Genomic DNA, 56,522 nt, shown 5'->3' with positions numbered 1-56,522 from the left:
CACCCGGCCGCGTCCCACCCTCGACTACGACACCCCCGCCGATCGGCTCCGCGCCCTCATCGCAGGAGATGTTGCCCTGACTGCTTGACTTCACCTCGGCCGATGCCCCGAGAACTGCACACTCGACGTCAGGGCAGGGCGCGATACTTCGGATATCGATCACTCAGTGCAGGGACGGCCGGTCGCACGCTCACCTGCTACGCGATCTCGACCTGCTCGTAGTGCTCGACCATCGGAAAGGGATCGTAGAAGTCGTGCAGCGACGAACGCCACTGCTCGTATTGCGGTGACTTCCTGAAGCCCTCGACGTGGTCCTTCAGGCTGTCCCACTCCACCAGCAGCAGATAGGTATCGGGACGCTCGAGGCAGCGCGAAAGCGACAGCCGCCGGAATCCGACCATGTCGGAGATGATCGATTTGGCTCGACGGAACGCCGACTCGAACTCCGCGCTGCGACCTGGCTTCACTTGTAGGACGGCATGTTCGAGGGTCATCGCAGCATCTTCGCATGGGATTGACGACACCTATAAGGACCCCACGCACAGGGCTATTCGTCGTACAGGCTTCCGAACTCGTGTGCCTCGACGAGACGTTTGGGTGCGGTCAGGCACCAGGCCTCGGTGACCAGTTCCAGCAGTTCGTCGGGCTCGATCCTCGCCAGCTGCACGACCACCCACCCGAACTGACTGGTGGTGAACTGGACCTCGAACACCTCGGGCCGCTCGGCCACCAGCGCGATCTGCTCGTCGAGGGTGGTCTTGAGCCCCACCGTCTCCGTCTTCTCCCATATGTAGCCGAATCCCTTGCCGCAGACCTTGAGTCCGATCCAGTTCCCGCCGCTGCTCTGCTCGGTCTCGGGCAACGTGTCCAGCATCGTCAGGAACTCATCGACAGTCACACCCATGCCTCACATCTACCATTGCCCACCGACATTCCAACGGACACGGTCCGAATTGAGGCGTCAGCGACGCGGCGTCGCCAATCGGGTGGCCGCGCTGCGTCCGCGGAGGACCACAGCATCGCCGAGTTCCCAGAGCTGCGACTCGGTGGACCCCGCGCCCTGGACGGCGCGATCGGAGGCGACGAGTGCGCCGTCGATCGTCTTGGCGAGCTCGGACAGCCGGGCCGCCTCGTTCACCGGGTCGCCGATGACCGTGTACTCGAATCGTTTGCGGGCCCCGATGTTTCCCGCGACGGCCGTGCCCGCGGCGACCCCGATCGCGGCGCTGCAGTCAGGCACCTCGACGACGAGTCGGGCTCGGATTGCCCGCGCGGCGGCGAGCGCGTTGCCCGCATGGTCCGGGATCTCCACCGGTGCGCCGAAGACGGCGAGGGCCGCGTCGCCCTCGAACTTGTTGATCAGGCCGCCGTGCCGGTCCACCTCGTCGACGACGACGTCGAAGAAACGGTTGAGCAGGTCGACGACCTCCTTGGGCGGGCGCGATGCCGCCAGCTCGGTGGACCCGACCAGGTCGATGAAGAAGACCGCGATCTCGCGCTCTTCGCCGCCGAGTTCCGGATTTCGCTTGATGGCGGCGTCGGCCACCTCGTGGCCCACGTGCCTGCCGAAGAGCTCCTGGATGCGTTCGCGCTCGCGCAGACCCTCGGCCATCCGGTTGAAGCCGCTCTGCAGCTCGCCGAGCTCGGTGCCGTCGTAGACGACGACCGCCGTGTCGAGCTCCCCGTGCTCGACGCGCACCATCGCTTCCCGGACCGCGCGAATGGGCGCGACGGTGGCGCCAACGCCCAGCAGGGTCAGCGCCAGCCCGAAGACCAGGGTGATCCCTCCGAGCGCGAGGATCGAGACCGCGAGCTTGGTGACGGTGACGTGCTCGGGACGAATGAAGCTGGCGATGGCGATCAGCATCAGACCCGCTACCGGCACCCCGGTGCCGAGGGTCCAGGCCAGCAGGTTGCGACCGGTTACGCCGGCGATACGTACTCGGCGCGGGTCGCCAGCCTCGAGGGCCCGAGCGGCCGCGGGCCGCAACGAGAACTCGCTGAGCAGGTAGCTGAACGCGGAGACCGTCACCCCGCCCATCGCGATCGTGAACGAGACCTTCGCGATGGATTCGGGGTCGATGACCCCGTAGCTGATCGTGAAGATGCCGAATCCGATGGTCCACAGCAGAATCTGCATGCGCGTCAGGCGCCAGGGCATCGCGAGCGCCGCCGCGGCCTCCTCCCGGGTCGGTTCCCGGTTCTCGATGGCCCACCGCAGGTCTTTCGTCGCACGGAGGGTGCCCCAGAGGATCCCGAACGCGAGGGCCAACGCGATGTAGACCGGCGCGATCACGGCATTGACGATCACATAGTCAAGGTCGAAGAGGTTCGGGCCGGGCACGACGACGGTGATGAGGGCGCCCACCACGAGCGCACCGATCAGGTTGGACAGCACCAGACTTGCGGTCAGGAGGACCTGGACCCGGATCCGGCGGCTGCGGGGGCTCTCATCCTGGGCGCCGAGCAGCCGCGAGCCCAGCGGCGCGATCGAGCGGAAGGGGAGCGGCATGGTCGCTCCAGCGTAGTGGTGTGGCTGTCGGCGACCTGGCGTGGCGGGTCTGCGGCGAGCGTCGATCGGTGCTCTAGGGTGGTCGGGTGCGCCTCGTGATTGCCAGCTGCCATGTCGACTACGTCGGCCGTCTCACCGCACACCTGCCGAAGGCGCGCAGGCTCCTGCTGGTCAAGTCCGACGGGTCGGTGAGCATTCATGCGGACGACCGTGCGTACAAGCCGCTGAACTGGATGAGCCCGCCGTGCTGGCTCGTCGAGAACGACGGCGAGGAGGGCACCCAGCTCTGGGTCGTGACCAACAAGGCCGGCGAGGAGCTGCGGATCACGATCCACGACGTCGAGCACGATTCCTCGCACGAGCTCGGCATCGACCCGGGCCTGATCAAGGACGGGGTCGAGGCGCACCTGCAGGAACTGCTGGCCGAACACGTGGAGACCCTCGGCCCCGGCTACACCCTGGTGCGACGTGAGTACATGACGGCGATCGGCCCGGTGGATTTGCTGGTCCGGGACGCGGACGGCGCGTCGGTCGCCGTGGAGATCAAGCGCCGCGGCGAGATCGACGGCGTAGAGCAGCTGACCCGGTATCTGGAACTGATGAACCGGGATCCGCTGCTCGCGCCCGTGACAGGCGTGTTCGCCGCCCAGCAGATCAAGCCGCAGGCGCGGACCCTCGCCGAGGATCGCGGGATCCGCTGCCTGACACTCGATTACGACGCAATGCGGGGGACCGAGAGCACCGAGTTCCGGCTCTTCTGATCGGAACCTAGGCTGTAGTCATGCCCCGACGCAATCAGCGAAACCGGACCGACAGGCCGACGCCTGCCGGCGGGCATGAGTCCCGGATCGACTCGGGGCCTGCTGGATACGACGACGAGCGCTACCTGGTGCGTCCGGTGCCGGGGGCGCGTGCCACCAAGACCTACCGCTGCCCCGGTTGCGACCACGAGATCCGGCCCGGAGTTCCGCACCTGGTGGCCTGGCCTGCGGATGAGCTCGGCGGGGCCGAGGACCGCAGGCACTGGCACACCGGGTGCTGGAACGGGCGCGGGTCGAGAGGAATCACCCGGCGTTGGTCTTGACCGACTCCTCGGATGCCTCGTCCTCGTCTTCGGTTGCGGTTCGTCCGGTGGCTTCGCCGCCGCCGTCGAGCAGTTCGCCCTCGCGGTTGACAGAGGCGAGCATGGCCGGGACCGAGTCGAGCTGACCACGAATTCCCAAGAGCTGAGCCAAGACCCGGCCGCGCAGGACGCGCAGTTCCTCGGCGAGCTCCTTCGCGTGGGCGATCCGCTTCTCGGCCTGTTCGGTGGCGGTCTGCAGCCGCCGGCGCGCCTCGTTGGTGGCGTCGGTGAGCCTGCGCTCGGCCTCGGCCTTGCTGGTGGACTCGAGCTCGTTCACCGCGCTGACCACCTTGGTGCGACGTTCGCTCATGGTGATCTCGAAGTCCTGCTGGACCTCGTTGCGCCGCGCCTCGGACTCGGTCTGGAGCTGGGCGACCTCGGACTGCGCCTTCTCGACGAGACGGGCGGCCTCGGTGCGCGCGGTCGCCATGGTCTGCGTGTGCTCGACATCCATCGCGTTCCGGCGATCCTCGAGCTCGGCCAGCAGGCCCTCGTACTTGCCGCGCAGCGCGGCGCCGTCCTGCTCGGCGATGGACACCATCTCGGCGGCTTCGGACTGGGCCGTGGCCCGTACCTCCGAGGCCTCATCGGAGGCGAGGCGGAGCATCCGGGAGATGCGCTCGCTCATGCCCTCCGCGGTGGTCGGCGGAACCGAGAGACGGTCGACGTCCTTGCGCAGGTCGTCGATCTCGTCGCGGGCGTCCTCCAACTGCTGGGCGAGGTCCCTGGCCTGCGCCGCCGCCGCATCACGATCGGTCGCGGTGACCCGGAGTTCCGCGTCGAAGCGCTCGAAGTAGTTGCGTACCTCGTCGCGGTCGTAGCCCTTCCGCGCGATGGTGAAGGGCAGGTGGATCTCGTTGGGCATGGTCATAACTTACCGTCGCTCCGGTGTGATGTGGTCGACGCGCTGAGGCGGACCATGGTGGTGAAGGGGTTGGCGCAGAATTCAGTGTGCCGGGTCTGCGGCCGGCTCCACCAGCTCGACCAGTACGCCGCCCGCGTCCTTGGGGTGCAGGAAGTTGATCCGCGAGTCCGCGGTGCCGCGGCGCGGGGCGTCGTAGAGCAGCCGGACGCCGCCGGCGCGCAGGCGCTCGGAGATCGCGTCGAGGTCGGTGACCCGGTAGGCGAGCTGCTGCAGGCCGGGGCCGCTGCGGTCGATGAACTTGGCGATGGTCGAGTCCGCGTTGAGCGGGGCGAGCAACTGGATCGCGGTGGCGCCTGCCGGGCTGCCTGGCACCGACAGCATGGCCTCGCGCACGCCCTGCTCCTCGTTGACCTCCTCGTGGGTGGAAACCAGGCCGAGGTGCTCGCCGTACCACGCGATGGCCGCGTCGAGGTCGGGCACCGCGATGCCGACGTGGTCGATGGCCGTCACGAAGTCGGAAGCGAGGGCGAGGGCGTTGGGGGCGGAGTGTGTCATGGCCAAGACGGTAGCGCTACCGTTTATGTAGTTCTCTTTGGGATGTGACTTCGGTCGCTGACCACCCGTGTTGATCGTTGGAGGAAGTCGTGAGCAGTTCAGTCATTGTCGCCGGAGCCCGGACCCCGGTGGGTCGTTTGCTCGGCTCGCTCAAGGATCTTTCGGGGTCGGATCTGGGCGGTGTCGCGATCAGGGGTGCCCTGGAGAAGGCGGGTGTGGCGCCCGAGCAGGTGCAGTACGTGATCATGGGTCAGGTGCTGACGGCGGGTGCGGGGCAGATGCCGGCCCGGCAGGCGGCGGTGGCTGCCGGCATCCCGATGGATGTGCCCGCGTTGTCGATCAACAAGGTGTGTCTGTCGGGTGTGGACGCGATCGCGTTGGCGGACCAGCTGATCCGGGCCGGCGAGTTCGATGTGGTGGTCGCCGGTGGTCAGGAGTCGATGTCGCGGGCGCCGCACATGCTCGAGAAGTCGCGTGAGGGATTCAAGTACGGCGACGTGAGCATGCGCGATCACATGGCGTACGACGGGTTGTACGACATTTTCACCGAGCAGCCGATGGGCAACCTGACCGAGGCCAGGAACCAGGACGCGGATCAGCGGATCAGTCGTGAGGATCAGGACGCGTTCGCCGCGGCCTCGCATCAGAATGCGGCGCGGGCCTGGAAGGACGGGTTGTTCGACGCCGAGGTGGTGCCCGTGTCGATCCCGCAGCGCAAGGGCGACCCGATCGTCGTCAACACCGACGAGGGCATCCGCGCGGACACCACGGCCGAGTCGCTGGGCAAGCTGCGGCCGGCGTTCTCCAAGGACGGCACGGTGACGGCGGGGTCGGCGTCGCAGATTTCCGACGGCGCGGCGGCCGTCGTGGTGATGAGCAAGGCCAAGGCGGAAGAGCTCGGGCTGTCGTGGATCGCGGAGATCGGTGCGCACGGCGTCGTCGCGGGACCGGATTCGACCCTGCAGTCGCAGCCGGCGCGGGCGATCGCGAAGGCCTGTGAGCGCGAGGGCATCGATCCGAAGGATCTGGACCTCGTCGAGATCAACGAGGCGTTCGCGGCCGTCGGCATCGCCTCGACGAAGGAGCTCGGCCTCGACGCGTCGAAGGTGAACGTGAACGGCGGCGCGATTGCGATCGGGCATCCGCTGGGCATGTCGGGTGCGCGGATCGCGCTGCATCTGGCGCTCGAGTTGGGCCGTCGCGGCGGCGGCGTGGGTGCGGCCGCGCTGTGCGGCGGCGGCGGTCAGGGTGACGCCCTGATCATCAAGGTGCGGCCGCAGGGCTGATCAGCGCTCGGCCGAGAAGTCCACTACAGGGCGTCGGAGATCACAGTCTCCGACGCCCTGTGGTGGATTCGGCTCGGGCACAATGGTGCGCATGGCCAATTTCTTCGACCTGTCCACCACCGCGAAGCGCTTCCGGTTCATTGCCGTCATCGAGGCGATCACGTGGGGACTGCTCCTCATCGGGATGTTCTTCAAGTACGTCTTCGATATCGAGGCGGCAACGATGGTGCCGGGCATGCTGCACGGCGTCGCGTTCATCGGTTTCCTGATCCTCGGCCTGCTGGCCGCCATCGCGTTCAAGTGGTCGCCGAAGGTCATGATCGCGGCAATCGTTGCCTCGATCATCCCGTTCGCCACCATCGCGTTCGAGCGCTGGGTGGCGAAGGCGGGCCAACTCGGGGAACTGTCGGCACCGGGCTCCGTGCCCACCGACGCGGTTCTGTCGCCCAGCAAGGCCTGAGCCCACACACGTCAGCTTCCAGCGCCCCCGCAACCCACCCACGGTTGCGGGGGCGTCGTGCATCCGGTCGGGGTGCGCCGTCCACGGGTCCGCGTGACAAACTGGTCACTGTGACTCGACCCGGCTCCCGCCCACCCGCACGCCCGTCTGCCGCGTCTGCCGCCGCCATGTCCGGCGCGGTGGATCTGTCCGTGCTCAAGGAACGAGCACAGGCCGCACCCGCAGGCCCACCGACCGCGAACGGCGCGAGTGCCACGTTGGCGCCGGTCGTCGAGGTGACCGAGGCCAGCTTCGAGGCCGAGGTGCTCACCCGCTCGACCCAGGTTCCTGTCGTCGTCGAACTGTTCGCGGCCTCGATGCCGTCCACGGCGGTGTTCTCCGCGACGCTGGACTCGCTCGCCGCGGCCGGCAACGGCTCCTGGGTGCTCGCCAGGGTGAACGTGGACGCCGATCCCCGGATCGCGCAGGCCTTCGGCGTGCAGGCCCTTCCCGCCGTCGTCGCGGTCGCGGGTGGACGCCCGCTGGCGGACTTCGACGGCGACGAGCCGCAGCTCGGGCAGTGGATCGACGCCGTGCTGCAGGCGACCGACGGCAAGCTCTCCGGCCCGCCTGCGGCCGCGGACGAGGCCGAGCAGGAGGAGGTCGAGGACCCGCGGTTCGTGGCGGCCGAGAACGCGCTGAGCGAGGGCGACCTGGCAGGCGCCGAGGCCGCGTATCAGGCGATCCTCGACGCGGAGCCCGCGAACGCGCAGGCGCTCGGCGCGGTGCGTCAGGTCCGGTTCATCGCTCGAGTCCAGGACATCGCCCCCGATGCCGTCGCGCGGGCCGATGCCGACCCCACCGACGTGTCCGCCCAGCTCGATGCCGCCGATTCGGAGCTCTACGGCCAGCAGCCCGAGGCGGCCTTCGCCCGTCTGGTCGAGACGATTCGCCGCACCGCGGGGGACGAGCGGACCGTCGCCAGGACCCGCCTGCTCGAGCTGTTCGAGCTGTTCGACCCGGCCGATCCGATCGTCATCGCCGCCCGCCGCAAGCTCGCTTCCGCGCTCTACTAGCCGCAATCAGCTGTAGCGGCTCTCGCAGGCCTGCCGGCCGCCCAGGACACCGGAGCGGAAGGCGTCGACCCGGGCGAAGCCGCTCGGCACGGTGTTCCCGTTCACGTCGCTGGCCATCAGGCCGTCGGTCAGCAGCCCGGACACCGCCTCGTCCAGGTCGCCGGGGGACAGCGTCAGCCCGCCCGCCTCGCCGACCGCGGTCGCCGCGGTCCATGCGCCGGACAGGCAGGCCGCCCGGACCGCGGTTTTGGCCTCGGTCAGCGACTTGTCGGCGTTCGCCTGTGCGGCCAGGGTGAAGCGCGAGGCGACCAGTACGTAGGCGCCGAAGTCGCCGCGTACGTCGGCGGAGAACTCGTCGCCGGACTCCGGGTGGGGGGTGCCGCGCTCGGTCAGTTCGGGCAGCGAGACGCCGATCGTGTTCGTTGCGGGGCAGTAGGAGACCGGTTCTGTCGCCTCCGCGTCCGAGCACCCGGTATCGGCCCCAGAGAAGTCGACTTCCGGCTTCTCCGGCAGGGCGAACAGGGCCTGTAGCGAGTCCATCGTCAGCCGCACCGACTCCTCGGTGACCGGCATCTCGCCGGTGTCGCCCTCGGTGGTGAACTGCTGGGGCAGCTCCGCCTGCCTCGACACCACGTCGGCCTCGTCGATCTTCGTGCAGGACTTGGCGCCGTCGGTGAAGCCGATCTGGAACGCGGTGATCCGCTCGAACGCCGAGCCGTGCACCGACTCCGGGTCGTTCGGGTCGCTGTCGCGCACCGCGACCATCGCTGCCATCACCGAGTTGAGTCCGTCGGAGGTGTTGAGGGTGAAATGCTCGGAATCGCCCTGCGCGACGTGCCGCATGTAGGCCCCGGCGAAGCAGTCCGCCTGCTGCTCGAGCACCAGGGTCAGGTCGTCGTCGCCCGCGAGCCCCGACGCGTACTGGACCGCGTGTCCGTACTCGTGCGCCATCACCATCACCACGGACATCGGGCCGAAGGTCTCGATCAGCATCGGCAGCAGCACGGCGCGGTCCCAGCCGATGGATCCGTCGCGGGTGCAGTAGCCGGCGTTGGCGAACCCGTGGGTGCTGTCCCCGCAGAACGTCGGGGCCTGCGCCCGATCCGCGTCCGGATCCCACGAGAGCAGGTCGGTGACGGGGGTGAAGTCTCCGCTGAACACCCGTGGGTACTCGGCCTGCCAGAACGCCCCGATGTCTGCCACGGAATTGGTGGCCAGCACGTCGGCCGCCGAGCCGTCCGCACCGCGGACCGGAATCTGGGACGCGGGCACGCCGTCGCGCGGACCACTGGGACCGGAGGTCGCGGGCAGGCCGGCCACGGTAAAGGGGTTGTCGTAGATCGACACGGCGCGCCCGTCGATGGCGGAGGAGCAGCCCGCGACGAGCGAGGCGAGCGCGACGACGGCGAGAACTGCCCGGCGGCGGCGCATCAGCCGCGCTCCAGGCTCAACCAGATGGCGCCGTTCTGGGGTAGCGCGACTGCCGCCGACGCGGGTCGTCCGTGCCAGGGCTGCAGGGTCGCGGTCACAGCTCCGAAGTTACCCACTCCGGCGCCGCGATAGGCATCGGCATCGGTGTTGAGGATCTCGACCCACCGGCCGGGCTCGGGCAGACCGACCCGGTACTCCGAATGCGCCGAGCCGGAGAAGTTGAACAGGCACGCCACGATGGACCCGTCGGACCCGTACCGCAGGTAGCTGAGCACGTTGTTCTCGGTGTCGTTCGCGTCAATCCAGGAGTAGCCGCCGGGGGAGTTGTCGAGCGTCCACAGGGCCGGGTGGCGTCGGTAGGTGGCGTTGAGATCGCGTACCAGCGCGAGGATTCCGCGGTGCAGCTCGCCGACGTGCTCCTCGTCGAGCTGATACCAATCGAGCCCGCGCTCCTCGGACCACTCGGTGCGCTGGCCGTATTCCTGGCCCATGAACAGCAGTTGCTTGCCGGGATGCGACCACATGTAGGCGAGCAGGCTGCGCAGACCGGCGGCCTTGGCGAAGTCATCGCCCGGCATCCGGGTCCACAGCGTGCCCTTTCCGTGCACCACCTCGTCGTGGCTGATCGGGAGCAGGTAACACTCGCTCCACGCATACATCAGCGAGAACGTGATCTCGTGGTGGTGGAAGCTGCGGTGCACCGGGTCGCGGCCGAGGTAACCCAGGGTGTCGTGCATCCAGCCCATGTTCCACTTCATGCTGAAGCCGAGGCCGCCGACGTTGGTGGCGCGGGTGACGCCCGGCCATGCGGTGGACTCCTCCGCGATGGTGACGACGCCGTGGTGCTGCCGGTGCACGGTGGCGTTCATCTCCTGCAGGAACGCGACCGCCTCGAGGTTCTCCCGTCCGCCGTGGATGTTCGGCGTCCAGCCGCCGGCGGGGCGCGAGTAGTCGAGGTAGAGCATCGACGCGACCGCGTCCACGCGCAGACCGTCGATGTGGAACTCCTCGATCCAGAACAGCGCGTTGGCGACCAGGAAGTTGCGCACCTCCCGCCGTCCGAAGTCGAAAACGTAGGTGCCCCAGTCCAACTGCTCGCCGCGATGGGGGTCGGCGTGCTCGTACAGCGGGCCGCCGTCGAACCGGGCCAGTGCCCAGTCGTCCTTCGGGAAGTGCGCGGGCACCCAGTCGACGATGACGCCGACGCCTGCCAGGTGCATCCGGTCGACGAAGGAACGGAAGTCGTCGGGGGAGCCGAAGCGCGCGGTCGGCGCGTAGTAGGAGGTGACCTGGTAGCCCCATGATCCGCCGTAGGGGTGCTCGGCCACGGGGAGCAGCTCGACGTGCGTGAACCCGTGCTCGACGACGTAGGCGGACAGCTGGTCGGCGAGCTCGAGGTAGCTCAGCCCGGGACGCCAGGACCCCGGGTGGACCTCGTACACGCTCATCGGTGCCTGGTTCGGGTCGGTGCGCGCGCGGACGGCCATCCATTCGGCGTCGGCCCAACGGTGCGTGGCGACGCCGACCACGGACGCGGTCCGCGGCGGCACCTCGGTGGCGAACGCCATCGGGTCGGCCTTGTCCCGAACGCCGCCGTCGCTGCCGTGTACCCGGAACTTGTACAGCTCGCCAGGCCCGACGCCGGGGACGAACAGTTCCCAGACACCGCTCGAGCCGAGCCTGCGCATCGGGGCGGTGCGCCCGCCCCAGCCGTCGAAGTCGCCGATCACCGCGACGCCCCGCGCCGAGGGCGCCCACACCGCGAACGAGGTGCCCGTCACCTCGCCGTCCGGGGTCGAATAGCTGCGTGGGTGCGCACCGAGGATCTCCCACAGCCGCTCGTGCCTGCCCTCGCCGAACAGATGCAGGTCCAGTTCCCCGAGGGTCGGCAGGAACCGGTAGCCGTCCGCGGTGACGAGCGCGTGGCCGCCGGGGTACTCCACCACCAGTCGGTAGTCGATGAGGTCCTCGACGGGGACGACGGCGCTGAACAGGCCGTCGGACACGTGGTGTAGGCGGTGGTCGACGCCCCCGACCCGGGCGGACACGGCATCCGCGTGGGGGCGCAGCGTCCGGATCACCGTACCGCCGGGATGCGTGTGCGCCCCGAGTATCGAGTGCGGATCGTGGTGGGTGCCCTCGGCGAGCCGGGCGAGGTCGGTGAGCGCGGGCGCCGCGACCTGCGCGACCCGATCGGCGCTCACGAGGTCGGTGCGCGGTGGGCGAGGGGTATCCGCGCAGCGTAGGGAACGGCGGGCAGCGCGAGGATGTGGGCGACCGCGCGCCAGGGTTCGAGTCGGACGAAATTGGCCTGTCCCCAATGGAACTGCTCGCCGGTGACCTCGTCGAGAACGGTGAGGTGATCCTGCCAGTCGCGCCCGAGCGCGGGCATGTCGAGCCAGATGATGCCCTGCTCCGCCCCGTACGGGTTGAGGTTCACGATCGTCAGCACGGCGTCACCGGTGGTCGGGTCGAACTTGGAGTAGGCGATCAGGGAGTCGTTGTCGGTGTGGTGAAAGGTGATGTTGCGCAGTTGTTGCAGCGCCGGGTGGGCGCGCCGGATCCGGTTCAGGGTGGCCAGCCAGGGTTCCAGCGACTCGCCGCGGGCGCGGGCTCCGTCGAAGTCGCGGGGGCGCAGCTCGTACTTCTCGGAGTCGAGGTACTCCTCGCTGCCCGGTCGCACCGGAAGGTGTTCGTACAGTTCGTAACCGGAGTAGACGCCCCAGGTCGGGGACAGGGTCGCGGCCAGCGCGGCGCGCAGTGCGAACATCCCCGGGCCGCCCTGCTGCAGGCTCTCGTGCAGGATGTCCGGCGTGTTGACGAACAGGTTCGGCCGGGCCTCGTCTGCCTTCGCGGCGATCTCCAGCCCGAATTCGGTGAGCTCGTGCTTGTTCACCCGCCAGGTGAAGTAGGTGTAGGACTGGGTGAACCCGCGCTTGGCGAGGCCGTACATGCGGGCGGGTCGGGTGAAGGCCTCGGCGAGGAACAGCACGTCCGGGTCGGACCGCTTGACCTCCGCGATCAGCCACTCCCAGAAGTCCGGCGGCTTGGTGTGCGGGTTGTCGACCCGAAAGATCTTGACGCCGTTCTTGATCCAGAACCGCACCACGCGCAGCACCTCGGTGTAGATGCCGTCGGAGTCGTCGTCGAAGTTGACCGGATAGATGTCCTGGTACTTCTTCGGCGGGTTCTCGGCGTAGGCGATGGTGCCGTCGGGCAATACCGTGAACCATTCCGGATGCTGCTGTGCCCACGGGTGATCGGGTGCGCACTGCAGCGCCAGGTCGAGCGCGACCTCGAGCCGCAGGCGGCGCGCCCGGGCGACGAAGTCCCTGAAGTCCTTCAGCGTGCCGAGTCGCGGGTGCACGACGTCGTGGCCGCCTTCCTCCGCGCCGATCGCCCACGGCGAGCCGACATCGTCGGGACCCGGCGTCAGGGAGTTGTTCGGGCCCTTGCGGTTCACCCGGCCGATCGGGTGGATCGGCGGCAGGTAGACCACGTCGAATCCCATCGCGGCGATTCGGGGGAGGTCGTCGGCCGCGGTCGCGAAGGTGCCGTGCAGTGGGATGCCGTCGGCGTCGCGGCCACCGGTCGAGCGGGGGAAGAACTCGTACCAGGCACCGACGAGGGCGCGCTTGCGGTCGACCCACACCGGGATCCGGCGACCCTTGGTGACCAGGTCGCGCAGCGGGTACACCCGCAGCAGTTCGGCCATGTCGGCGGCGAAGGCTGGGGCGACCCGGGCCGACAGCTGCTGCTGACTGCGCAGGGCGGCCGCGACCGCGGCGCACCGCGGGCGGTCCCCGCTCGGCACGGACTTGGCTGCCCGCTCGAACAGACGGGCGCCGATCTCGAGGTCGTTGGCGAGCTCGGTGGGGCCTTGACCGACGGACAGCTTGGCCTCCACGTTGTGGCGCCAGGTGGAGATCGGGTCGCTCCAGCCCTCGATCCGGTAGCTCCACGCCCCGACGCCGGTCGGCGTGAACACCGCCGCAAACGTGTCCGGGAACGGGCCGGGGGACATCGGGATCCGAATGGTGGCGCTCGATCCCGGGCCGCGCACCGCGAGGGTCGCCGCCACCGCGTCGTGTCCCTCGCGCCACACCGTCGCGGAGACCGGGAAGGTCTCGCCGACGACCGCCTTCGCGGGGTGGCGTCCCCCCGAGATCTCGGGGGCGACGTCATCGATGCCTATCCGCCCGGTCATGGACTAGACCTTACGGGTAGTGGCTGGGGAACCGCTGGCCGAATCTCGGGTCCGGCGCAACCCTGCCCCCGGCCTCCGGAATGGGTAGTCTTCGCAGGGTGAAAGCCTTGCGTCGGTTCACCGTCCGTGCCCACCTTCCCGCCAGGCTGGCCGCCCTCGGGCCGCTGTCGACGAACCTGCGCTGGTCCTGGCACCCCGAGACCCAGGATCTGTTCGGCCGGATCGACGCCGAGTTGTGGACACGCGTCCGCCACGACCCGATCCGAATGCTCGGCGAGGTGTCGCCAGCCCGGCTGGACGAACTGGCCGTCGACGGTGGCTTCGTCGCCGAGCTCGACCGGCTCGAGCAGGATCTGGACTCGTACCTCGGGCAACCGCGCTGGTACCAGAACCAGCAGGCGAAGGGCGCCGACCTGGCAGGCGGGATCGCCTACTTCTCAATGGAGTTCGGCGTCAGCGAGGTGCTGCCGAACTATTCGGGCGGGCTCGGCATCCTGGCGGGCGACCACCTCAAGGCCGCGTCCGACCTCGGTGTGCCGCTGATCGGTGTCGGCCTGCTCTACCGGTCGGGCTATTTCCGTCAGTCGCTGACGGCGGACGGCTGGCAGGCCGAGCACTACCCCTCGCTGGACCCGCAGGGCCTGCCGCTGCGACTGCTCACCGAGCCCGAATCGGGGGCGCCGGTGCTGCTGCGGGTGGCGATGCCGGGCAACCGGGTGCTGCGGGCACGGGTGTGGATCGCCCAGGTGGGCCGGGTGCCGCTGCTGCTGCTGGACTCCGACATCGCCGAGAACGACTCGGAGCTGCGCGGGGTCACCGACCGGCTGTACGGCGGCGACCAGGACCACCGGATCAAGCAGGAGATCCTGGCGGGCATCGGCGGTGTGCGGGCGGTCCGCGCGTACACGCACGCGCTCGGGCTGGCCGATCCCGAGGTCTTCCACATGAATGAGGGCCACGCGGGTTTCCTCGGGGTGGAACGGATTCGGGAACTGATCACCGGGTCCGGTCTGGACTTCGATTCCGCGCTCGCCGCGGTGCGGGCTGCCACCGTGTTCACGACGCACACCCCGGTGCCCGCGGGCATCGACCGGTTCCCGGCCGACCTCGTCCGGCACTACTTCGGCGGGGCGGGCGGCGAGAATGAATCGGGCCTGCTGCCCGGGCTGTCGGTGGACCGGATCATCGACCTGGGCCGGGAGAACGACCCGTCGGTGTTCAACATGGCGCACATGGGCCTGCGACTGGGACAGCGGGCCAACGGCGTCTCAAAGCTGCACGGCATCGTCAGCCGGGAGATGTTCAACGGCCTGTGGCCGGGATTCGACGCCGCGGAGGTGCCGATCGGTTCGGTGACCAACGGCGTGCACGCGCCGACCTGGGCGGCAAGGGAATGGATGGATCTGGCCCGGCGCGCGGTCGGTCCCGAGCTGGTCGAGGAGGCGCGCGGCTGGGAGCGGCTGCAGGAGATCGCGCCAGGCGACCTGTGGTCGACCCGCAACACCCTGCGCGGGCAGCTGGTGCAGGAGGTGCGCAGGCGAGTGCGCGCATCGTGGCTCGAACGCGGTGCCACCGATGCCGAACTCGGTTGGGTCTCGGACGTTTTCGATCCGGAGGTGCTGACCGTCGGGTTCGCCCGCCGGGTCCCGACGTACAAGCGGCTCACCCTGATGCTGCGCGATCCGGACCGGCTGCGGGCGATGCTGCTCGACCCCGACCGGCCGGTACAGCTCGTGGTGGCGGGCAAGAGCCACCCCGCCGACGAGGGCGGCAAGGCGCTGATCCAGCAGGTGGTGCGCTTCGCGGACGAGCACGACGTCCGGCACCGGATCGTGTTCCTGCCGGACTACGACATGTCGATGGCGCGCTACCTGTACTGGGGCTGCGACGTGTGGCTGAACAATCCGCTGCGTCCGCTGGAGGCCTGTGGCACCTCGGGGATGAAGTCGGCGCTCAACGGCGGGCTGAACCTGTCCATCCGCGACGGCTGGTGGGACGAGATGTTCGACGGCGAGAACGGCTGGGCGATCCCCACCGCGGACGGCGTGACCGACGAGGTGCGCCGCGACGACCTCGAGGCCAGCGCCATGTACGAGCTGCTCGAGCGGTCGGTGCTGCCGAAGTTCTACGACCGTGACGCGGACGGCGTCCCGGCTCGGTGGGTGCAGATGGTCCGGCACACGCTGCAGCACCTGGGCCCGAAGGTGTTGGCGTCGAGGATGGTTCGCGACTACGCCGTGGACTACTACGCGCCCGCCGCCCGATCGGCCCGTGCCGTGATCGCGGACGGATTCGCCGCGGCGCGGCAGGTCGCGGAGTACCGCGGCCGGGTCGAGGGGGCCTGGCCCGACGTGCAGGTGGTGCAGGTCGACAGCTCCGGGCTGCCGGACACCCCGGTGATCGGCGCCGAGCTGTCGCTGCGCGCGTACCTGCGCCTCGGCGGGCTCGCCGTCTCCGAGGTGACCGTGCAGGCGGTGCTGGGCCGCGTCGGCGCGGACGAGGAGCTCTCGGACGTGGTCACCGTGCCGATGCGGCACGCGGGCGCGGACGAGTTGGGCGAGCTGTTCGTCGCCGACACCACAGTCCCGTTGTCGGGCGCGGTCGGATACACGGTCCGGGTGCTGCCGCACCACCCGCTGCTCGCGAGCGACGCCGAGCTGGCGCTGGTCGCGGAGCCCGCCGGGTAGTCGGCGCGGTCGAACGGGTGGTTACCGGGACAGCAGCCGAGAGGGCTGCCCGGTAACCACCCGTTCGACGCTGCTAGTCCGCGGTCAGCCGCGCGAGTGCCTGGCGCACGACCCCGGGGTCGGAGGTCTCCCAGAACGGCGGCAGCGACGCGCGCAGGTAGCCGCCGTAGCGCGCGGTCGCCAGCCGGGAGTCGAGCACCGCGATGACGCCGCGGTCGTCGACGCTGCGCAGCAGCCGGCCGACGCCCTGCGCCAGCAGCAGCGCCGCGTGGTTGCCTGCAACCGAGAGGAAGCCGTTGCCGCCGCGGGACTCGACCGCGCGCTGGCGCGCCACCAGCAGCGGGTCGTCGGGCCGGGGGAACGGGATCCGGTCCAGGATCACCAGGCTCAGCGACCGGCCCGGCACGTCCACGCCCTGCCACAGCGACAGGGTGCCGAACAGCGAGGTGGCCTCGTCCTCGGCGAACTTGCGGACCAGCTGGCCGGTGGCGTCGTCGCCCTGGCACAGCACCGGGGTGTCGAGGCGCTCGCGCATGACCTCGGCGGCCGCCTTGGCGGCCCGCATCGAGGAGAACAGGCCGAGGGTGCGGCCGCCTGCCGCGGTCACCAGCTCGGCGATCTCGTCGAGGTAGCTCGGGGCCAGGCCGTCGCGTCCGGGGGCGGGCAGGTGTTTCGCCACGTACAGGATCCCGGCCTTGGCGTGGTCGAACGGCGAGCCGACGTCGAGCGAGTTCCACCGGATGGTGGACTCGTCTGCGGGGGCCTCGGTGCCCGTCGCCATGGCCGGGTCGATGCGGGCGCCGGACTCGGCGGGCAGGCCCCAGTTCACCGCAAGCCCGTCGAACGATCCGCCGACCGTCAGGGTCGCCGAGGTGAGCACCACCGTCGACTCTGCGAACAGCCGGGAGCGCAGCAGCCCGCCGACCGACAGGGGCGCCATCCGGACGAGCTTGCCGCGCCGTTCCTCGTCCGCGAGCCAGACCACGTCGCGACGCTTGGCCGGGTCCGGTTCGTCGAACGCGGTGAGCACCCGGACCGCGCTGTCGTGGACCTCGTCGATGGCCGCCAGCGCGGCGTTGCGGGCGGCGGCGGCCTCGGGGTCGGTGGCGTTCATCCCCGGCCGCGGCGGGCCGATCGCGGTGCGCACCGACCACGCCGCGTCGCGGACGGCGGCCAGCGCGTGGCCTGCGCCGTCGGGCAGCTCCTCCCAGCGGCCGGCGCGCAGCTCGTCGAGCACCGCGTCCCAGCCCTCCGCGGAGGCCTCGAGCCGGTCCGCATCCTGCTCCTCGACGAGCTTGCCGCACCGGCGGGCGGCGGCGCTGATGGTCGAGGGCGCCAGCTCGGCGGTGGCCACCCCGGTGACCCGGTCGACCAGTTCGTGCGCCTCGTCGATGACCACCACGTCGTGCTCGGGCAGGACGGCGATGCCGGTGATCGCGTCGATCGCGAGCAGCGCGTGGTTGGTGACCACGACGTCGACCTTCGACGCCTCGGCCCGCGCCCGCTCGGCGAAGCAGTCCTCGCCCACCGGGCAGCCGGACTTCCCGAGGCACTCGCGGGAGGTGACGCTGACCTGCCGCCAGGACTGGTCGCTCACACCAGGCACCAGCTCGTCGCGGTCGCCGGTCTCGGTGTCGGAGGACCACTTGGTCAGCCGCTGCACCTCGCGGCCGAGCCGGGAGATCGCGAACGCGTCGAACAGCTCGGCGTTCTCCGGTTCTTCGGCGGCCCCGGTGTGGATCTTGTTCAGGCACAGGTAGTTGTTGCGGCCCTTGAGGATCGCGAACTCCGGACGCCTGCCGAGGGTGTCCTCGAGGGCGTCGGACAGTCGGGGCAGGTCGCGGTCGACGAGCTGACGCTGCAGCGCGATGGTTGCGGTGGAGATGACAACGGTCCGGCCGCTCTCCACCGCGTGCCGGACGCTGGGCACCAGGTACGCGAGCGACTTGCCGGTGCCGGTGCCCGCCTGCACGGCGAGGTGCTCGCCGGTGTCGATGGCGTGCGCGACCGCCGACGCCATGGTCAGCTGGTTGGTGCGTTCGGCGCCGCCCAACGCCTGCACCGCCACGGAGAGCAGTTCGGGCACGTTGGGGAGTTCAGGCACCGACCAAGGTTACGTCGCGCCACCGTCAGCCCGTCGCAGCGACCTGCCCGACCGTCGTGACGCCCGCCCCGCGGAGCCGCTCGAGCACCGACGGCACGGTGTCGGGGGACACCGCGGCCGTGTACCGCAGCAGCACCCTGGTCTCGAAGCCCTCACCCGCCGCGTCGAGCGCGGTCGCGCGGACGCAGTGGTCGGTGGCGATGCCGACCACATCGACGGCGCCGATCCGGCGTCCGCGCAGCCAGTCCGCCAGGGCCTGCCCGGACGCGGAGGAGCCCTCGAAGCCCGAATAGGCGGCCGAGTGGGCGCCCTTCGAGAAGACCTCCTCGACCGGTCCCAGGTCGAGGGCGGGGTGGAACCCGGCGCCCGGCGTCCCGGCCCGGCAGTGCGGTGGCCAGCTGTCCACGTAGTCGGGTTCGTCGGAGAAGTGCGCGCCGGGGTCCACGTGGAAGTCCCGGGTGGCGACGATCGCGTCGTACTCGCCCGCCGCCGCGGACCCGAGCAGGTCGGAGATGTCGGCCGCCACCGACGCGCCGCCCGCGACAGCCAGTGACCCGCCCTCGCAGAAGTCGTTCTGCACGTCGACGATGATCAGGGCCCGCCTCGGGGCGGCGGGGGAGTCGGCGGAGCTCATCGGGGTGCTCCCTAGTCCAGGAACCGGGTCGGGATCGCGGGGTCGCCCTGGGAGAGCTTGAGCCCCTCCCACGGCAGGCTGACCAGCCTCCGGGTGAGCAGGTCCCGGCCCTCGTCCAGCGTCGGCAGGCCCGTCATCACCTCGCCGCCGCGCACCATCGGGACCAGCAGGTCGTGCGGGATCAGCCCGCCGCTCTCGGGGACCGGTGCGCCGATCGGGAACGCGATCTCCTCGACCGCGGTCCCGGTGGGCCGGGCGAAGCGGACCGCGCGCTTGGTCCCGCCACGCGACTCCTTGTGGCTGCTGCGCTTGGCCACCGGGATGCCCTCCACCTCCACCAGCTTGTAGACCATGCCCGCGGTGGGCGCGCCCGAGCCGGTGACCAGCGCGGTGCCCACCCCATAAGTGTCCACCGGTTCGGCCCGCAGCGCCGCGATCGCGTACTCGTCCAGGTCGCCGGAGACCACGATCTTCGTCCTCGTCGCGCCCAGACCGTCGAGCTGCGCGCGCACCTGGCGGGCCCACTCGCCGAGGTCGCCGGAGTCGATCCGCACGCCGCCGAGTTCGGGCCCCGCGACGGCGATGGCGGTCTTGACGCCCTCGGTGATGTCGTAGGTGTCCACCAGCAGGGTGGTGCCGAGCCCGAGCGCCGCGATCTGACCGCGGAAGGCCGCCGCCTCGTCCGGCCCGGCCGCGGTGTTGTGCAGCAGGGTGTACGCGTGGGCTGCGGTGCCCGCGCCCGGCACGCCGTAGCGCCGGACCGCCTCCAGGTTCGAGGTGGCCGTGAACCCGGCCAGGTAGGCGGCCCGCGAGCAGGCCACGGCCGATTCCTCGTGGGCGCGCCGCGAGCCCATCTCGATCATCGTCCGGCCAGCGGAAGCGCTGACCATGCGGGCGGCCGCGGAGGCAATCGCGCTGTCGTGGTTGAGGATCGAGAGCGTCAACGTTTCGAGGAGCACGCATTCGGCGAAGGTGCCGCGCACCGAGAGGATCGGCGAGCCCGGGAAGTACAGCTCGCCCTCCCGGTAGCCGTCGATGTCGCCGGAGAATCGGTAGTTCCGCAGCCAGTCCACCGTCTGCTCGTTCAGGAACTTCGACACCACGGCCAGTTCGGGCTCGCCGAACCGGAACTTGGGCAGCGCGTCGAGCAGTCGTCCGACGCCTGCCACGACGCCGTATCGGCGCCCGGCGGGCAGCCTGCGGGCGAAGACCTCGAAGCTGCAGCGGCGGTGGGCCGAACCGTCGCCGAGAGCGGCCGAGAGCATCGTCAGCTCGTATTGGTCGGTGAGCAGTGCGGTGCTCGTCTGCGGCTGGGACCAGTCCGACGCGTTGTTCGTCACGCGCCCACCATACGAGTCGCGGGACGGGGATGCGGCCTGCGACGTCCTGCACCGGGAGGTTTTTTCTTTCCTGGGCACGTCGTACCCTGGAGGCATGGCCCAGTGCCCGACAACTATCCCGATGGCGCGGATGCCCGCAGCGTCGCCGCAGGTCACGCCCGCCGAGTCCGAGGTCGAGGAGACCCTGGAAGCGGAGGACCGTCCCTGGGTGACGGTCGTCTGGGACGACCCCGTGAACCTCATGCACTACGTGACCTTCATCTTCCAGAAGCTGTTCGGCTACAGCAAGCAGAGGGCCACCGACCTGATGATGCAGGTCCACAAGGAGGGCAAGGCCGTCGTGTCGTCCGGAACCCGCGACAAGATGGAGCACGATGTGAACCGTCTCCATATGGCCGGGCTGTGGGCGACGATGCAGCGCGACAGCTAGCGGCTAGCCCCGCCCACCCGATCCCGAAAGGACCCGCAGGTACGCGACGTGCGCACATGGAGTCGAAAGAATTCGCTGGGCGGCGTGAAGATTCGCTCCGAGATGGACGCACGAGAGGCCTCGGTTCTCCGATCGCTGGTCTCGTCCGTCCTCTCGCTGCTCGAGGACCGCGCCGCCGCGGCGCCGCAGGACGATCTCGCCGAACTCACCGGCCTGCGGACCGGGAACAGTGACGCACCAACGGATGCCGCGCTTGCCCGCCTGTTGCCCGACTTCTATCGGTCCGATGTGGACCGGGACGTCGCCGGAACGGGCCAGAATTCTGCGCAGGGCGCGAATATCAATGCGGCACTGCGCAGTCTGCACGAACCGGAGATCATCGACGCCAAGCTGGCGGCCGGTTCGGTGATCCTGCAGACGGTTCCGGCCGAGGGCGGCAGGGTCTCGCTCACCCCCGAGCAGGCCGACGCGTGGCTGGCAGGGCTGAACGACGTGCGCCTCGCCCTTGGGACCACGATCGGCATCGACGCCGACACCCCCGACGAGCTCGAGCCCGACGACCCGCGGGCACCGCACCTGGACGTCTACCACTGGCTCACCTGGATGCAGGACTCCCTGGTGCAGGTGCTCGTTCCGTGACGGGGGCCGGGGGGCGCGCGCGGGGGCCGCGGAACTCGCTCGCCGATGTGCAGGGCCTGCTCGTCGGGCACCACCGCGAACTCGACCACGACGCGACGCTCGGCTCCGGCCGGGCCACCGGCTGCACCGTGGTGCTGGCTCCCGGCGGTGCCATCGCGTCCGTGGACGTGCGCGGCGGCGGACCCGGCACCCGCGAGACCGACCTGCTCGACCCCAGCCACACGGTCCAGCAGGTCGACGCGGTGCTGCTGACCGGGGGCAGCGCCTACGGGCTCGCCGCGGCGGACGGGGTGATGCGCTGGCTCGAGGAGCACGGCCGCGGCATCCCGATGGACGCCGACGGTCATGTGGTGCCGATCGTGCCGGGGGCGGTGATCTTCGATCTGCCGGTGGGGGACTGGTCGGTGCGGCCGACCGCCGATCACGGCTTCCTCGCGGCGGTGGCGGCGGCCGCCGACTTCGCCGTCGGCTCGGTGGGTGCAGGGGTCGGCGCCCGAGCCGGGGTCATCAAGGGCGGCGTCGGCACCGCCAGCGTCGTGCTGGGTGCCGGACCCGCCGAGGGGGTGACCGTCGCGGCGCTGGTCGTCGCCAATCCGGTTGGCTCCGTGTTCGATCCGGGCACCGGTCTGCCGTGGGGCGTCGGGGCGGCCGAGGCCGGCGGCTGGGGGATGCGGATCCCGGACGCCGCCCAGTTGGCCGCTGCGGTCGCGCTGGGACAGAAGGGCACCGTGCTGAACACCACCATCGGGGTGGTGGCGACCGATGCGGCGCTGAGCAAGGCCGGGTGCAGGCGGGTCGCGGTCGCGGGCCACGACGGCCTGGCCCGCGCGATCCGGCCCGCGCACTCGCCACTGGACGGAGACACCCTGTTCGCCCTCGCGACCGGCACCACGGCGACGGCGCCCGCGGCGGTACCGTCCGCCTTTCCTTCCGACCTGCCGGTGCTCGACGCTGTCTGCGCGGCCGCGGCCGACGTCGTGCAGGCCGCGATCGTCGGCGCCGTCCTCGCGGCGACCCCGGTCGCGGGAATACCGAGCTACCGGGAGCTGTTTCCGTCAGCATTCGACGTCTAAGCTGGGCGAACACATCGGGAGGCGCAGGTGTTGGTGATCAGATCCGACCTCGTCGAGGCGATGGTCGCGCATGCCCGCGCCGACCACCCCGATGAGGCCTGCGGGATCATCGCCGGGCCCGAGGGTTCCGACCTGCCGCTGCGCCACGTCCCGATGATCAACGCCGAGCGCTCGCCGACCTTCTACCGCTTCGACTCCGGCGAGCAGTTGCGGCTCTGGCGCGAGATGGAGGCGGCCGACGAGGCGCCGGTGGTGATCTACCACTCGCACACCGCGACCGAGGCCTACCCGAGCCGCACCGACATCTCCTTCGCCTCCGAACCGGGCGCGCACTACGTGCTGATCTCGACCCGCGATCCGAAGTCGCACGAGTTGCGCAGCTACCGGATCATCGACGGCGAGGTCACCGAGGAACCGGTGGACGTGGTGCGGGACTACACGTTCGCGCAGAACCCACACTAGGAGCCCCGATGGCCATCATCGTTTCCATCCCCACCATCCTCCGCAACCACACTGACGGCGAGAAGCGGGTGCAGGCAACGGGTTCCACCCTCGCCGCGGTGATCGACGATCTGGAGGCGAACCACGCTGGCTTCAAGGACCGGCTGATCAACGACGGCAAGCTGCACCGCTTCGTGAACGTCTACGTCAACGACGAGGACGTGCGGTTCTCCGGCGGACTCGACACCGCGGTGGCCGACGGGGACTCGGTCACCATCCTGCCCGCCGTCGCCGGAGGCTGATCCGCGGTGGCCCGGTACGACTCGCTGATCGAGACCCTGGGCGACACACCGCTGGTCGGGCTGCCTCGGCTCTCCCCGCGATGGACCGGCGAAGCGCCGGTGCGGCTGTGGGCCAAGCTGGAGGATCGCAATCCCACCGGCTCGGTGAAGGACCGGCCCGCGCTGCGGATGATCGAGCAGGCCGAGCGGGACGGACGGCTCACGCCAGGCGCCACCATCCTTGAGCCGACCAGCGGCAACACCGGGATCTCGCTGGCGATGGCCGCCAAGCTCAAGGGCTACCGGCTGGTGTGCGTGATGCCGGAGAACACCTCGATCGAGCGCAGGCAGTTGCTGACCATGTTCGGAGCGGAGATCATCGACTCGCCCGCCCGCGGCGGCTCCAACGAGGCGGTGGCACAGGCGAAGCGGATCGCCGCGGAGAACCCCGACTGGGTGATGCTCTACCAGTACGGCAACCCGGCGAACCCGGCCGCGCACTACGAGGGCACCGGCCCGGAGTTGCTGCGGGACCTGCCCGAGATCACGCATTTCGTGGCCGGGCTCGGCACCACCGGAACGCTGATGGGGACCGGGCGCTTTCTGCGCGAACACGTTCCGGGCATCGAGATCGTCGCCGCCGAGCCGCGGTACGGCGAGCTGGTCTACGGCCTGCGCAACATCGACGAGGGCTTCATCCCGGAGCTGTACGACGAGTCCGTGCTGACCTCGAGGTTTTCGGTCGGCCCGTTCGACGCGGTGCGCCGGACCAGGGAACTGATCGAGCGGGAGGGCATCTTCGCGGGCGTCTCGACCGGGGCCGTCCTGCACGCGGCCCTCGGCGTCGGGGCCAAGGTGCTCAAGGCGGGCGGCCGCGCCGACATCGCCTTCATCGTTGCCGACGGGGGCTGGAAGTACCTGTCCACCGGTGCATACGCCGGTACCCTCGAGGAGGCCGAGGCGGCCCTGGAGGGCCAGCTGTGGGCGTGACGGAAAGAGGTTCGGCGTGAGCACCCCGAGTGACCCGTTCAAGTACACCGACCCCGGCCTGGCGGGGGCGTCGAACCGGCCCGCGACCAAGCAGGCGGGCGAGCGTCCGGTGTGGCAGCAGGCGGCGGCGGTCATCGGCGGCTTCGTGGTCGCGCTGTACGTCCTCGAGTTCATCGACATGCTCGTCACGGCTCGCCTCGACAACGGCGGCATCCAGCCGCGGACCGTCGACGGGCTGTGGGGGATCGTCTTCGCGCCCGTGCTGCACGGCGGGTGGGCGCACCTGGTCGCGAACACGATCCCGCTGCTGGTCCTCGGTTTCCTGGTGCTGCTGTCCGGTATCGGCCGCGGTCTCGCGGCGACCGGCATCATCTGGGTGATCGGCGGCGTCGGGGTCTGGCTGTTCGGCTCGGTCAGCACCCATCTCGGCGCCTCCGTCCTGGTGTTCGGCTGGCTCACCTACCTGATCACCCGCGGCATCTTCACCCGGCATTTCGGGCAGTTGGCGATCGGTCTGGTGGTACTGGTCATCTACGGCGGGGCGCTGTGGGGCGTGCTCCCCGGCCGGACCGGGATCTCCTGGGAGGGGCATCTGTTCGGTGCGATCGGCGGCGTCGTCGCGGCCTGGGTCCTGGCATCCGACGTCCGCAAGGCGCGCGAGGCGAAGGCATTGAAGACCTAGCGAACGCGCAGGTGTGACGCCCGGCGCAGCCGGCCGCACCCCCGCGTTTGGTCTCGATTCCACCCGAAGCTTTTTCCGGATCAGGTGGGCGTGGCAGCATGGGAAACATGCGCATCACCGTCCTGGGTTGTTCCGGCAGCGTCGGGGGCCCCGACTCGCCCGCGTCGGGCTACCTGTTGACCGCGCCGGACACCCCGCCCGCGGTCCTGGATTTCGGCCCCGGCGTGCTCGGAGCGCTGCAGCGCTACGCCGACCCCGGCCAGGTGTCGGTCTTCCTGACCCACCTGCACGCCGATCACTGCCTCGACCTGCCGGGCCTGCTGGTGTGGCGTCGGTACCACCCCAATCCGCCCGAGGGCAGGGCCGTCGTCTGCGGCCCGGCGGACACCGCCTGTCGGATCGGGGCGGCCTCGTCGGAGTGCGGAGGCGAGCTCGACGACATCTCCGACACCATCGACCTGCGTGCCTTCACCGACGGCGGGTCCATGAGCCACGGCGCCCTGACGGTCACCTCGCGCCGGGTGTTCCATCCGCCGGAGGCGTACGGGCTGCGGATCAGCGACCCAGCGGGCCGGACCCTCGTCTACACCGGCGACACCGGGATGTGCGACGACGTGGTGGAGTTGTCCCGCGGCGCGAACGTGCTGCTGGCCGAGGCGTCGTGGACGCACCACCCCGATCGGCCGAAGGGCATCCACCTCTCCGGCACCGAGGCGGGGCAGGTCGCCGCCAGGGCCGGGGTCGACGAGCTGCTGCTCACCCACATTCCGCCGTGGACCTCGCGCGAGGACGTCATCGCCGAGGCCAAGGCCGAGTTCTCCGGACCCGTCCATGCCGTCTCGCCCGGGGACGTCTTCGACATCTGACCCCAGGCACTAGGCTTGCGCCCGTGAGCAGACGACTGGACGGCAGGGCGGACGACGAACTCCGCGAGGTACGGATCACCCGGGGCTTCACGAGCCATCCGGCCGGATCGGTTCTCGTCGAATTCGGCGGCACCCGCGTGATGTGCACCGCGAGCGTCGAGGAGGGTGTGCCGCGCTGGCGCAAGGGTTCCGGGCTCGGCTGGCTGACCGCCGAGTACGCGATGCTGCCCGCCGCGACCCACACCCGTAGCGGCCGCGAGTCCGTCAAGGGCAAGGTCGGCGGACGCACCCAGGAGATCAGCAGGCTGGTCGGCCGCTCCCTGCGCGCCTGCATCGACCTCGCCGCGATCGGCGAGAACACCATCGCCATCGACTGCGACGTGCTGCAGGCCGACGGCGGCACCCGCACCGCCGCGATCACCGGCGCCTATGTCGCCCTGGCGGACGCGGTCACCTACCTGCGCGCGGCTGGCCGGCTCGCCGACCCGCAGCCGCTGTCGTGCGCGATCGCCGCGGTCAGCGTCGGCGTCGTCGACGGCCGCGTGCGCCTGGACCTGCCCTACGAGGAGGATTCGCGCGCCGAGGTGGACATGAACGTCGTCGCGACCGACACCGGCACGCTGGTCGAGGTCCAGGGCACCGGCGAGGGCGCGACCTTCCCGCGCACGACGCTGGACAAGCTGCTCGACTCCGCGCTGGCCGGCTGCGAGCAGCTGTTCGAGGTGCAGAAGCAGGCACTCGCGCTGCCGTACCCGGGCGTGCTGCCGGAGCCGAAGGAGCCCGAGGCGGCGAAGAAGAAGTTCGGTGCCTGACGCCGTCCGACTTCTCGTCGCGAGCCGAAATGCGAAGAAGCTCAAGGAGCTTCGGCGGGTGCTCGAGGCTGCGGGGGTGAGCGGAATTGACCTTGTCGGCCTCGACGAGGTGCCGCCCTTCCCGGAGGCGCCGGAGACCGCGCCGAGCTTCGAGGGCAACGCGCTGGCCAAGGCCCGCGACGGGGCGGCGGCGACAGGGCTGCCGTGCGTCGCGGACGATTCCGGACTCGAGGTGGACGCGCTGAACGCGATGCCGGGGGTGCTCTCGGCGCGGTGGTCAGGCGGACACGGCGACGACGCGGCGAACACCGCGCTGGTACTCGCGCAGCTGTCGGACGTGCCGGACGAGCGCAGGGGAGCGGCCTTCGTGTCCGCGTGCGCCCTGGTGGTGCCCGGCGGCGAGGAGTCGGTGGTGCGCGGCACCTGGCCCGGCGCGATCGCGCGGGAGCCCCGCGGCGACGGCGGCTTCGGCTACGACCCGGTGTTCGTGCCGGAGGGGGAGTCGCGCTCGGCGGCGCAGCTGACCCCCGAGGAGAAGGACGCGGCCTCGCACCGCGGCCGGGCGCTGGCGCAGCTGGTGCCCGCGATCGCGGCGCTGGCCGCTCGCGACTGACCTACCCCGATACACAATCTCCCCAATGTCACAGTGGTTCGGCTGACGCGAACCACTGTGACATTGGGGAGATGGGGGAGGGTGGGTCAGACGCCGAAGTCGCGCTTGACCTGCTGGGTGCGCCAGTGCTCGACGAAGAACGACAGGAACGGGACGGTGCCTGCGAGCAGCGTGCCGATGGTCCGTCCGACGGGCCAGCGCACCTTCACCGCGAGGTCCATCGTCAGGATCAGGTAGACGAAGTAGACCCAGCCGTGCACGATCGCGATCCAGCTCGGCAGGTTGTCGACCTTGAAGACGTACTTCGCGACCATCTCCGCGGTGAGCACGAGCAGCCAGATGCCTGTGGCGTAGGCCAGCACGCGGTAGCGCAGGAGCGCCGAGGCGATCTTCTTGGTGTCGCGGACCGGTGTCGCGGTGACGGTGTCGTCGGGGGCCGTGCTCACGTGCTGCTCCTATCGGCCTCGCCGGCTCGGAGCTGCGCGAGGTAGTTGTTGTACGCCTGGTGGGCTTCGTCGTCCGGGTTGGCCGCGTCCAGTCTCCGGTCGTCCGGCCGGGTGCGCGTGGGCAGGACGTCGGCGGGGATCTCGCGGACCTCTGTGACGGACTGGGCGGCCTCGGCCGGGTCTCCGTCCTCGAGCTGCACGAATCGTCGATACGCGTACACCACGAAGGCGGCGAACAGCGGCCACTGGAAGGCGTAGCCCAGGTTCTGCCCGGTGCCGCCGACCGCCGCGAAGCGGCTCCACTGCCACCAGCCGAGCGCGAGGCATCCGGCCGCAACGATGACGACGAACAGAATCAGCGCTGGTCTGCGACGGGAAGGTGAACTGGCCACACAACGACGGTACCTGAGCATCGGATCGCTCTATGACGCCGTGTAGGAGGTAACGGTCACATCTGTGGTGCGCGAGGGGGGACTTGAACCCCCACGTCCGTTGGACACCACATCCTAAGTGTGGCGCGTCTGCCATTCCGCCACTCGCGCGTGCCGGAACAGACTACGCCACCGCGCGGTCGTCAGGTGTGTTGGAGGTCGGTCGCGTGCCACGATTTCGACCAGCCCAGCTCGCGGTCTGGGTGTGGCAGTTCGGGCACAGGAATCTGAGGTTCTTCGGCGCACTCCACGGCGACGTCGAGGTTCCGCTGAGTTCGATCCGCTCGGTCGAGGTGTGCCCGGACGGGCCCTCGGCGCCGCGCGGAATGCGCGCGCCCGGGCTGGGGGTGCCCGGTGGGCGCAAGCTCGGCACCTGGCGGTCGCGGGGTCGCCGGGAATTCGTGGACGTGCGCCGGGGGCAGCAGGCGTTGCGGATCGAGCTCTCGGGGCAGTCGTTCGCCGCGCTGGTGGTCGGCGTGGACGATCCGGGGGCCATGGCGCGTCGCCTCGACCCGCGGCCCGCGTGAGCCGGAACTGTGAGCGCTTTTCACCCCGATCGGGGTACAAAGCGCGCACGGGCGGCGCAGCCGCTTATAACGAGTTGATAACGATCAACATGAGGGGTTCCTCAGGTTTCGGGTCGGACCGTTTTCGATCCAGCCAGCACATTCTCCCCTTACTCGCGAGTCACTTCGCGAGCCGAATTGTGAGCCAGGTCACGCCTACTACCTGGTAGAACGCTCGTCCTGGACGCAAACGTGAGGAAGTCCTCATAATTCTGTGCGAGCCTGATCGCGTCCCCGAAGATCCATCCGCGGCCTGCCGATGTGCCGTGTGTGGCCAGAGATCTCGGTGGGCACCGACCAGGAGAGGACAGTCAATCGTGACGATCGACGAGAGCACGCCGGTGGGCAAGGGAAACGGCACCGGAGGGGCGCGGACATCTGCGCGCGCCGGGTCCCCGAAGTCCCCGCTGCGCGATCGGCTCCTTGCCGGTGAGCCGTACGCCCTCGCCTTCGGCGGGCAGGGAGCCGCGTGGCTCGCCCCCCTCGAGGAGCTGATCCGCGACAACGGCCTCGAGCCCGACATGACCGGTCTGGTCAACGAGGCGGCCGCCATCCTCGCGCCGGTCGCACAGGACCTGCTCGTGGTCCGGCCCGCGGGCTTCGATCCCATCGGTTGGATCCTCGAACAGGACGTCGTCGACGAGGACGCCACCCCGGCGGGCCCGTCCGCCGCGGCGCTCACCTCCGCCTCTGTGTCGCTGCCGGGTGTCTTCCTCGCGCAGCTCGCCGCCCTGCGGTCGCTGCGTCTGCAGGGCCTCGACCCTGCCCAGACCGCGCCGGTCGCCGTGATCGGCCACTCGCAGGGAATGCTCGGCGCGCAGGCCGTCGCCGACGGCGGTGCCACCGACGGCTCCCTCCTGGCCATCGCGCAGCTGATCGGCGCGGCAGCGGTCCTGGTCGGCCGCCGCCGCGGCGTCATCGGCGGCGCCGAGCGCGCCCCGATGCTCGCCATCTCCGACGTCGACCCGGCCCGCATCCAGGCCATCGTGGACGAGGTCTCCGCTGGCGTCGAGGCCGAGCGCGCCGCCGTGATGGCCATCCGCAACGGCCGTCGCCGCGTCGTGGTCTCCGGTTCGCCTGCCCAGCTGGCCCGCGTGCAGCAGCGCGCCGAGCAGGTCGCAGCGGACGAGGAGCGAGAGCGCGAGGCCAAGAAGCGCGGCGGTGCCGTGTTCGCCCCGGTGTTCGAGCCGCTCGCCGTCGAGATCGGCTTCCACCACCCCGCACTCAAGGACGCCGTCGACACCGTCGGTGCCTGGGCCATCCGCTGCGGCCTCGACGCGGACCTCGCGAGTCGGCTCGCGAGCCTGTGCCTGGTCGACCCCGTCGACTGGGTCGCCTCCGTGGACAGCGCCGTCGATGCGGGCGCGGCCTGGATTCTCGACCTCGGCCCCGGCGACCTGCTCACCCGGATGACCGCCGGCTCCCTGCGCGGGCGCGGCGTCGGCATCGTGGCCGCCTCCACCCGCGGCGGCCAGCGCAACCTCGTCACCCCCGGCGCGGCGCCGGAGGTGCAGAAGCCGTGGACCCAGTTCCGTCCCACCCTGGTGACGCTGCCCGACGGCAAGGTCGGCGTGGAGACCTCGTTCACCAGGCTGACGGGTCGGTCCCCGATCCTGCTCGCCGGGATGACGCCGACCACGGTGGACGCGAAGATCGTCGCCGCCGCGGCCAACGCCGGCCACTGGGCCGAGCTGGCGGGCGGCGGGCAGGTGACCGAGCAGATCTTCACCGACCGGGTCGCCGAGCTGCAGACGCTGCTCGAGCCGGGTCGCGCCGTGCAGTTCAACTCGCTGTTCCTCGACCCGTACCTGTGGAAGCTCCAGCTCGGCGGCAAGCGGCTGGTGCAGCGGGCCCGCGCCGCGGGCGCCCCGATCGACGGCGTCATCGTCACGGCGGGCATCCCCGAGCTGGACGAGGCCGTCGCGCTGATCGAGGAGCTGTCCGAGGTCGGCATCGGCCACGTCGCGTTCAAGCCGGGCACGGTCGCGCAGATCCGCTCGGTCATCCGGATCGCCAACGAGGTCCCCGAATTCCCGGTGATCGTGCACATCGAGGGCGGCAAGGCCGGCGGTCACCACTCCTGGGAGGACCTCGACGACCTGCTGGTCTCCACCTACGCCGAGCTGCGCGCCCGGCCGAACCTGGTGATCTGCGTCGGCGGCGGCATCGGCACCCCGGAGCGGGCCGCCGACTACCTGACCGGACGCTGGTCCACCGCGGCCGGATACCCGGCGATGCCGGTGGACGGCATCCTCGTCGGCACCGCCGCCATGGCGACGCTCGAGGCCACCACCGCCCCCGACGTCAAGCAGCTGCTCGTCGACACCCCCGGCACCCCCGACTGGGTCGGTGCGGGCACCGCGACCGGCGGCATGGCCTCGGGCCGCAGCCAGCTCGGCGCCGACATCCACGAGATCGACAACGCCGCCTCGCGCACCGGCCGCCTGCTCGACGAGGTCGCCGGTGACGCCGACGCCGTCGCGCAGCGCCGCGACGAGATCATCGCCGCGCTCGACGTCACCGCCAAGCCCTACTTCGGCGACGTCGCCACCATGACCTACGAGCGCTGGCTGCGCCGCTACCTGGAGCTGGCCGTCGGCATCGACTCGGCCAAGACCTTCGACTGTGGCACCGACTGGGCCGAGGCCTACGCCGACGCGACCGAGTCCGTGTGGCTCGACGGCACCTGGCGGGACCGCTTCGCCGAGATGCTCCGCCGCGCCGAGGCCCGGCTGCACCGCAACGACCGCGGCCCGATCCGGACCCTGTTCAACGACGAGCTGACGCTCGAGCGCCCGGAAGCCGCGCTGTGCGCGCTGAAGGCCGCCTACCCGGACGCGGGCAGCACCGTGCTGCACCCGGCCGACGTCCCGTTCTTCACCTCGCTGTGCAAGACCGCGGGCAAGCCGGTCAACTTCGTGCCGGTCATCGACAAGGACGTCCGCCGCTGGTGGCGGTCGGATTCCCTGTGGCAGGCGCATGATTCGCGCTACTCCGCCGACCAGGTGTGCATCATCCCCGGCACCGTCGCGGTCGCGGGCATCACCGAGGTCGACGAGCCGGTCGGCGATCTGCTCGACCGCTTCGAGCGCGCCACCACCGAGGAACTGCTCGCCGAGGGCGTCGCGCCCACCGCCGTCGCGAGCCGCAGGCATGCCGCCGCCCGCGGGCTGCTCGGCGTCGTGCTCTCCGCGCCCGACGTGCTGTGGGCGTCGCGACTGACGCGCAACCCGGTGCACCGGCTCGGCGACCTCGCCGACTGGACCGTCGCCGACGACGCCGTCGCCACCCACACCCGGACCGGGGCCACCCTGCACGCGGTGGATGCCGAGCACGCCGACCTGACCGTCCCGCTCGTCGCCGACCGCGCCGTGCGGATCCGGATCACCGTGCCCGCCTCCACCCGCGACGGCGGCGCCCCCGTTGTCACCGCGGCCGACGCCGAGGCCGCCATGTCGGCGCTGCTCGGGGTCGCCGCAGGCCAGGACCTGCCCGCCGTGAAGAACGGGGTGGCGCGGGTCAACCTCGCCTGGGTTCCGGACCGGATCGCCGACCATGCAGGCGTCACCGGCGCCGGGCTGCCCGAGTCCCTGTCCATCGGCACCAGCGCGGTGCCGGACGTCGTGGTCGGCGCCTGCTGGCCCGCCGTGTTCGCGGTGCTCGGCGCCGCCACCACCGGCGAGGGCGCCCACGTCATCGAGGGGATGCTCGACCTGGTCCACCTCGACCACGCGGTCGACCTGGTCGATGCGATCCCGACCGAGACCAGCGTGCTCACCGTGAAGGCCGAGTCCGTCGCGGTCGTCGACACCGACATGGGTCGCGTCGTCGAGGTGCACGTCGAGGTGGGGGCCATGCGCGAGCACGGCACCGCCTCGCCGACCTTCGCAAAGCTGGTGGAGCGCTTCGCGATCCGCGGCCGCACCGGCAAGGCCGAGCTCGCCGACCCGGCCCGCGCAGGCGGCTCGCTGACCGACGCCGCCACCGAAACCCCGCGCCGTCGTCGCCGTCAGGCCACCATCGTGGCGCCGCGGCACATGGGCGCGTTCGCCGGCGTCTCCGGCGACCACAACCCGATCCACACCAGCGACGCCGCCGCGCTGCTCGCCGGGCTCGGCAGCCCGATCGTGCACGGCATGTGGCTGTCCGCCGCCGCCCAGCAGGTCGTGACGGCGGTGGACCCGACGGCCACCGTCCCGGCGCGCCGGCTCACCGCCTGGACTGCGCGCTTCCTCGGCATGGTCCGGCCCGGCGCCGAGATCGACGTCCGCGTGGACCGCACCGCCTTCGACGGCGGCGCCGAGGTCATCGAGGTCGGCTGCCGCGTCGACGGCGACCTGGTGATGGTCGCCTCCGGCCGCACCGACGCGCCGAAGACCGTCTACGCCTTCCCGGGCCAGGGCATCCAGCGTCCGGGCATGGGCCTCGACGCCCGCGCCCGCTCCAAGGCCGCCCGCGAGATCTGGGACCGTGCCGACAAGCACACCCGCGAGGCCCTCGGCTTCTCGATCCTCGCCGTGGTCCGCGACAACCCGACCGTCCTCAAGGCGCGCGGGGTCACCCACAAGCACCCCGACGGCGTGCTGCACCTGACCCAGTTCACCCAGGTCGCCATGGCCACCCTCGGCGTCGCCCAGGTCGCCGAGCTGCGCGAGTCCGGCGCCTTCGTCGAGGGCGCGCTGCTGGCCGGTCACTCGGTCGGCGAGTACAACGCGCTCGCCGCGGTCGCCGGTGTGCTGCCGCTCGAGGCCGTCCTCGAGGTGGTGTTCCAGCGTGGCTCCGCGATGCACGCCCTGGTGCCCCGCGACGCGGCAGGCCGCTCGAACTACCGCCTGGCCGCGATCCGGCCGTCGCAGATCGGCGTGGCCGACGAGGACCTCGAAGAGTTCGTGGCGGGCGTCGCCTCGGAGACAGGGGAATTCCTGGAGATCGTGAACCTGAACCTGCGCGGCTCGCAGTACGCGATCGCGGGCACCGTGGCCGGACTCGACGCCCTCGAGGCGGAGATCGACGTCCGCCGTGAGGCTTTCGGCGGCAAGCGGGCCTACATCCAGATCCCCGGCATCGACGTGCCGTTCCACTCCACGGTGCTCCGCGGTGGCGTCGACGACTTCCGCGAACGGCTGCTCGCGCTGCTGCCGCAGGAGATCGATCCCGCGATCCTGATCGGTCGGTACATCCCGAACCTGGTGCCGAAGCCGTTCTCCCTCGAGCGTGAGTTCGTGCAGGAGATCGCCGACCTGGTGCCCTCGGAGCAGCTGGCCGTCGTGCTCGCCGACTTCGACACGCACGCCGCGGACCCGTCCGCGCTGACCCGCGTCGTGCTCGCCGAACTGCTGGCCTGGCAGTTCGCCAGCCCGGTCCGCTGGATCGAGACGCAGGACCTGCTCTTCGGCGACGAGTCCGACGGCGGCCTCGGGGTGGAGCGCTTCGTCGAGATCGGTCTCGGCGCGGTGCCGACCGTGGCGAACCTGGCCTCGCAGACGCTCAAGCTGCCCGGCCGCTTCGGTGGCCCGGTCGAGGTGCTCAACATCGAGCGCGAGGCAGGCGTCGTGTTCTCCACCGACACCGACCCGGCGCCGGTGGAGGACGACGAGGCGAGCGAAGCGACGGGGAATGTAGCTGCGCCCGAGGCTCCGGTCGCCGAAGCTGCCGCTCCCGCGGCCGCCGCGCCGGCCGCTGCCCCGGTCGCCACCAGCGCGGGCCCGCGCCCCGACGACATCGCGTTCTCGGCGTCCGACGCCACCGCCGTGCTCATCGGGCTGTGGACCAAGCTGCGCCCGGACCAGATCGGTCCCGTCGACACCATCGAGGCGCTCTGCGACGGCGTGTCCTCGCGCCGCAACCAGCTGCTCGTCGACCTCGGCGCGGAGCTTTCCCTCGGCGCCATCGACGGCGCGGCGGACGCCGACATGGGTTCGCTCGCGGTCACCGTCAACAAGCTGGCCCGCACCTACAAGCCGTTCGGCCCGGTGCTGACCGACTCCGTGAACGACCACCTGCGCAAGGTGTTCGGGCCCTCGGGTAAGCGTCCGGCCGCCATCGCGGAGCGGGTCGCCAAGGTCTGGGAGCTCGGCGCAGGCTGGGCGAGCCACGTCACCGCCGAGGTGGCGCTCGGCACCCGCGACGGGTCGAGCGTCCGCGGCGGGTCGCTCGGCGGCCTGCACGAGGGCGCGCTGTCCGACGGCGCAGCGGTGGACGCGGTGATCGACGCCGCGGTCCAGTCCGTCGCCTCCCGTCGGGGCGTCGCCGTGTCGATGCCCGCAGTGGGCGGCGGGGCAGGCGGCACCGTGGACGCCGCCGCGCTCGGCGAGTTCACCGAGCACATCACCGGACGCAACGGCGTGCTCGCCTCCGCGGCCCGGCTCGTGCTCGAGCAGCTCGGCCTGCAGGACGAGCCCGCTGTGGCGGTCGCGGCCGACACCGAACTGGCCGACCTGGTGTCTGCCGAGCTGGGCTCGGACTGGCCGCGTCTGGTCGCGCCGGCGTTCGACGCCCGCAAGGCCGTCCTGATCGACGACCGGTGGGCAACGGCCCGCGAGGACCTGGCCCGGCTGTGGGTCGGTGACCACGCGACAGTGGTCTCCGTGACCGAGGCGGACTTCTCCGGCGCGGGTAATGCTGTGGCGGCGCACGCCAACTGGTGGCGTCAGCGCGCCGAGACCGAGGGCCGCGAGGAACTCGTCGCGGCCTACGCCGACATCGCCGCGGCGGCCGCCGTCGCCGACGACGAGCCCGGTGTGTGGGCGGACCAGGTCGCCGTGGTCACCGGCGCCAGCAAGGGCTCCATCGCGGCCTCGGTCGCTGGCTCGCTGCTGCGCGGTGGCGCGACGGTCTTCGTGACCACCTCGCGGCTGGACTCGGAGCGGCTCGGCTTCTACCGGAAGCTGTACCGCGCCAACGCCCGTGTCGGTGCGGCACTGTGGGTGGTGCCCGCGAACATGGCCTCCTACGCGGACGTCGACTCCCTCATCGAGTGGATCGGCGACGAGCAGACCGAGACCGCAGGCGGGGCCAAGAAGCTGGTCAAGGAGGGCGTGACGCCGACCATGCTGTTCCCGTTCGCCGCGCCCCGAGTCGGCGGCGAGCTCTCCGACGCGGGCGCCCGCGCGGAGATGGAGATGCGGGTCCTGCTCTGGTCGGTCGAGCGGCTGATCGGCGGGCTGTCGAAGATCGGTTACGACCGCGACGTCGACACCCACCTGCACGTGGTGCTCCCGGGCTCCCCGAACCGTGGCCTCTTCGGCGGCGACGGTGCCTACGGCGAGTCGAAGGCCGCGCTCGACGCGGTGGTCACCCGCTGGAACGCGGAGCGCACCTGGGCCGAGCGGGTCACGCTGGTCCACGCGCTGATCGGCTGGGTGCGCGGCACCGGCCTGATGGGCGGCAACGACCCGATGGTCGAGGCCGTCGAGGCCAAGGGCGTGCGTACCTGGTCCACCGACGAGATGGCTGAGCAGTTGCTGGCCGCCTGCACCCCGGAGACCGTGTCCGCGGCCGCCGTCGCGCCGGTCCAGCTGGACCTGACCGGTGGCCTCGCGGGTGTGAAGCTGGACCTGGTGGCGCTGGCAAAGGATGCCGCCGAGGCCGAGAAGGCCGCAGCGGCGGACGAATCCGAGGAGGACGCGACCGACACCGTCGCCGCGCTGCCCGCACCGCCGCGGCTCGTGGACGCGCTGCCCGCACCGGTGTGGCCGGAGCTGGACGTCAACCCGTCCGACCTGGTGGTCATCGTCGGCGCAGGCGAGCTCGGACCGTACGGCTCGTCCCGAACCCGCTTCGAGATGGAGGTCGACGAGAAGCTCTCGGCGGCAGGCGTTCTCGAGCTCGCCTGGAACACCGGTCTGGTCACCTGGGAGAGCGACCCGGTCGCCGGCTGGTACGACACCGAGACCGGTGAACTGGTGCCGGAGGCGGAGATCGCGGACCGCTACCACGACGTCGTCGTCGAGCGGTGCGGCATCCGCACCTACGGCGACGAGGGCGCCATGGTGGACAACACGGCCCCGCTGCTCACCTCCGTGTTCCTCGACAACGACCTGACCTTCGTGGTCGGCAGCGAGGCGGAGGCCAGGGCCTTCGTCGACTCCGACCCCGAGCACACCGTCGCGGCGGCCGTCCCGGACAGCGGCGACTGGCAGGTCACCCGCCGGGCAGGCACCGAGATCCGGGTGCCGCGCAAGGTGAAGCTCAGCCGCACGGTCGGCGGCCAGATCCCCACCGGCTTCGACGTCACCAAGTGGGGCATCCCCGCGGACATGGCCGGGTCGGTGGACCGGGTCGGCCTGTGGAACCTGGTCACCACTGTGGACGCGTTCCTCACCGGCGGCTTCACCCCCTCGGAACTGCTGCGCTGGGTGCACCCCTCCACGGTGGCGAACACCCAGGGCACCGGCATGGGCGGCATGACCTCGATGCGCTCGCTCTACATCGACACCCTGCTAGGGGAGTCGCGGGCCAACGACATCCTGCAGGAGGCTCTGCCGAACGTCATTGCGGCACATGTGGTCCAGTCGTATGTCGGCGGCTACGGCGCGATGGTGCACCCGGTCGCGGCCTGCGCCACGGCGGCGGTCTCCGTCGAGGAGGGCGTCGACAAGATCCGGCTCGGCAAGGCGCAGCTGGTGGTCGCGGGCGGGTTCGATGATCTCGGCATCGAGGGCATCGTCGGCTTCGGTGACATGTCGGCGACCGCGAAGTCGGAGGACATGCTGGCCAAGGGGATCGACGAGCGTCGCTTCTCCCGTGCCAACGATCGCCGACGCGGCGGGTTCGTCGAGTCGGCAGGCGGCGGCACCATCCTGCTGGCCCGGGGCGACCTGGCGCTGGAGATGGGCCTGCCGGTGCTCGGTGTGGTGGCGTGGGCGGGTTCGTTCGCCGACGGCGTGCACACTTCGATCCCGGCCCCCGGTATCGGTGCCCTCGGTGCCGGTCGCGGTGGGCAGGACTCGCAGCTGGCGCTCTCGCTCAACGCGCTCGGCGTCACCGCGGACGACATCTCGGTGGTGTCAAAGCACGACACCTCGACGGCCGCAAACGATCCCAACGAGGCCGAGCTGCACGAGCGGCTCGCGTCGGCACTGGGTCGCAGCGAGGGCGCACCGCTGTTCGTCGTCTCGCAGAAGTCGCTGACCGGCCACGCCAAGGGCGGCGCCGCGGCGTTCCAGCTGATCGGGCTGTGCCAGGTGCTCGCTCAGGGCGTCATCCCGCCGAACCGCAGCCTGGATTGCGTGGACGAGAAGATGACCGAGTTCTCGCACCTGGTCTGGCCGCGCGAGCCGCTCCGCTTCGGCGAGCAGCTTCCGCTCCGGGCGGGCCTGCTGACCAGCCTCGGCTTCGGTCACGTGTCCGGCCTGATCGCGGTGGTGCACCCGCAGGCGTTCGTCGAGTCGATCCCGGCCGACCAGCGCGCGGACTACCTGGCCAAGGCGCAGGAGCGGACGATCGCCGGGCAGCGTCGACTCGCGTCGGCGATGTGCGGGGGCGCGGACCTGTACGAGCGGCCCGCGGACCGTCGCTTCGGCGGGGACGCGGTGCCTGCCAAGGCGGCTCGCCAGCTCGAGGCGGACATGCTGCTGCACGAGCAGGCGCGGCTCGGTGCCGACGACGTCTACCGCTCCGGAAAGCCGGGGTGCAACTGATGGCGATCCTGGGAATCGGCTACGACCTGGTCACCGTCTCCGAGTTCGCGGAGCAGATGAAGCGTCCGGGCACGGCCATGCTGTCCAGCTTCCGGCCGGGCGAGCGCCGCTACGCGGAGTCCAAGAGCACCGACCCGGCGCGCCACTACGCGGTGCGCTGGGCGGCGAAGGAGGCGGTGATCAAGGCCTGGGCATCGTCCCGGTTCGCCCGTCCGCCGTCAGTGGGTGACAACGCCTACGTGCAGATCGAGGTGATCAACGACGCCTGGGGCCGGCCGAGCATCAAGCTGCACGACGAGGCCGCGGAGTTCCTGCCGGGCGCCATCATTCACCTGTCGCTGACCCACGACGGCGACATGGCGGGCGCCATGGTCGTCATCGAGGAACCCGACCTGGTGGTTCCGGTCGCCGACTAGGGGCATGTCTCCCAATCCCCATTTCGGGATTAGGAGACACGCCCCAGCGAACGGACGACGAGAAACGAGGCCGGCCCGCGGAGCGATCCGCGGGCCGGCCTCGTCCGTGTCCGGCGGCCTTGCACCTGACGTGGCGTGAGGTCCTAGCGTGGTGGCATGAGCGCAGACGGCGACGACGAGATGCTGACGGAACAGGACGTGATCGAGGCGGCGGCGGCGCTGCCCGGCGTGACGGTGGTGACCGCCGACGAGGCGAGCGGTGCGCCCGAGGTCGCATGGGGTGACTCCTTCGCCCACCTCGACCCGGACCGAAAATTCCCGTTCGCGACGATCGTCACGCAGGACGTGCCCGGCTGGGACACCTACTCGGCGCTGGATCGTGACGGGGCGTTTCGGGTCAACTTCGGCGTCGGCCGGGTCGGGTTCGAGGAGCTGCTCGGGTACCCGCCCGCCGCGCACGCCGAGCACGCGGACGGGATCGACTTCACCGTCGGGGACCGGTTGCTGCCGCACCCGGCATACGCCGCACAGTCCTGGGTGTCGATCGTGTGTCCGACTCGGGCGAGCCTCCCGCTGCTACGGGACCTGCTTGGCCTGGCCCACGCGCACGCCGCGCGCCGCCCCCGCAGCGGATGACGGTGGGCGATGATCGCTGCATGGACGACGGGTACACGGTCGGGGAACTCGCGAGGCTGTCCGGGGTCTCGGTGCGGACCCTCCACCACTACGACGCCGTCGGGCTGCTGACGCCGCACGCGCGCAGCGCCGCCAACCACCGGCGGTACACCGACGCCGACGTCGCGCGGCTGCGACAGATCCTGTTCTACCGAGAGCTCGAGTTCGGCCTCGACGAGATCGCCGGGATCCTGGCCGATCCCGAGGTGCGGCCGGACGCCCACCTCCGTCGGCAGCACCGGCTACTGCGTGAGCGCCGGGCTCGCATCGACGGACTGCTCGACGCCGTCGAACACGAGTTGCGAGTCCGCGGGGCCGGCATCGCGCTGACCGCCGCCGAGCAGCTCGAAATCTTCGGCACCGACCGCTTCGGCGCCGCGCTCGCGGAGGTCGAGGAGCAGTGGGGCGTCGACGGCCACACCGCGGCCTACACGAAGGACGACTGGGCGGTGATCAAGTCGGAAGCCGACGCCGACATCGCGGCCTTCGCGGCGGCGTTGGCGGCGGGGGAGCCCGCGGACGGCGAGGCCGCGATGCGGGCCGCCGAGGATCATCGGACGCATCTGGCGCACTGGTTCTTCCCGTGCAGCCACCGGCAGCATCGAAAGGTGGCCGCGCACTACGTGTCCGACCCGGTGACCGTCGCGCAGTGGGATGAGGTCGCACCGGGGTTCGCGCGGTACGTGCACGATGCGATCGTGGCGAACGCGGACCGAGCCGGTTCGTGACGGCGAGCTCAGGTCGAGCGGGAGTCCTTCTCGGCGACGAGCAGGTACGCGGCCATCAGGCGCTTCAGCTCGTCGACCGCGTCGGCGTGGCTCTGCCCGTCCTGGACCGAGAAGTTGAGCATCGAGTACACGACGTGGACGAGGACCTCGGCCATCATCGTGCGGCGGTCGCGTTCGGTGCGCGGGGTGAGGGGGGCGAGCATCCGGGAGATCTGCTCGGCGAGCTGGCGCTCCTGGATCTTGCCGGTGGCCCGCGTCGACGGGGTGGACTGCATCGCCAGCCACACCTCGCGCCGCGACGGGTCCGAGGTCCACAGCTTCGCCAGGTGATCGACGAAGTTGTTCAGGAAGCGCAGCCAGTCGAGTGAGGGCACCTCGCCGTTGAACTGCTCGAGTTCGTCGCGTACCGAGGTGAAGTCCTGCCGGTTCAGTTCGCACACGATCACGTACTTGTTGGCGAAGAACTGGTAGAGCGTGCCGATCGGGACGTCGGCCCTGGACGCGACCTCCTCGCAGGTGAACGACTCGAAGCCGACATCGGTGAGCAGCTCCCGGGAGGAGGCGAGCAGCGCGTCGAACTTGCGCCTGCTGCGCTCCTGGGTCGGCCGCTTGCGGGGGAGCAGTTCCTGCGGAGCGTCGGGGACCGAAAGCGCGGCCGGGTCGGCGCCCGCCGACAGCGCAGCCGGGTCGGCGCCCGCCTCCAGGGCCGGGTCCGCGCGGCGCGAGGTTGGGCGGCTGGTGATGGACTCCACCATCCCAGGTTATCCGTCTTTGTCGCCGGATCCGATGAACCCCGGAATTCTGGTGTTTCTCGCGGTACCGGGTAACTCTCGGAGCTATTGCGTGACCCGGTTCCGGTACAGGACGTTGGCCCAGACGAACCCGACCGCCGCGATCGCCGCGCACCAGCCCACCGCGAGCCAGGCACTCGAACCGATCGGGGTGCCCATCAGCAGACCGCGGACGGTCTCGATGATCGGGGTGATCGGCTGGTTCTCGGCGAACCATCGCAACCAGGACGGCATCGTCTCGGCCGGCACGAAGGCGCTGCTGACGTACGGCAGGAACATGATGACGAAGGTGAACCCGCCCGCCGCCTCCGGGTTCTTCGCGAGCAGACCCAGCGCCGTCGACAGGTACGACAGGGCGAAGACGAAGGCGGCGATCACCCCGATCACCCCGAGCCATTTCACCGGGTCGGCGGTCGGGCGGAATCCCATCAGCAGCGCGACCGCGATGACGATCGCCCCCGTGAGCAGGTTGCGGACGACGCTGGCGAGCACGTGCCCGGTCAGGAACGAGGACTGTGCGATCGGCAGCGTGCGGAACCTGTCGATGATGCCCTCGGTCATGTCGGAGGAGACCCCGACCGCGGTGGTCGAGGCGCCGAACGCCGCGCACAGCAGGATGATTCCGGGGACCACGTAGTTGATGTACGCGGTGCCGGTCTCGATCGCGCCGCCGAAGACGTACACGAAGAGCAGCATCAGCATGATCGGCAACGCGACCGCCATGATCATCGAGTCAGGGCTGCGCAGAAGGTGTTTGAGGCTGCGGCGCAGCATCGCAAGCGAATCGGCTGTGAGGGCGGGGCGGGGCATCGTCGGTGTGCTCATCGGACTGCTGCTTTCGTGGTCGGGGCGGCGTCGCGGGGCGAGCCGGTGAGGGCGAAGAAGACGTCGTCGAGATCGGGCGTGTGCAGGGCGAACCTCTCCACCGAGATGTCGTCGTCGATGCGGTCGAGCAGGGCCTTGAGGGATCCGACGCTGCCGTCGGTCGGCACCTCGACGGTCAGCGTGGCCGGGTGCGCGACGGCGCCGGGCAACGCGTTCGCGGCCCGGTCCAGCTGGGCGGGATCGGCCAACTGCAACTCCATGTGGCCGCCGTGCACCAGTCGCTTGAGCTCGTCGGCGGTGCCCTCGGCCACGATCCGGCCCCCGTCGATCACGGCGATCCGGTCGGCCAGCTCGTCCGCCTCGTCGAGGTACTGGGTGGTCAGGAAGATGGTCACGCCGTCCCGGACGAGTTCGCGGATGACGGTCCACATGTCGCGGCGGCTGCGCGGATCGAGTCCGGTCGTCGGCTCGTCGAGGAACACCACCTTCGGGTGCGCCACCAGGCTCATGGCCAGGTCGAGGCGTCGCCGCATGCCGCCCGAGTAGGTCTCGGCCCTACGGCCCGCCGCGTCGACGAGGTCGAAGCGGTCCAACAGTTCGTCTGTGCGAGGCCGTGATTCGCGCTTGCTGAGGTGGTTGAGCTCCGCCATCAGCATGAGGTTCTCGCGGCCGGTGAGCAGCTTGTCGACCGCGGCGTACTGCCCGGTGACGCTGATGCTGCGTCGCACCGCCTGGGCCGACCCGGGCAGGTCGTGGCCGGCAACGGCGACCGCGCCGGAGTCGAAGGGCAGCAGGGTCGACAGGATTCGGACGATGGTCGTCTTTCCCGCGCCGTTCGCGCCGAGCAGTGCGAACACCCCGCCCTCGGGGACGAACAGGTCGAGTCCGTCGAGGACGGTGTGGTCGCCGTAGGACTTGGTGAGTCCGGTGACGGAGATCGCGCCGGGGGAGTCGGGTCTGGTCATGGGGAGCCCTCTCGTAAAACAGTGTATGCCATATACGATGGTGTAGACCATACACAGTTTTAGGATGGGCGCAAGAGTCCGAGAACAGGAGCACAGCGCGGATGGAGACCAGTGGCGGCCAGGAGCTTCCGCGGAAGATCAAGCTCGCGTGGGGGCTGGCCGAGCCGGGGAGCCGGGGGCCGCGCCGCGGACTGAGCCTCGAGCAGATACTCGACGCGGCAATCGAACTCGCGGACAGCGAGGGGGTGGCCGCGCTGTCCATGAGCCGGGTCGCCAAGGCGCTCGGGTTCACCACCATGTCGCTGTATCGCTACGTCGAGAGCAAGGACGAGCTGATCGAGCTGATCTCGGATCGGGCCCTCGGTGCGCCCCCCGAATTCGCCCAGGGGCTGGCGTGGCGGGAAGGACTGCAGCAGTGGGCGATCGCCGAGCGTGAGGGCGTGCTGCGGCACAGTTGGTGGCTACAGCTGCCGATCGTCGCCCCGCCAACGGGCCCGAACAACATGCGCTGGCTCGACGCGGGATTGGCGCGCCTGAGCGAGACCCCGTTGTCGGAGGCGCTCAAGGTGAAGGTGGTGCTGAACACCTCGCTCTACGTCATCGGACGGGCCCGGTTCTCCACCGACATCGCCGCCGCGGCCGCCGCCGAGGACGGCGAGTACGCCTCGCTCCTGCCCGCGCTGCTCGACCCGGACGGGTTTCCGCACCTGCTCAGGGCGGTGTCGGGGGGTGCCTTCGAGGAGGATCCCCGTGGCGTGGACGTCCAGTGGGCCGATGCGGATTTCCGGTTCGCCCTCAGTCTGCTGCTGGACGGGATCGAGCGGTTGATCGACGCGCACAGCTGAGTTCCGGGAGGAGCGGTCCCCGGTGCGGGCGCCGCGCCCTCTCATCCGAATCGGGTGAATTTCGGCGGGTGATGCGGCCTATCCGCTGCACATCCGTTGCGCGGGGGGAATAGTGCTAGGCGAAGCCTGAGGTCGCCTCGGTGACCCGGTCCGACGTCGATTGGTGGGAACCGATGAGCGTTGACACAGTGGGGCCAGCAGACAGCGCCTCGGCGCCGAAGCGAATCAGTGTCGCACCCCGGCAGCAATACATCACCTGGATCGCGCTGGCGATGATGACGACTAGTTCGGTCGCCAGCCTGCGATCCGCGCCGTCGATGGCGGTATACGGGCTCGCCTGCGTGTTCCTCTACATCGTCCCGGCGATCGTGTTCCTGCTGCCGACCTCGCTGGTCGCCGCGGAACTCGCGTCGGGCTGGGCAGGTGGGGTGTACCGCTGGGTGGGCGAGGGCATCTCCGACAAGGCGGGCTTCCTCGCCGTCTGGTGTCAGTTCGCGATGACGATCTTCTACTATCCGACGCTGTTGGCCTACGTGGCGAGCACCTTCGCCTACGTGATCAATCCGTCGCTGGCGTCGAACGGGCTCTATACCGCCATCATCATCGTCACGCTGTTCTGGACCGGTGTCTTCGTCTCCTCGCGGGGGATGAAGGCGGTGGCCGGACTGTCCAGTGCCGGACTGGTTCTCGGCACGTTGATCCCGGGTGTGCTGCTGATCATCATGGGCGTGGTGTTCCTCGGGCAGGGCAACGCCTCCGCGGCGCCGATGGAGTTCAGCGCGTTGCTGCCCGCGTGGACCGGCATCGCGAGCCTGGTGCTCATCGTCAACAACTTCCTCTCGTACTCGGGGATGGAGATGAACGCCGTCCACGTCTCCAGCCTGCGCAAACCGGCCAGCGAGTTCCCGCGGGCGATGTTCGTGGCGATGGGTCTGGTGCTGGCGATCTTCATCCTGCCCGCCATCGCGATCAGTTGGGTGGTGCCTGCCGAGAAGCTCTCGCTCACCGCAGGCGTCATGCAGGCCTTCGACACCTTCTTCGCGCACTTCGGATTCGGCTGGGCCACACCGGTGCTGGCCCTCATGCTGATCGCGGCCTCGCTGGGCGGCATGCTCACCTGGCTGGCCGGTCCGTCCAAGGGCCTGTTGATGATCGGCAGGCAGGACGGCTTCCTCCCGCCGATCCTGCAGCGGCTCAACAAACACGGCATCCAGCAGAACATCCTCGTCGCCCAGGGCGTGGTGACGACGATGATCGCGTTGCTGTACGCGTTCATCCCCGAGGTCTCCAGCGCCTACTGGATCCTGTCCGTGATCACCACGCAGGTCTATCTCGTGGTGTACGTGCTGATGTTCATCGCGGCGATGCGGCTGCGCAAGAACCGGCCGGATCAGCCGCGCGGCTACCGCGCGCCCGCGCTGTTCCTGCTGTGCTGGGTCGGCATCGCGTCGAGCCTCGCGGCGTTCTGCATCGGCTTCGTGCCGCCGTCTCAGTTCGGCAGCGGCGGCGTCCTGGTGTACATCCTCATCGTCGGCGGCGGGTTCGGGATCGTCGGGCTCGGGGTCCCGTTCCTGATCCTGGCGATGCGCAAACCGTCGTGGAAACAGGAAGTCTCGGCCGACCCGTTGAAGGAGGCGTGATGAGCGGTGGGGTCAGCGTCGCCGCCGTCGATGACATGTACGAGCGGCCGGAGAACACGCACTGGATCCTCTACCTGGCGGCGTTCGCGCTGTTCGTCGGTCTGACGGTCTGGGGTCTGGTCACCTTCGCCGACAACCATCGCTCCGCCGACGCCGACGCAAAGGCCACCGAGCTCGCGCAGCGGTTCCAGGCGGCCGGGCTGGGGACGCTCGACGTCGAGGCGACCGCACGCGTACTCGGAACAGGCGGCGGCGCGGCGTGCATCGACCCGGGCGACGCGCTCAAGGCCGGTGTCCTCAACCAGCAACTCGTCAACGGTGCAGCAGGGCCGGGTCAGCGCCCCATTCTCGCGACCCGCGACATGGTCGCGGGGGAGCGGCTCGTGATCGCGGTGTATTGCCCGCAGCAGTCGGCGGAGTTCGAGAAGTACCTGAACGATCTGAAACTGGTCGACGGTCGATAGCGTCGGCCGAAGGTGAGAACCCAGGAGGTGGCAATGTCGGACGAGATTCGCGCCAAGGTAAGGGATTTGATGCCAACCGCACGCGAGGAGCTTGCGACGCTTGTTGGCTTCAAGTCGGTGGCCGATCCGCGTCAGTTCCCGCCGGAGGGGTGCAAGGACACGGCGGAATGGGTGCGAGAGGCGTTCGTCGCGGCCGGGATCGGCAAGGTCGACCTGATCGAGACCCCGGATGGCTCGCACGCTGTCGTCGGTCACCAGCCGGGGCCCGAGGGCGCCCCGACGGTCCTGCTGTACTGCCACTACGACGTTCAGCCGCCGGGCAACGAGACGCTGTGGCACACGCCGCCGTTCGAGCTCACCGAACGTGACGGCCGCTGGTACGGACGCGGCGCGGCGGACTGCAAGGGCAACATCGTCATGCACCTGCTCGCGTTGCGGGCACTGGGCACTCCGTTTCCGGTCGGAATCCGGGTGGTGGCCGAGGGGTCCGAGGAGATGGGCACCGGCGGCCTCGAGGCCCTCGTGCAGCAGCGCCCGGACCTCTTCGCGGCGGACATGATCCTGGTGGTGGACACCGGCAACGCCGAGGTCGGGGAGCCGACCGCGACGATCACCCTGCGCGGGGTGGCGAATGTCGTCGTCCACGTGGAGACGATGGCGGGAGAGGTGCACTCCGGGATGTTCGGCGGTCCTGCACCCGACGCCCTCGCCGCGCTGGTGCAGATGCTCGCCACGCTCCGCGACGCCGACGGCAACACGGTGGTCGCCGGGCTCGACTCGGATCAGACGTGGGACGGCGCCGAGTATGCCGAGGCGCAGTTCCGCACCGACGCGGGGGTGCTCGACGGCGTGGGACTGGCCGGTTCCGGCTCGGTCGCGGATTCGGTGTGGGCCAGGCCCGCGCTGACGATCCTCGGGATGGACTGCCCGCCGGTGGTCGGATCGGCCGCCGCGATCCAACCGAAGGCGTCGGCGCGGCTGAACCTGCGGGTGCCGCCGGGGATGGACCCGCAGAAGGCGCAGGACGCGCTCACCGCGCACATGGAGGCCGCCGCGCCGTGGGGGGCGCGGGTGACCGTCGAGCCGGAGCAGATCGGGTCGCCGTTCCGCGCCAGCACCGACGGCCCCGGCTACGCGGCCCTCGCCGACGCCATGGCGGAGGCGTTCGGGAAGCCGCTCGGCACGGTCGGGCAGGGCGGCTCGATCCCGCTCTGCAACGTCTTCGCGCACATGGTCCCCGGTGCGGAGATCGTGATGCTCGGGGTCGAGGAGCCGCGCTGCCTCATCCACGCACCGAACGAGAGCGTCGACCCGTCCGAGATCGAGAACCTCGCGGTGGCGGAGGCACTGTTCCTCGGCCGGTTCGGCGCAGCCCGCTGACCTAACCCGGGGTGGCGTCAGACGGACAGGTCGCGGCGGAGCTTGGCGACGTGCCCGGTGGCGCGGACGTTGTACTGGGCCACCTCGATCTTGCCCTGCTCGTCGACCAGGAACGTGGAGCGGATCACGCCCTGCACCGTCTTGCCGTACATGGTCTTCTCACCGAACGCGCCCCAGGCCTTGAGCGTCTCCCGCTCCGGATCCGACAGCAACGGGAAGGTGAGCTCCTCGTTGTCGCGGAACTTGACCAGCTTCGCGGGCTTGTCGGGGGAGATGCCCACGACATCGAGTCCGGCGCCGTTCAGTTCGGCCAGGTTGTCGCGGAAGTCGCAGGCCTGCTTGGTGCAGCCGGGGGTGGAGGCGGCGGGGTAGAAGTACACGATCACCTTGCGCCCGCGGTAGTCGGAGAGGGACACCTCCTTGCCGTCGGCGTCGGGAAGGGTGAAGCCGGGCGCGGTGTCCCCGGCGGCGAGTCTGATGTTCTCGGTCACGACGGTCACGTTACTTGTCCGCCCGGCCCGGACGCCCGACGTCGGCGGTTCCTCCCTGCCCCCGCGCGCGTCGCACCGGTACGGTCATGACAAGCAAGGTCGACGATGAGAGAAAGTGGGATCCACGTGCCCAGGGACACCGAGAGCATCGAGCGCGACATCGAGCAGGCGCGCAACCAGCTCGCCAGCACGCTCGACGAACTGAGCGTCCGCACCAACCCGAAGCGACTGGTCGAGAACGCCAAGGCGGGCCTCGTCGCCAAGGTCAACGAGCCGCCGGTCAAGTTCGCCCTGATCGGTGCGGGCGCCTTGGTCGCGGTACTGGTGCTGCGCAAGATCTTCCGCTGATCGACGCGGTGTCCACCCGACCCCACACCTTCGAGCGGACCTCGGTCGTCGAGGCGCCGCGAGAGGCCGTCTGGGCGCGGATCGTCACTCCGCAGGGCATCAACGACGAGATGATGCCGCTGCTGCGGATGGCGATGCCACGAGGCGCGCGGGGGCTGACGGTGGACACCGTAGAGGTCGGCCGCAAGGTCGGACGATGCCGGCTGTACCTGTTCGGCATCGTCCCGTTCGACTATGACGACCTGATGCTCGCCGAGCTGGAGCCGGGTCGCCGGTTCCTGGAGCGCTCGACGATGGCCTCGATGAGTACGTGGGAACACGAGCGGACATTGACCGCCCTGGGCGCAGCGCGGACCCGCGTGCACGACCGGGTGTGTTTCGCGCCGCGTCGGCCCATTGCCGTCGTCCCCGGGCTGCCCGGCCTGCTGGAGCGGGCCATCGGGCGGTTCTTCGCGCACAGGCACCGAAGGCTGCAGCGGCACTTCGAGGGGTAGGCGCGGTCCCGGTGGGTCGAACCCCGGCATGTCCGGGTGCGGATCCGAGTCGTGCTCAATGTGGTGGACGGTCGTCGCCGAGCGGTGGGCGAAGGTGGGTGAAGCGTCCGGCCAGTTCGTCGACCCACGCCAGCCGGGCGGTGAGCAACCGACGGTCGGCGGGCCCCGACCGGTCTCGTGTCCGTATCAGCAGCACCCGGAGTCGGTCGACGGTCATCGGCGAGGTCGCGGCAGCTGCGATGACGTCGTCGAGGCCGGTTCGAACGAAGGCGTCGAACCCGGGCAGCGGGATGACGACTCGCAGTTCGCCGTCGCTGTCGACGACGCTCAGCGGTGCTGTGTCTGCGGCGGCCCGGTCGAGCAGGTCCGCAGCAGTGCGAGCATCACCAGCAGCAACAGCATGGCGATGGCGGGCACGATCGCCGACACCTCCGTCTGATTGCCGATTGCGAGGGCGGCCGTGACGGCAAAGACGGCCAGGCCGATCGCGAAAGCGAACGTCCGCCAGACGATTGGGTCGTCCCGGAACAGGGTCAGCCGTGGTGTGAAGTTGGTGGCGGCCCACTGCACCACGAGGAACAGCAGCGAGAAGATCACGGCGATCGCGCCGAGCAACCCCAGGCCGACGGTGACCAGCAGGTCGGTGACCTGACGGGCGGGCACTTCGGGTCCGCGCGTGATGGTCGGCACGACGAGGCCCAGCCCCAGTCCGGCCAGGATCAGCAGTAACTGCGTCAGTCCGGCGCGCAGGCGTCGTCTACGGGGAAGGAAGGCACGACCGACGGGGGCGGGCACGGGTCGCTCCCCGTCACTGACGGGAGATGGCCACCCGCGAGACTTCGGCCGGGTCTATGAGGTGGGAGTGGTCGTCGTCGCCGACGTCGATCTGCACGACGTCGATTCGTCCGTTGAACTTGGTTGCGCCGCTGTAGCCGGCGCTGACAGGCATCCCGTAGTCGTCGCCGATGTCCGTTGTCTCGTCGGCCGAGAAGATCATCGGCTGGGTCTGGTCCACCCGACCGGCGCCGACGTTGCGGCCGTCGTAGTAGAGGGTGACGTCGCCGCCCTTCGCGAGTCCGCCGCCGTCGTAGGCGAACTCGGCGCGGATCTGGTGACTGCCGGCCGGGACGTCCTCGTCTGCCTCGGTAACGAATTCCGTCATGCCGAGCAGGTTGTAGACGAACTTGGCGCGTCCGTCGCTGACGTGGAGGGCCCACCCGCCGAAGCGGCCACCCTGCGCGATGATCACACCGTTGGTGGCGGCCTTCCTCGGTGTCTCGATGGCCGCGGTCACCGTGAACGACCGGTTCTTGATGTCGAGGACGCTGTTCTCGCTGAGACGCTTCATCCCGGGAAACAGCACCTGGGTGTTGCCGGACACCAGTTGCGGACGGCCGGCGATAGTCGCGTTCAGCCGTTCGAACCGGCGGTCGTCGATGGGGAGCACGTTGTACTTCACGGCCTCGATCAACCACAGTCGCTGCAGCGCCGCGAGTTTCTCGGGCATTTCTGCGGCCAGGTCGTGGGCCTGCGTCCAGTCGGTGGCTCCGTCGTAGAGTTCCCACACGTCGTCGTCGAGCGCGGGCAGCACCTCGTTCGGCAGCCACGGGGTGCTGTGCCGGGTGACCGCGCTCCAGCCCTTGTAGTAGATGCCGCGGTTGCCGGCCATCTCGAAGTACTGCAGGTCGTGCCGCTCCGGGGCATCGGCCTCATCGAAGCTGTACACCATGCTGGTGCCCTCGATCGGTGCCTGCTGCACGCCGTTGACGAAGGTGGGCTCGGGCAGCCCCGCCGCCTCGAGCACCGTCGCCGCGACGTCGATGACATGGGTGAACTGGGACCGGGTCTCGCCTCTGCTGCGGATTCCGGCCGGCCAGTGCACAATCGTGCCGTTGCGGGTGCCGCCCCAATGCGAGGCGACCTGCTTGGTCCATTGGAGGGGGGCGCACATGGCCCACGCCCAGCCGACCGAGTAGTGGTTGTACGCCTCCGTGGTGCCGAGTTTGTCCTTCACCTCGGTCATGAACTCCGGTGTCTCGATCGCGGCGAGGCCGTTGAAGTTCGCCATCTCGTTGAACGCCCCGTTGAGCGTGCCCTCGGCGGAGGCCCCGTTGTCACCGATGATGTAGTACACGAGCGTGTTCTCGAGCGCTCCGAGCGCTTCGATCGCGTCGATGACCCGGCCGACGTGATGGTCGGTGTGCTCGAGGAACCCCGCGTACACCTCCATCTGACGTTCCAGCACCAGCTTGAGTGCCTCGTCCATCTCGTCCCAGGCCGGGATCACGTCCGGCCTCGCGGTGAGTTCGGCGTCGGCGGGCACCAATCCGCGCTGCTTCTGCTGCTCGAAGGTGCTCTCGCGCTGCGTGTCCCACCCGTCGGCGAACCGGCCGGCGTACTTGTCCGCCCACTCCTGCGGCACGTGGTGCGGGGCGTGGGTGGCGCCGGGTGCGAAGTAGACGAAGAACGGCTTGTCCGGCGCGAGCGACTTCTGGGTGCGCACCCAGTCGATGGCGCGGTTGGCCAGGTCTTCGGTGAGGTGGTAGCCCTCCTCAGGCGTCTTGTCCGCCTCGACCGGCGTGACGCCTTCGTAGAGCGCCGGGTAGTACTGGTTGTTCTCACCGCCGATGAACCCGTAGAAGTGCTCGAACCCGCCACCCCCGGTGGGCCAGGCATCGAACGGGCCGACCGGCGACGTCTGCCACGGCGGCACCTCGTGGCACTTGCCGAACTGAGCCGTCGAGTAGCCGTTGAGTTTCAACGTCATGGGCAGTGCGGCCTTGGTGTTCGGGCGCAGCCCAGACGAGCCGGGCGCCGACGTCGCGGTCTCGGTGATCATGCCCATCCCCACCGAGTGATGGTTGCGACCGCTGAGCAGTGCGGCTCGGGTCGGCGCGCACAGCGCGGTGGTGTGGAAGCGGTTGTAGGTGAGCCCGCCGCGCTGCAGTCGTTCCGCGGTCGGTGTGTCTGCCGGCCCGCCGAAGGCACTGCTGGCCCCGTACCCGACGTCGTCGAGCAGGACCACGAGCACATTCGGTGCGCCCGCCGGTGGCAGCAGCGGCTCGATCGGCGGAAAGGTCGTGTCCGGATCTTTCGCGTCGTAGGTGAGCAAACCGACATGCGGCCGGTCCGGTATCGGTAGTACCTCGCGACGATCGCCCATCCGATCCACCATGGCTGCTCACATTCCGTTGTCATGCATCGGAACGCCCGACGGCGCCTGTAGAAGGGCCAGATTAGTCGGCGGTTGTACACCAGAGGGGCGAATCGGCCCTCGTGCAGTCGTTTCGGCAAACCACGAAAGCCCCCCTGATCGTGAAGATCAGGGGGGCTTTTCGGGTGCGCCCACAGGGACTCGAACCCCGGACCCAGTGATTAAGAGTCACTTGCTCTACCAACTGAGCTATAGGCGCATTCTCGCTCGCTCGGGACTCGCGCCCCGCTCTCTGCGACGTGGAGAACATTAGACGAGCGATCCGAGCGAATGCAAATCAGCAGGTCGCCGGCCGTCCGGGGGCTGGTCGGGACCCCTACCGGGGTAACGCTGGTGGCCTCGACGGCGATTGGAATGTGAACGTTATGAGTTCGGCCGGGAGGCTGTTGGATCGCTCGGTGCCGTGCCTGGCATCATGGCAGTTCACAGCTCTGCACGTCCGGTGTGCGCCCTGCGGCGGCCGGCTGTCGATGGTGTGTTTTTGGCTTCGAGTACACGAGGGTGGGGTTCAGGTGGCGACCATACGGGGAACGCTGGGCGCGGTGGCGGTTGCGGCGGCGACGATACTCCTGGCGGCCGGATGCGCGGTGCCGTTCGGGGAGAATGCTGAGGCTGCGCCCGCGCAGTCGGCCATCGACCTCAACCCGGTGTTCGAGTTGATCAAGCCGAAGGTGACGTCCGTCGTCGCGGACGGCGCGGTCGGGCACTCGCCCGGAGACCCGATCGCGGTCCGGGTCGCGGACGGCAAGCTGTCCAGCGTCACGCTGCTCGACCAGTCCGGCGAGCCGGTGGCAGGCGCCATCGCCCCCGACGGGCAGTCCTGGGTGAACACGCAGCCGCTCGAATACAACGGCGAATACCGACTGCAGGCCGACGCTTTCGGTCTCGGCGGCGCGAGCACGACGGTGTCGAGCTTCACAACGAGTTCGCCGGGCAACCTCACCAAGCCGTACGTGATGCCCGGCGACGGGGACGTCGTCGGAATCGGCCAGCCCGTCGCGGTGCAGTTCGACGAGTCGATCCCGGACCGCAAGGCCGCGCAGGATGCCATCACCGTCGTCACCAACCCGCCGGTGCCGGGCGCCTTCTACTGGGTCAACGACCGCGAGGTGCGCTGGCGTCCCGAGAACTACTGGGCCCCCGGCACCGCGGTGACCGTGGACGTCAACGTCTTCGGCCGCAACCTCGGCGGCGCCCTGTTCGGCCAGGCGAACGAGCACCGTGAGTTCCGGATAGGGGACTCGATGATCGCGATCGCCGACGACAACACCAAGCAGGTCACCTTCGAGCGCAACGGCGTGGTGGTCATGACGATGCCGACCTCGATGGGTAAGGACAGCTCGCCCACCGACAATGGCGTCTACATCATCGGGGACCGCTTCTCACACCTGGTGATGGACTCGTCCACCTATGGCGTCCCGGTGAACTCGCCCCAGGGCTACAAGACTCCCGTGGACTTCGCGACCCGGATGTCGTACAGCGGCATCTTCTTCCACTCGGCACCGTGGTCGGTGGGGGATCAGGGTTACAACAACGTCAGTCACGGTTGCCTGAACCTGAGTCCGGCCAACGCGAAGTGGGTCTTCGACAACACCAAGCGCGGCGACCTGGTGCTCGTGAAGAACACTGTCGGTGGCACGCTGTCCGGCACCGACGGCCTCGGTGACTGGAACATCCCGTGGTCGACGTGGAAGGCCGGCAACGTCAACGCCTGACAAGCCAACCGCAGCGGACCCCGCACCCACCTCAGGGTGCGGGGTCCGCTGCGTTGTATGGCCGGTGCGACCTCTCCGTCGACCTCCCCAATGTCACACCGGTTCGCCTGGGCTGAATCAATGTGACATCGGGGAGGTCCGGGGGGCGTGCCGGAAACGAAGAACGCCCCCCGACCGGAGTCGGGGGGCGTTCTCTACGGGTGACTGACGGGACTCGAACCCGCGACAGCCAGGATCACAACCTGGTGCTCTACCAACTGAACTACAGTCACCATTGCCGTCACGGCTTCGCCCTCTCGGGCTGTTCGCATCGGCGTGGACGATATTAGCCTGACTCATCGCCGGAACGCCAATCGATATCTATTCGGCGACCAGATCCGTGACAACCGCGGCGATGTCGCCGGTAGAGGGCCCGGGATCCGCGACGAACGCGGTCCGGCGGTAGTACTTGAGTTCGCAGATGGATTCCTGGATGTCCGCAAGGGCCCGGTGCGCGAGCCCCTTCTCCGGCTGGCCGAAGTAGATCCGGGGGTACCACCGGCGGCACAGTTCCTTGATCGAGCTGACGTCGATCATCCGGTAGTGCAGGTACTCGTCGAGCGCGGGCATGTCCCTGGACAGGAATCCGCGGTCGGTGGCGATCGAGTTGCCCGCCAGGGGGGCGGTGCCCGCGGCGGGGATGTGCTGGCGGATGTAGGCGAGCACCTGCTGCTCGGCCTCCTCGAGCGTCACCGTGGACCGGCGCACCTCCTCCGTCAGCCCGGAGCGCTCGTGCATCTCCTTGACGACGTCGGGCATGTCGGCCAGCGCGGCGTCGTCGGCATGGATGACGATGTCCACCCCGTCTCCGAGAACATTCAGATCGCTGTCGGTGACCAGCGCGGCCACCTCGATCAGTTTGTCCGTGCCGAGCCGCAGTCCGGTCATTTCGCAATCGATCCACACAAGTTTGTCCTGCACCAGGAACACAGTAGTCAGGCGATGGCCGGGTTAAGGTCATCTGGTCGCCTCGCGGGCCGCGTTCCGGTTGGTCGGCGGCGGACACTTTCCTAGCGTTGTTGCTCCGAGGAGGGCATGAATGACGGTGGATCCAACCCCATCCGGTGAATCCGCTCCACAGGTGGACTCGGCCTCGCTCGAGGAGAAGGCCAAGGCGGCCAAGGCCGCTGCGGAGGAGGCCGCCCGCGTGGCGGCCGACGCGCTGGCCGCCGCGGAGGCGGCGGAGCAGGCCGCCGCCGAGGCAGCGCGGATTCAGGCAGCGAAGACCCCGGCCAAGCCGGCGACCGCCGACGCGGCCCATCCGGCCGCCACCGCTCCCGATGCCACCGCTCCCGCCGAGGCGGCGACCGCCGAGTCCGCGGCCCCTGCCGCGACGGAGGCCGCCCCGGTGGCCAGTCCTGCCGCGCAGGAGATCGCCGCGGGCTACGCCTTCGAGGGCGCGGCGCTGGAACTGGGCACGGTGATCGTCGACGGCGTCGTGGATCCCGCTGCGCGCGTTCGGATCCCGCTGGCCACGATCAACAGGCACGGCCTGGTGGCGGGCGCGACCGGCACCGGCAAGACGAAGACGCTGCAGGGAATCTGCGAGCAGCTGTCGGCGGCGGGCGTGCCGGTGGTGATGGCAGACGTCAAGGGCGACGTGTCCGGACTCTCCGCGCCCGGCGAGGGCAGCGAGAAGATGGTCGCGCGAGCCGTCTCGACCGGCATCTCGGACTGGGCGCCGACGGCGTTCCCGGTCGAGTTCCTCTCGCTCGGCACCGAGGGCATCGGCATCCCGGTTCGTGCGACCATCACCAGCTTCGGGCCGATCCTGCTCAGCAAGGTGTTGGGGCTCAACGAAACCCAGGAGTCCACCCTCGGGCTGATCTTCCACTGGGCGGACACCCAGGGCCTCGCTCTGCTCGACCTCAAGGACCTGCGGTCGGTCATCGCGCACCTGACCTCCGACGAGGGCAAGGCCGACCTCAAGGGTATCGGCGGCGTCTCCTCGGCGACCGCGGGCGTGATCCTGCGCGCGCTGGTCAACCTGGAGGCGGACGGCGGCGACACCTTCTTCGGTGAGCCCGAGCTCGAGACCGAGGACCTGTTGCGCGTCGGACCGGACGGCAAGGGCATCATCACGCTGTTCGAGCTGGGTGCCCAGGCGGCCCGGCCGGTGATGTTCTCCACCTTCCTGATGTGGGTGCTCGCGGACCTGTTCCAGACGCTGCCCGAGGTCGGCGACGTGGACAAGCCCAAGCTGGTGTTCATCTTCGACGAGGCGCACCTGCTCTTCGCGGACGCGTCGAAGGCGTTTCTGCAGCAGGTGGAGCAGACCGTCAAGCTGATCCGCTCGAAGGGCGTCGGCGTCTTCTTCTGCACCCAGCTGCCCACCGACGTGCCGAACAACGTGCTTTCGCAGCTCGGTGCGCGGATCCAGCACGCCCTGCGCGCGTTCACCCCGGACGATCAGAAGGCGCTGAACAAGACGGTTCGCACCTACCCGAAGACGGAGCACTACGACCTGGAGAAGGCGCTGACCTCCCTCGGTATCGGTGAGGCCGTCGTGACCGTGCTGTCCGAGAAGGGTGCGCCGACACCGGTGGCGTGGGCCAAGATCCCGCCGCCGCGTTCGCTCATGGACACCATCGGTGAGCCGGCGATCAGGGCCGCGGCGGCGTCGAGCCCGCTGCACGCGAAGTACGGGCAGACCATCGACCGCGAGTCCGCCTACGAGAAGCTGACGGCGAGCGTGTCCGGGGCGCCGAACGCGGACGGCATCGAGCTGCCGCCCGCCCTGCCGGATCTGCCCGATCTGCCGCCCCCGCCGCCGGACGAGCCGAGCGCGGTCGAGCGAATCATGGAGAACTCCGCGGTCAAGAGCTTCCTGAGGTCGGCTGCCACCGTCGCAGGCCGGGAGATCTCGCGCTCGATCTTCGGCACCGGTCGCCGCCGCAGGCGCTGACGCACCCGTGCGCGGTTGACAGGTCTATAGACCCGTCAACCGCGCACGGGTGCCGCAGGCGCCTTACAGCAGGCGGGGCACGACCTTGCCGGTCGCGTTGCGGGGGAGTTCGTCGAGGAACGTCACCTCGCGCGGCACGCAATGCCGGGCGAGGTGCGCCTTCACGTGCGACTTGATCGCGTCCCCCGTCAGGCCCGCGCCCGCGGGGTTCTCGGTGCGCACCACGTAGGCCGCGAGCCGCGCGCCGAACTCTGGATCGTCGACGCCGACGACCGCGTTCTCCAGCACCCCGGGCAGCTCGCTGAGCAGGTTCTCCACCTCGCGCGGGTAGACGTTCTCGCCGCCCGAGACGATCATGTCGTCGCTGCGTCCGTCCAGGAACAGCAGGCCGGTCGGGTCGAAGTGCCCCAGGTCGCC

Annotated in this window: 51 protein-coding genes and 3 tRNA genes (1 of these 54 cut by a window edge); 29 read left to right on the top strand and 25 right to left on the bottom strand. The window is 70.0% G+C overall.

What is annotated here, in order from left to right:
- Positions 1-197 precede the first annotated feature (197 nt).
- From ACFXMV_RS12485 to ACFXMV_RS12475, 3 genes are read right to left on the bottom strand one after another with little or no spacing between them, the layout of a single operon-like run.
- Positions 198-494, bottom strand: coding sequence for an antibiotic biosynthesis monooxygenase family protein (locus ACFXMV_RS12485; RefSeq protein WP_378498264.1), 297 nt, complete (start codon positions 492-494; stop codon positions 198-200).
- A 53-nt stretch (positions 495-547) separates the two neighbouring features.
- A complete protein-coding gene (locus ACFXMV_RS12480; protein WP_378498263.1) occupies positions 548-904 on the bottom strand; it encodes an MmcQ/YjbR family DNA-binding protein in 357 nt (118 codons plus the stop codon).
- Between the two features lie 57 nt (positions 905-961).
- The gene (locus tag ACFXMV_RS12475; RefSeq protein WP_378498262.1) at positions 962-2,512 is read right to left on the bottom strand and encodes an adenylate/guanylate cyclase domain-containing protein; all 1,551 of its coding nucleotides are present in this window, start codon (positions 2,510-2,512) and stop codon (positions 962-964) included.
- Positions 2,513-2,598: 86 nt separating this feature from the next.
- On the opposite strand from ACFXMV_RS12475, the gene nucS reads away from it, so the two are divergent.
- Positions 2,599-3,273, top strand: coding sequence for an endonuclease NucS (gene nucS / locus ACFXMV_RS12470; RefSeq protein ID WP_378498261.1), 675 nt, complete (start codon positions 2,599-2,601; stop codon positions 3,271-3,273).
- Between the two features lie 20 nt (positions 3,274-3,293).
- The gene (locus ACFXMV_RS12465; protein ID WP_378498260.1) at positions 3,294-3,596 is read left to right on the top strand and encodes an ATP/GTP-binding protein; all 303 of its coding nucleotides are present in this window, start codon (positions 3,294-3,296) and stop codon (positions 3,594-3,596) included.
- Here ACFXMV_RS12465 and ACFXMV_RS12460 read toward each other — a convergent pair.
- Both ACFXMV_RS12460 and mce read right to left on the bottom strand, forming a co-directional pair.
- Positions 3,577-4,500 (bottom strand): hypothetical protein, encoded by a 924-nt coding sequence (locus ACFXMV_RS12460; protein ID WP_378498259.1) that lies wholly within the window; start codon positions 4,498-4,500, stop codon positions 3,577-3,579. The two genes, ACFXMV_RS12465 and ACFXMV_RS12460, sit on opposite strands and share 20 nt — an antisense overlap.
- Positions 4,501-4,581: 81 nt before the next feature.
- Positions 4,582-5,055 carry a methylmalonyl-CoA epimerase gene (gene mce / locus ACFXMV_RS12455; protein ID WP_378498258.1) on the bottom strand — a complete coding sequence of 158 codons (474 nt, stop codon included), beginning with the start codon at positions 5,053-5,055 and terminating at the stop codon, positions 4,582-4,584.
- Positions 5,056-5,144: 89 nt separating this feature from the next.
- Here mce and ACFXMV_RS12450 point away from each other — a divergent pair, with 89 nt between their 5' ends.
- From ACFXMV_RS12450 to ACFXMV_RS12440, 3 genes are all read left to right on the top strand, one after another.
- A complete protein-coding gene (locus ACFXMV_RS12450; RefSeq protein WP_378498257.1) occupies positions 5,145-6,341 on the top strand; it encodes an acetyl-CoA C-acetyltransferase in 1,197 nt (398 codons plus the stop codon).
- 91 nt (positions 6,342-6,432) lie between these two features.
- The gene (locus ACFXMV_RS12445) at positions 6,433-6,801 is read left to right on the top strand and encodes a DUF3817 domain-containing protein (RefSeq protein ID WP_378498256.1); all 369 of its coding nucleotides are present in this window, start codon (positions 6,433-6,435) and stop codon (positions 6,799-6,801) included.
- 167 nt (positions 6,802-6,968) lie between these two features.
- On the top strand, positions 6,969-7,856 hold the full coding sequence (locus ACFXMV_RS12440; protein WP_378498255.1) for a co-chaperone YbbN: 888 nt from the start codon (positions 6,969-6,971) through the stop codon (positions 7,854-7,856).
- 6 nt (positions 7,857-7,862) lie between these two features.
- Here ACFXMV_RS12440 and ACFXMV_RS12435 read toward each other — a convergent pair whose 3' ends face one another.
- From ACFXMV_RS12435 to ACFXMV_RS12425, 3 genes are read right to left on the bottom strand one after another with little or no spacing between them, the layout of a single operon-like run.
- Positions 7,863-9,287, bottom strand: coding sequence for a metallopeptidase (locus ACFXMV_RS12435; protein ID WP_378498254.1), 1,425 nt, complete (start codon positions 9,285-9,287; stop codon positions 7,863-7,865).
- On the bottom strand, positions 9,287-11,491 hold the full coding sequence (gene glgB, locus ACFXMV_RS12430; protein ID WP_378498253.1) for a 1,4-alpha-glucan branching protein GlgB: 2,205 nt from the start codon (positions 11,489-11,491) through the stop codon (positions 9,287-9,289). Before glgB ends, ACFXMV_RS12435 begins: the two co-directional genes overlap by 1 nt.
- Positions 11,488-13,494 carry a maltotransferase domain-containing protein gene (locus tag ACFXMV_RS12425; RefSeq protein WP_378498252.1) on the bottom strand — a complete coding sequence of 669 codons (2,007 nt, stop codon included), beginning with the start codon at positions 13,492-13,494 and terminating at the stop codon, positions 11,488-11,490. The genes glgB and ACFXMV_RS12425 overlap by 4 nt, the downstream gene beginning before the upstream one ends.
- A gap of 98 nt (positions 13,495-13,592) precedes the next feature.
- On the opposite strand from ACFXMV_RS12425, the gene glgP reads away from it, so the two are divergent.
- Positions 13,593-16,181, top strand: a complete 2,589-nt coding sequence (gene glgP / locus ACFXMV_RS12420; protein ID WP_378498251.1) for an alpha-glucan family phosphorylase — start codon at positions 13,593-13,595, stop codon at positions 16,179-16,181.
- A 73-nt stretch (positions 16,182-16,254) separates the two neighbouring features.
- On the opposite strand, the gene ACFXMV_RS12415 is transcribed toward glgP, so the two are convergent.
- From ACFXMV_RS12415 to ACFXMV_RS12405, 3 genes are read right to left on the bottom strand one after another with little or no spacing between them, the layout of a single operon-like run.
- A complete protein-coding gene (locus tag ACFXMV_RS12415; RefSeq protein WP_378498250.1) occupies positions 16,255-18,285 on the bottom strand; it encodes an ATP-dependent DNA helicase in 2,031 nt (676 codons plus the stop codon).
- Positions 18,286-18,310: 25 nt separating this feature from the next.
- Positions 18,311-18,919: an isochorismatase family protein gene (locus tag ACFXMV_RS12410; RefSeq protein WP_378498249.1), complete on the bottom strand. Its 609-nt coding sequence runs from the start codon at positions 18,917-18,919 to the stop codon at positions 18,311-18,313.
- Positions 18,920-18,930: 11 nt separating this feature from the next.
- Positions 18,931-20,355 carry a nicotinate phosphoribosyltransferase gene (locus ACFXMV_RS12405; protein ID WP_378498248.1) on the bottom strand — a complete coding sequence of 475 codons (1,425 nt, stop codon included), beginning with the start codon at positions 20,353-20,355 and terminating at the stop codon, positions 18,931-18,933.
- On the opposite strand from ACFXMV_RS12405, the gene clpS reads away from it, so the two are divergent.
- The 10 genes from clpS (at position 20,354) to rdgB (ending at position 27,086) form a co-directional block, all read left to right on the top strand.
- Positions 20,354-20,689 carry an ATP-dependent Clp protease adapter ClpS gene (gene clpS, locus ACFXMV_RS12400; protein WP_378498247.1) on the top strand — a complete coding sequence of 112 codons (336 nt, stop codon included), beginning with the start codon at positions 20,354-20,356 and terminating at the stop codon, positions 20,687-20,689. The two genes, ACFXMV_RS12405 and clpS, sit on opposite strands and share 2 nt — an antisense overlap.
- A gap of 48 nt (positions 20,690-20,737) precedes the next feature.
- Positions 20,738-21,328 carry a DUF2017 domain-containing protein gene (locus ACFXMV_RS12395; RefSeq protein WP_378498246.1) on the top strand — a complete coding sequence of 197 codons (591 nt, stop codon included), beginning with the start codon at positions 20,738-20,740 and terminating at the stop codon, positions 21,326-21,328.
- A complete protein-coding gene (locus ACFXMV_RS12390; protein WP_378498245.1) occupies positions 21,325-22,401 on the top strand; it encodes a P1 family peptidase in 1,077 nt (358 codons plus the stop codon). Before ACFXMV_RS12395 ends, ACFXMV_RS12390 begins: the two co-directional genes overlap by 4 nt.
- A gap of 27 nt (positions 22,402-22,428) precedes the next feature.
- Entirely contained in the window at positions 22,429-22,863 is a 435-nt protein-coding gene (locus ACFXMV_RS12385) for a Mov34/MPN/PAD-1 family protein (RefSeq protein WP_378498244.1), read from the top strand.
- An 8-nt stretch (positions 22,864-22,871) separates the two neighbouring features.
- The gene (locus ACFXMV_RS12380; protein WP_378498243.1) at positions 22,872-23,144 is read left to right on the top strand and encodes a MoaD/ThiS family protein; all 273 of its coding nucleotides are present in this window, start codon (positions 22,872-22,874) and stop codon (positions 23,142-23,144) included.
- A 6-nt stretch (positions 23,145-23,150) separates the two neighbouring features.
- The gene (locus tag ACFXMV_RS12375; protein ID WP_378498242.1) at positions 23,151-24,113 is read left to right on the top strand and encodes a PLP-dependent cysteine synthase family protein; all 963 of its coding nucleotides are present in this window, start codon (positions 23,151-23,153) and stop codon (positions 24,111-24,113) included.
- A 58-nt stretch (positions 24,114-24,171) separates the two neighbouring features.
- Positions 24,172-24,795, top strand: a complete 624-nt coding sequence (locus tag ACFXMV_RS12370; RefSeq protein WP_378503659.1) for a rhomboid family intramembrane serine protease — start codon at positions 24,172-24,174, stop codon at positions 24,793-24,795.
- Between the two features lie 107 nt (positions 24,796-24,902).
- On the top strand, positions 24,903-25,661 hold the full coding sequence (locus tag ACFXMV_RS12365) for a cyclic nucleotide-degrading phosphodiesterase (protein WP_378498241.1): 759 nt from the start codon (positions 24,903-24,905) through the stop codon (positions 25,659-25,661).
- A gap of 23 nt (positions 25,662-25,684) precedes the next feature.
- Positions 25,685-26,473, top strand: coding sequence for a ribonuclease PH (gene rph / locus ACFXMV_RS12360; RefSeq protein ID WP_378498240.1), 789 nt, complete (start codon positions 25,685-25,687; stop codon positions 26,471-26,473).
- On the top strand, positions 26,466-27,086 hold the full coding sequence (gene rdgB, locus ACFXMV_RS12355) for an RdgB/HAM1 family non-canonical purine NTP pyrophosphatase (RefSeq protein WP_378498239.1): 621 nt from the start codon (positions 26,466-26,468) through the stop codon (positions 27,084-27,086). Before rph ends, rdgB begins: the two co-directional genes overlap by 8 nt.
- Before the next feature lie 86 nt (positions 27,087-27,172).
- On the opposite strand, the gene ACFXMV_RS12350 is transcribed toward rdgB, so the two are convergent.
- From ACFXMV_RS12350 to ACFXMV_RS12340, 3 genes are all read right to left on the bottom strand, one after another.
- Complete coding sequence (locus tag ACFXMV_RS12350; RefSeq protein ID WP_378500649.1) at positions 27,173-27,532, bottom strand: DUF3817 domain-containing protein; 360 nt, start codon at positions 27,530-27,532, stop codon at positions 27,173-27,175.
- Positions 27,529-27,945, bottom strand: a complete 417-nt coding sequence (locus tag ACFXMV_RS12345) for a transcriptional regulator (RefSeq protein WP_378500650.1) — start codon at positions 27,943-27,945, stop codon at positions 27,529-27,531. Before ACFXMV_RS12345 ends, ACFXMV_RS12350 begins: the two co-directional genes overlap by 4 nt.
- A gap of 44 nt (positions 27,946-27,989) precedes the next feature.
- A tRNA-Leu gene (locus tag ACFXMV_RS12340) sits at positions 27,990-28,074 on the bottom strand.
- A gap of 56 nt (positions 28,075-28,130) precedes the next feature.
- Between ACFXMV_RS12340 and ACFXMV_RS12335 the strand changes: the two genes are divergently transcribed.
- The 5 genes from ACFXMV_RS12335 to ACFXMV_RS12315 all read left to right on the top strand — a co-directional run bounded on the left by ACFXMV_RS12335 (position 28,131) and on the right by ACFXMV_RS12315 (position 39,989).
- Positions 28,131-28,490 (top strand): hypothetical protein, encoded by a 360-nt coding sequence (locus ACFXMV_RS12335; protein ID WP_378500651.1) that lies wholly within the window; start codon positions 28,131-28,133, stop codon positions 28,488-28,490.
- A 356-nt stretch (positions 28,491-28,846) separates the two neighbouring features.
- The gene (locus ACFXMV_RS12330) at positions 28,847-38,170 is read left to right on the top strand and encodes a fatty acid synthase subunit beta domain-containing protein (RefSeq protein ID WP_378503658.1); all 9,324 of its coding nucleotides are present in this window, start codon (positions 28,847-28,849) and stop codon (positions 38,168-38,170) included.
- A complete protein-coding gene (locus ACFXMV_RS12325; protein ID WP_378501056.1) occupies positions 38,170-38,586 on the top strand; it encodes a holo-ACP synthase in 417 nt (138 codons plus the stop codon). Before ACFXMV_RS12330 ends, ACFXMV_RS12325 begins: the two co-directional genes overlap by 1 nt.
- Positions 38,587-38,742: 156 nt before the next feature.
- The gene (locus ACFXMV_RS12320; protein ID WP_378499057.1) at positions 38,743-39,222 is read left to right on the top strand and encodes a DUF6194 family protein; all 480 of its coding nucleotides are present in this window, start codon (positions 38,743-38,745) and stop codon (positions 39,220-39,222) included.
- 20 nt (positions 39,223-39,242) lie between these two features.
- Entirely contained in the window at positions 39,243-39,989 is a 747-nt protein-coding gene (locus tag ACFXMV_RS12315) for a MerR family transcriptional regulator (RefSeq protein WP_378499058.1), read from the top strand.
- A gap of 8 nt (positions 39,990-39,997) precedes the next feature.
- Here ACFXMV_RS12315 and ACFXMV_RS12310 read toward each other — a convergent pair whose 3' ends face one another.
- The 3 genes from ACFXMV_RS12310 to ACFXMV_RS12300 form a co-directional block, all read right to left on the bottom strand.
- Entirely contained in the window at positions 39,998-40,741 is a 744-nt protein-coding gene (locus ACFXMV_RS12310) for a TetR/AcrR family transcriptional regulator (protein ID WP_378499070.1), read from the bottom strand.
- An 84-nt stretch (positions 40,742-40,825) separates the two neighbouring features.
- The gene (locus tag ACFXMV_RS12305) at positions 40,826-41,605 is read right to left on the bottom strand and encodes an ABC transporter permease (RefSeq protein ID WP_378499059.1); all 780 of its coding nucleotides are present in this window, start codon (positions 41,603-41,605) and stop codon (positions 40,826-40,828) included.
- Positions 41,602-42,570 carry an ATP-binding cassette domain-containing protein gene (locus tag ACFXMV_RS12300; RefSeq protein WP_378499060.1) on the bottom strand — a complete coding sequence of 323 codons (969 nt, stop codon included), beginning with the start codon at positions 42,568-42,570 and terminating at the stop codon, positions 41,602-41,604. Before ACFXMV_RS12300 ends, ACFXMV_RS12305 begins: the two co-directional genes overlap by 4 nt.
- 101 nt (positions 42,571-42,671) lie before the next feature.
- On the opposite strand from ACFXMV_RS12300, the gene ACFXMV_RS12295 reads away from it, so the two are divergent.
- The 4 genes from ACFXMV_RS12295 to ACFXMV_RS12280 all read left to right on the top strand — a co-directional run bounded on the left by ACFXMV_RS12295 (position 42,672) and on the right by ACFXMV_RS12280 (position 46,899).
- Positions 42,672-43,415: a TetR/AcrR family transcriptional regulator gene (locus tag ACFXMV_RS12295; protein WP_378499061.1), complete on the top strand. Its 744-nt coding sequence runs from the start codon at positions 42,672-42,674 to the stop codon at positions 43,413-43,415.
- Between the two features lie 173 nt (positions 43,416-43,588).
- Positions 43,589-45,055, top strand: a complete 1,467-nt coding sequence (locus ACFXMV_RS12290; RefSeq protein ID WP_378499062.1) for an APC family permease — start codon at positions 43,589-43,591, stop codon at positions 45,053-45,055.
- Positions 45,055-45,519: a hypothetical protein gene (locus ACFXMV_RS12285; RefSeq protein ID WP_378499063.1), complete on the top strand. Its 465-nt coding sequence runs from the start codon at positions 45,055-45,057 to the stop codon at positions 45,517-45,519. The genes ACFXMV_RS12290 and ACFXMV_RS12285 overlap by 1 nt, the downstream gene beginning before the upstream one ends.
- 33 nt (positions 45,520-45,552) lie before the next feature.
- Entirely contained in the window at positions 45,553-46,899 is a 1,347-nt protein-coding gene (locus tag ACFXMV_RS12280; RefSeq protein WP_378499064.1) for a dipeptidase, read from the top strand.
- 17 nt (positions 46,900-46,916) lie between these two features.
- Here ACFXMV_RS12280 and bcp read toward each other — a convergent pair whose 3' ends face one another.
- Positions 46,917-47,390 carry a thioredoxin-dependent thiol peroxidase gene (bcp, locus tag ACFXMV_RS12275; protein ID WP_378499065.1) on the bottom strand — a complete coding sequence of 158 codons (474 nt, stop codon included), beginning with the start codon at positions 47,388-47,390 and terminating at the stop codon, positions 46,917-46,919.
- Between the two features lie 126 nt (positions 47,391-47,516).
- On the opposite strand from bcp, the gene ACFXMV_RS12270 reads away from it, so the two are divergent.
- On the top strand, positions 47,517-47,738 hold the full coding sequence (locus ACFXMV_RS12270) for a DUF3618 domain-containing protein (RefSeq protein WP_136910318.1): 222 nt from the start codon (positions 47,517-47,519) through the stop codon (positions 47,736-47,738).
- Between the two features lie 8 nt (positions 47,739-47,746).
- A complete protein-coding gene (locus tag ACFXMV_RS12265; RefSeq protein WP_378499066.1) occupies positions 47,747-48,232 on the top strand; it encodes a hypothetical protein in 486 nt (161 codons plus the stop codon).
- Between the two features lie 55 nt (positions 48,233-48,287).
- On the opposite strand, the gene ACFXMV_RS12260 is transcribed toward ACFXMV_RS12265, so the two are convergent.
- The 4 genes from ACFXMV_RS12260 to ACFXMV_RS12245 all read right to left on the bottom strand — a co-directional run bounded on the left by ACFXMV_RS12260 (position 48,288) and on the right by ACFXMV_RS12245 (position 51,645).
- On the bottom strand, positions 48,288-48,449 hold the full coding sequence (locus ACFXMV_RS12260) for a hypothetical protein (protein WP_378499067.1): 162 nt from the start codon (positions 48,447-48,449) through the stop codon (positions 48,288-48,290).
- Between the two features lie 110 nt (positions 48,450-48,559).
- Complete coding sequence (locus ACFXMV_RS12255) at positions 48,560-49,027, bottom strand: DUF2254 family protein (RefSeq protein ID WP_378499068.1); 468 nt, start codon at positions 49,025-49,027, stop codon at positions 48,560-48,562.
- Positions 49,028-49,040: 13 nt separating this feature from the next.
- Positions 49,041-51,395, bottom strand: a complete 2,355-nt coding sequence (locus ACFXMV_RS12250; RefSeq protein ID WP_378503657.1) for a sulfatase-like hydrolase/transferase — start codon at positions 51,393-51,395, stop codon at positions 49,041-49,043.
- A 177-nt stretch (positions 51,396-51,572) separates the two neighbouring features.
- Positions 51,573-51,645: transfer RNA gene (locus ACFXMV_RS12245), tRNA-Lys, on the bottom strand.
- A 388-nt stretch (positions 51,646-52,033) separates the two neighbouring features.
- Between ACFXMV_RS12245 and ACFXMV_RS12240 the strand changes: the two genes are divergently transcribed.
- The gene (locus ACFXMV_RS12240; protein ID WP_378499071.1) at positions 52,034-53,161 is read left to right on the top strand and encodes an Ig-like domain-containing protein; all 1,128 of its coding nucleotides are present in this window, start codon (positions 52,034-52,036) and stop codon (positions 53,159-53,161) included.
- A gap of 199 nt (positions 53,162-53,360) precedes the next feature.
- Here the strand turns inward: ACFXMV_RS12240 and ACFXMV_RS12235 are convergent.
- Both ACFXMV_RS12235 and orn read right to left on the bottom strand, forming a co-directional pair.
- Positions 53,361-53,433, bottom strand: a tRNA-His gene (locus ACFXMV_RS12235).
- Positions 53,434-53,521: 88 nt separating this feature from the next.
- Positions 53,522-54,121 carry an oligoribonuclease gene (gene orn, locus ACFXMV_RS12230; protein WP_378502073.1) on the bottom strand — a complete coding sequence of 200 codons (600 nt, stop codon included), beginning with the start codon at positions 54,119-54,121 and terminating at the stop codon, positions 53,522-53,524.
- A 118-nt stretch (positions 54,122-54,239) separates the two neighbouring features.
- Between orn and ACFXMV_RS12225 the strand changes: the two genes are divergently transcribed.
- Positions 54,240-56,105 (top strand): helicase HerA-like domain-containing protein, encoded by a 1,866-nt coding sequence (locus ACFXMV_RS12225; protein WP_378502072.1) that lies wholly within the window; start codon positions 54,240-54,242, stop codon positions 56,103-56,105.
- A 63-nt stretch (positions 56,106-56,168) separates the two neighbouring features.
- On the opposite strand, the gene ACFXMV_RS12220 is transcribed toward ACFXMV_RS12225, so the two are convergent.
- Positions 56,169-56,522 carry the end of an AMP-binding protein gene (locus ACFXMV_RS12220; protein ID WP_378503646.1) on the bottom strand. It continues 1,374 nt past the right edge of the window, so 354 of the gene's 1,728 nt are visible here — the last part of the coding sequence; its start codon lies beyond the right edge, outside the window; the stop codon is at positions 56,169-56,171.

Origin of the sequence: Rhodococcus sp. NPDC059179 (assembly GCF_042754885.1) — a bacterium.
Lineage (GTDB): Bacteria > Actinomycetota > Actinomycetes > Mycobacteriales > Mycobacteriaceae > Rhodococcus_G.
This window is presented reverse-complemented; position numbering and strand designations above follow the sequence as displayed.

Bases quoted from the DNA above. Each gene is read 5' to 3' on its own strand.
- ACFXMV_RS12305 (WP_378499059.1), bottom strand. From the start codon at position 41,605: ATGAGCACACCGACGATGCCCCGCCCCGCCCTCACAGCCGATTCGCTT.
- ACFXMV_RS12365 (WP_378498241.1), top strand. From the start codon at position 24,903: ATGCGCATCACCGTCCTGGGTTGTTCCGGCAGCGTCGGGGGCCCCGAC.
- ACFXMV_RS12425 (WP_378498252.1), bottom strand. From the start codon at position 13,494: ATGACCGGGCGGATAGGCATCGATGACGTCGCCCCCGAGATCTCGGGG.
- ACFXMV_RS12380 (WP_378498243.1), top strand. From the start codon at position 22,872: ATGGCCATCATCGTTTCCATCCCCACCATCCTCCGCAACCACACTGAC.
- mce (WP_378498258.1), bottom strand. From the start codon at position 5,055: ATGACACACTCCGCCCCCAACGCCCTCGCCCTCGCTTCCGACTTCGTG.
- ACFXMV_RS12465 (WP_378498260.1), top strand. From the start codon at position 3,294: ATGCCCCGACGCAATCAGCGAAACCGGACCGACAGGCCGACGCCTGCC.
- ACFXMV_RS12405 (WP_378498248.1), bottom strand. From the start codon at position 20,355: ATGCCTCCAGGGTACGACGTGCCCAGGAAAGAAAAAACCTCCCGGTGC.
- ACFXMV_RS12315 (WP_378499058.1), top strand. From the start codon at position 39,243: ATGGACGACGGGTACACGGTCGGGGAACTCGCGAGGCTGTCCGGGGTC.
- ACFXMV_RS12290 (WP_378499062.1), top strand. From the start codon at position 43,589: ATGAGCGTTGACACAGTGGGGCCAGCAGACAGCGCCTCGGCGCCGAAG.
- ACFXMV_RS12300 (WP_378499060.1), bottom strand. From the start codon at position 42,570: ATGACCAGACCCGACTCCCCCGGCGCGATCTCCGTCACCGGACTCACC.
- ACFXMV_RS12225 (WP_378502072.1), top strand. From the start codon at position 54,240: ATGACGGTGGATCCAACCCCATCCGGTGAATCCGCTCCACAGGTGGAC.
- ACFXMV_RS12280 (WP_378499064.1), top strand. From the start codon at position 45,553: ATGTCGGACGAGATTCGCGCCAAGGTAAGGGATTTGATGCCAACCGCA.
- ACFXMV_RS12445 (WP_378498256.1), top strand. From the start codon at position 6,433: ATGGCCAATTTCTTCGACCTGTCCACCACCGCGAAGCGCTTCCGGTTC.
- ACFXMV_RS12295 (WP_378499061.1), top strand. From the start codon at position 42,672: ATGGAGACCAGTGGCGGCCAGGAGCTTCCGCGGAAGATCAAGCTCGCG.
- clpS (WP_378498247.1), top strand. From the start codon at position 20,354: ATGGCCCAGTGCCCGACAACTATCCCGATGGCGCGGATGCCCGCAGCG.
- ACFXMV_RS12485 (WP_378498264.1), bottom strand. From the start codon at position 494: ATGACCCTCGAACATGCCGTCCTACAAGTGAAGCCAGGTCGCAGCGCG.
- ACFXMV_RS12345 (WP_378500650.1), bottom strand. From the start codon at position 27,945: ATGCTCAGGTACCGTCGTTGTGTGGCCAGTTCACCTTCCCGTCGCAGA.
- ACFXMV_RS12325 (WP_378501056.1), top strand. From the start codon at position 38,170: ATGGCGATCCTGGGAATCGGCTACGACCTGGTCACCGTCTCCGAGTTC.
- ACFXMV_RS12475 (WP_378498262.1), bottom strand. From the start codon at position 2,512: ATGCCGCTCCCCTTCCGCTCGATCGCGCCGCTGGGCTCGCGGCTGCTC.
- ACFXMV_RS12260 (WP_378499067.1), bottom strand. From the start codon at position 48,449: ATGACCGTCGACCGACTCCGGGTGCTGCTGATACGGACACGAGACCGG.
- ACFXMV_RS12410 (WP_378498249.1), bottom strand. From the start codon at position 18,919: ATGAGCTCCGCCGACTCCCCCGCCGCCCCGAGGCGGGCCCTGATCATC.
- ACFXMV_RS12460 (WP_378498259.1), bottom strand. From the start codon at position 4,500: ATGCCCAACGAGATCCACCTGCCCTTCACCATCGCGCGGAAGGGCTAC.
- ACFXMV_RS12320 (WP_378499057.1), top strand. From the start codon at position 38,743: ATGAGCGCAGACGGCGACGACGAGATGCTGACGGAACAGGACGTGATC.
- ACFXMV_RS12285 (WP_378499063.1), top strand. From the start codon at position 45,055: ATGAGCGGTGGGGTCAGCGTCGCCGCCGTCGATGACATGTACGAGCGG.
- ACFXMV_RS12440 (WP_378498255.1), top strand. From the start codon at position 6,969: ATGTCCGGCGCGGTGGATCTGTCCGTGCTCAAGGAACGAGCACAGGCC.
- ACFXMV_RS12250 (WP_378503657.1), bottom strand. From the start codon at position 51,395: ATGGGCGATCGTCGCGAGGTACTACCGATACCGGACCGGCCGCATGTC.
- ACFXMV_RS12480 (WP_378498263.1), bottom strand. From the start codon at position 904: ATGGGTGTGACTGTCGATGAGTTCCTGACGATGCTGGACACGTTGCCC.
- ACFXMV_RS12435 (WP_378498254.1), bottom strand. From the start codon at position 9,287: ATGCGCCGCCGCCGGGCAGTTCTCGCCGTCGTCGCGCTCGCCTCGCTC.